47 protein-coding genes and 1 tRNA gene (1 of these 48 only partly in view) are annotated in these 56958 nt (G+C 72.7%); 21 read left to right on the top strand and 27 right to left on the bottom strand.

Features of this window, described 5'->3' with window-relative positions; genetic code table 11:
* Both BF93_RS15855 and BF93_RS15850 read right to left on the bottom strand, forming a co-directional pair.
* Positions 1 to 1376, bottom strand: the 5' portion of a protein-coding gene (locus tag BF93_RS15855) for an AbgT family transporter (protein ID WP_038373970.1). 205 nt of this gene lie to the left of the window's left edge; only the first 1376 of its 1581 coding nucleotides appear in the window; the start codon lies at positions 1374 to 1376; its stop codon lies beyond the left edge, outside the window.
* A 64-nt stretch (positions 1377 to 1440) separates the two neighbouring features.
* Positions 1441 to 2820, bottom strand: a complete 1380-nt coding sequence (locus tag BF93_RS15850) for a M20 family metallopeptidase (protein ID WP_084148625.1) — start codon at positions 2818 to 2820, stop codon at positions 1441 to 1443.
* A gap of 149 nt (positions 2821 to 2969) precedes the next feature.
* Between BF93_RS15850 and BF93_RS15845 the strand changes: the two genes are divergently transcribed.
* Both BF93_RS15845 and BF93_RS19410 read left to right on the top strand, forming a co-directional pair.
* Positions 2970 to 4619: a sodium-dependent transporter gene (locus BF93_RS15845; RefSeq protein ID WP_038373968.1), complete on the top strand. Its 1650-nt coding sequence runs from the start codon at positions 2970 to 2972 to the stop codon at positions 4617 to 4619.
* A 29-nt stretch (positions 4620 to 4648) separates the two neighbouring features.
* Positions 4649 to 4756 carry a methionine/alanine import family NSS transporter small subunit gene (locus BF93_RS19410; RefSeq protein WP_084148624.1) on the top strand — a complete coding sequence of 36 codons (108 nt, stop codon included), beginning with the start codon at positions 4649 to 4651 and terminating at the stop codon, positions 4754 to 4756.
* On the opposite strand, the gene BF93_RS15840 is transcribed toward BF93_RS19410, so the two are convergent.
* Genes BF93_RS15840 through BF93_RS15825 form a run of 4 tightly spaced genes read right to left on the bottom strand, consistent with a single transcriptional unit; the run spans position 4722 to position 9968 of the window.
* Positions 4722 to 5570 carry an energy-coupling factor transporter transmembrane component T family protein gene (locus BF93_RS15840; protein WP_051487081.1) on the bottom strand — a complete coding sequence of 283 codons (849 nt, stop codon included), beginning with the start codon at positions 5568 to 5570 and terminating at the stop codon, positions 4722 to 4724. The two genes, BF93_RS19410 and BF93_RS15840, sit on opposite strands and share 35 nt — an antisense overlap.
* Positions 5567 to 7378, bottom strand: coding sequence for an ABC transporter ATP-binding protein (locus BF93_RS15835; RefSeq protein ID WP_051487080.1), 1812 nt, complete (start codon positions 7376 to 7378; stop codon positions 5567 to 5569). The genes BF93_RS15840 and BF93_RS15835 overlap by 4 nt, the downstream gene beginning before the upstream one ends.
* Positions 7375 to 8331 (bottom strand): DUF8171 family membrane protein, encoded by a 957-nt coding sequence (locus BF93_RS15830; protein WP_051487079.1) that lies wholly within the window; start codon positions 8329 to 8331, stop codon positions 7375 to 7377. Before BF93_RS15830 ends, BF93_RS15835 begins: the two co-directional genes overlap by 4 nt.
* A 26-nt stretch (positions 8332 to 8357) precedes the next feature.
* Positions 8358 to 9968 carry an HAD-IIIA family hydrolase gene (locus BF93_RS15825; protein ID WP_038373967.1) on the bottom strand — a complete coding sequence of 537 codons (1611 nt, stop codon included), beginning with the start codon at positions 9966 to 9968 and terminating at the stop codon, positions 8358 to 8360.
* 133 nt (positions 9969 to 10101) lie between these two features.
* Between BF93_RS15825 and BF93_RS15820 the strand changes: the two genes are divergently transcribed.
* The 5 genes from BF93_RS15820 to BF93_RS19120 all read left to right on the top strand — a co-directional run bounded on the left by BF93_RS15820 (position 10102) and on the right by BF93_RS19120 (position 14573).
* Positions 10102 to 11124, top strand: coding sequence for a substrate-binding domain-containing protein (locus BF93_RS15820; RefSeq protein ID WP_038373966.1), 1023 nt, complete (start codon positions 10102 to 10104; stop codon positions 11122 to 11124).
* A gap of 77 nt (positions 11125 to 11201) precedes the next feature.
* Positions 11202 to 11289 (top strand) — tRNA-Ser (locus BF93_RS15815).
* 142 nt (positions 11290 to 11431) lie between these two features.
* Positions 11432 to 12286 (top strand): phosphoribosyltransferase family protein, encoded by an 855-nt coding sequence (locus BF93_RS15810; protein WP_156954174.1) that lies wholly within the window; start codon positions 11432 to 11434, stop codon positions 12284 to 12286.
* A complete protein-coding gene (locus BF93_RS15805) occupies positions 12283 to 13860 on the top strand; it encodes a nicotinate phosphoribosyltransferase (protein ID WP_084148629.1) in 1578 nt (525 codons plus the stop codon). Before BF93_RS15810 ends, BF93_RS15805 begins: the two co-directional genes overlap by 4 nt.
* 56 nt (positions 13861 to 13916) lie before the next feature.
* Positions 13917 to 14573 carry an NUDIX hydrolase gene (locus BF93_RS19120; RefSeq protein ID WP_051487077.1) on the top strand — a complete coding sequence of 219 codons (657 nt, stop codon included), beginning with the start codon at positions 13917 to 13919 and terminating at the stop codon, positions 14571 to 14573.
* Between the two features lie 47 nt (positions 14574 to 14620).
* Here BF93_RS19120 and BF93_RS15795 read toward each other — a convergent pair whose 3' ends face one another.
* Both BF93_RS15795 and BF93_RS15790 read right to left on the bottom strand, forming a co-directional pair.
* The gene (locus tag BF93_RS15795) at positions 14621 to 15754 is read right to left on the bottom strand and encodes an Rv2578c family radical SAM protein (protein ID WP_084148623.1); all 1134 of its coding nucleotides are present in this window, start codon (positions 15752 to 15754) and stop codon (positions 14621 to 14623) included.
* Positions 15755 to 15853: 99 nt separating this feature from the next.
* On the bottom strand, positions 15854 to 16495 hold the full coding sequence (locus BF93_RS15790) for an NAD(P)-dependent oxidoreductase (RefSeq protein WP_051487076.1): 642 nt from the start codon (positions 16493 to 16495) through the stop codon (positions 15854 to 15856).
* 127 nt (positions 16496 to 16622) lie between these two features.
* Between BF93_RS15790 and BF93_RS15785 the strand changes: the two genes are divergently transcribed.
* From BF93_RS15785 to BF93_RS15765, 5 genes are all read left to right on the top strand, one after another.
* A complete protein-coding gene (locus BF93_RS15785) occupies positions 16623 to 16982 on the top strand; it encodes a winged helix-turn-helix transcriptional regulator (protein ID WP_156954173.1) in 360 nt (119 codons plus the stop codon).
* Between the two features lie 104 nt (positions 16983 to 17086).
* A complete protein-coding gene (locus tag BF93_RS15780; protein WP_051487075.1) occupies positions 17087 to 18202 on the top strand; it encodes a hypothetical protein in 1116 nt (371 codons plus the stop codon).
* Positions 18202 to 19194: a hypothetical protein gene (locus BF93_RS15775; protein ID WP_038373965.1), complete on the top strand. Its 993-nt coding sequence runs from the start codon at positions 18202 to 18204 to the stop codon at positions 19192 to 19194. The genes BF93_RS15780 and BF93_RS15775 overlap by 1 nt, the downstream gene beginning before the upstream one ends.
* A gap of 152 nt (positions 19195 to 19346) precedes the next feature.
* Complete coding sequence (locus tag BF93_RS15770; protein ID WP_038373964.1) at positions 19347 to 20501, top strand: LLM class flavin-dependent oxidoreductase; 1155 nt, start codon at positions 19347 to 19349, stop codon at positions 20499 to 20501.
* Between the two features lie 47 nt (positions 20502 to 20548).
* Positions 20549 to 21235: a CE1759 family FMN reductase gene (locus BF93_RS15765; protein ID WP_038373962.1), complete on the top strand. Its 687-nt coding sequence runs from the start codon at positions 20549 to 20551 to the stop codon at positions 21233 to 21235.
* Between the two features lie 25 nt (positions 21236 to 21260).
* On the opposite strand, the gene BF93_RS15760 is transcribed toward BF93_RS15765, so the two are convergent.
* The 5 genes from BF93_RS15760 to BF93_RS15740 all read right to left on the bottom strand — a co-directional run bounded on the left by BF93_RS15760 (position 21261) and on the right by BF93_RS15740 (position 29314).
* Positions 21261 to 22754, bottom strand: coding sequence for a sulfatase family protein (locus BF93_RS15760; RefSeq protein WP_051487074.1), 1494 nt, complete (start codon positions 22752 to 22754; stop codon positions 21261 to 21263).
* Positions 22755 to 22828: 74 nt separating this feature from the next.
* Entirely contained in the window at positions 22829 to 25156 is a 2328-nt protein-coding gene (locus tag BF93_RS15755) for an ABC transporter ATP-binding protein (protein ID WP_038373960.1), read from the bottom strand.
* Positions 25131 to 26309 carry an ABC transporter permease gene (locus tag BF93_RS15750; protein ID WP_051487085.1) on the bottom strand — a complete coding sequence of 393 codons (1179 nt, stop codon included), beginning with the start codon at positions 26307 to 26309 and terminating at the stop codon, positions 25131 to 25133. Before BF93_RS15750 ends, BF93_RS15755 begins: the two co-directional genes overlap by 26 nt.
* Positions 26310 to 26325: 16 nt before the next feature.
* Positions 26326 to 27318, bottom strand: a complete 993-nt coding sequence (locus tag BF93_RS15745; protein ID WP_038373959.1) for an ABC transporter permease — start codon at positions 27316 to 27318, stop codon at positions 26326 to 26328.
* 7 nt (positions 27319 to 27325) lie between these two features.
* The gene (locus BF93_RS15740; protein WP_051487073.1) at positions 27326 to 29314 is read right to left on the bottom strand and encodes an ABC transporter substrate-binding protein; all 1989 of its coding nucleotides are present in this window, start codon (positions 29312 to 29314) and stop codon (positions 27326 to 27328) included.
* 240 nt (positions 29315 to 29554) lie between these two features.
* On the opposite strand from BF93_RS15740, the gene BF93_RS15735 reads away from it, so the two are divergent.
* The 7 genes from BF93_RS15735 to BF93_RS15705 all read left to right on the top strand — a co-directional run bounded on the left by BF93_RS15735 (position 29555) and on the right by BF93_RS15705 (position 37306).
* A complete protein-coding gene (locus BF93_RS15735) occupies positions 29555 to 30679 on the top strand; it encodes a substrate-binding domain-containing protein (RefSeq protein ID WP_038373958.1) in 1125 nt (374 codons plus the stop codon).
* 66 nt (positions 30680 to 30745) lie between these two features.
* Entirely contained in the window at positions 30746 to 31492 is a 747-nt protein-coding gene (locus tag BF93_RS15730) for a siderophore-interacting protein (protein WP_051487072.1), read from the top strand.
* A 156-nt stretch (positions 31493 to 31648) separates the two neighbouring features.
* Positions 31649 to 33604 carry a glycoside hydrolase family 3 protein gene (locus tag BF93_RS15725; protein ID WP_038373957.1) on the top strand — a complete coding sequence of 652 codons (1956 nt, stop codon included), beginning with the start codon at positions 31649 to 31651 and terminating at the stop codon, positions 33602 to 33604.
* 80 nt (positions 33605 to 33684) lie between these two features.
* Positions 33685 to 34449, top strand: coding sequence for a sugar phosphate isomerase/epimerase family protein (locus tag BF93_RS15720; RefSeq protein ID WP_038373956.1), 765 nt, complete (start codon positions 33685 to 33687; stop codon positions 34447 to 34449).
* Between the two features lie 115 nt (positions 34450 to 34564).
* Complete coding sequence (locus BF93_RS15715; protein WP_038373955.1) at positions 34565 to 35692, top strand: LacI family DNA-binding transcriptional regulator; 1128 nt, start codon at positions 34565 to 34567, stop codon at positions 35690 to 35692.
* A gap of 214 nt (positions 35693 to 35906) precedes the next feature.
* The gene (locus tag BF93_RS15710; protein ID WP_038373953.1) at positions 35907 to 36863 is read left to right on the top strand and encodes a hypothetical protein; all 957 of its coding nucleotides are present in this window, start codon (positions 35907 to 35909) and stop codon (positions 36861 to 36863) included.
* Positions 36860 to 37306 carry a GntR family transcriptional regulator gene (locus BF93_RS15705; protein WP_084148621.1) on the top strand — a complete coding sequence of 149 codons (447 nt, stop codon included), beginning with the start codon at positions 36860 to 36862 and terminating at the stop codon, positions 37304 to 37306. Before BF93_RS15710 ends, BF93_RS15705 begins: the two co-directional genes overlap by 4 nt.
* Before the next feature lie 4 nt (positions 37307 to 37310).
* Here BF93_RS15705 and BF93_RS15700 read toward each other — a convergent pair whose 3' ends face one another.
* Genes BF93_RS15700 through BF93_RS15690 form a run of 3 tightly spaced genes read right to left on the bottom strand, consistent with a single transcriptional unit; the run spans position 37311 to position 40527 of the window.
* Positions 37311 to 38147, bottom strand: coding sequence for a sugar phosphate isomerase/epimerase family protein (locus BF93_RS15700; protein WP_038373952.1), 837 nt, complete (start codon positions 38145 to 38147; stop codon positions 37311 to 37313).
* On the bottom strand, positions 38144 to 39370 hold the full coding sequence (locus BF93_RS15695; protein WP_038373951.1) for a DUF993 family protein: 1227 nt from the start codon (positions 39368 to 39370) through the stop codon (positions 38144 to 38146). The genes BF93_RS15700 and BF93_RS15695 overlap by 4 nt, the downstream gene beginning before the upstream one ends.
* 5 nt (positions 39371 to 39375) lie before the next feature.
* The gene (locus tag BF93_RS15690) at positions 39376 to 40527 is read right to left on the bottom strand and encodes a Gfo/Idh/MocA family protein (RefSeq protein WP_038373950.1); all 1152 of its coding nucleotides are present in this window, start codon (positions 40525 to 40527) and stop codon (positions 39376 to 39378) included.
* A gap of 185 nt (positions 40528 to 40712) precedes the next feature.
* Here BF93_RS15690 and BF93_RS15685 point away from each other — a divergent pair, with 185 nt between their 5' ends.
* Entirely contained in the window at positions 40713 to 41417 is a 705-nt protein-coding gene (locus BF93_RS15685) for a DUF998 domain-containing protein (protein WP_051487071.1), read from the top strand.
* Between the two features lie 157 nt (positions 41418 to 41574).
* Positions 41575 to 43566, top strand: coding sequence for a glycoside hydrolase family 43 protein (locus tag BF93_RS15680; RefSeq protein ID WP_051487070.1), 1992 nt, complete (start codon positions 41575 to 41577; stop codon positions 43564 to 43566).
* Positions 43567 to 43643: 77 nt separating this feature from the next.
* Here the strand turns inward: BF93_RS15680 and BF93_RS15675 are convergent, their stop codons facing one another.
* The 11 genes from BF93_RS15675 to BF93_RS15625 form a co-directional block, all read right to left on the bottom strand.
* Positions 43644 to 45461, bottom strand: coding sequence for an ABC transporter substrate-binding protein (locus tag BF93_RS15675; RefSeq protein ID WP_038373949.1), 1818 nt, complete (start codon positions 45459 to 45461; stop codon positions 43644 to 43646).
* The gene (locus BF93_RS15670; protein WP_038373948.1) at positions 45458 to 45706 is read right to left on the bottom strand and encodes a hypothetical protein; all 249 of its coding nucleotides are present in this window, start codon (positions 45704 to 45706) and stop codon (positions 45458 to 45460) included. Before BF93_RS15670 ends, BF93_RS15675 begins: the two co-directional genes overlap by 4 nt.
* The gene (locus tag BF93_RS15665) at positions 45706 to 46866 is read right to left on the bottom strand and encodes an ABC transporter ATP-binding protein (RefSeq protein WP_084148619.1); all 1161 of its coding nucleotides are present in this window, start codon (positions 46864 to 46866) and stop codon (positions 45706 to 45708) included. The genes BF93_RS15670 and BF93_RS15665 overlap by 1 nt, the downstream gene beginning before the upstream one ends.
* A complete protein-coding gene (locus tag BF93_RS15660) occupies positions 46859 to 47914 on the bottom strand; it encodes an ABC transporter ATP-binding protein (protein ID WP_038373947.1) in 1056 nt (351 codons plus the stop codon). The genes BF93_RS15665 and BF93_RS15660 overlap by 8 nt, the downstream gene beginning before the upstream one ends.
* Entirely contained in the window at positions 47914 to 48831 is a 918-nt protein-coding gene (locus BF93_RS15655; protein ID WP_084148618.1) for an ABC transporter permease, read from the bottom strand. The genes BF93_RS15660 and BF93_RS15655 overlap by 1 nt, the downstream gene beginning before the upstream one ends.
* Positions 48828 to 49931, bottom strand: a complete 1104-nt coding sequence (locus tag BF93_RS15650) for an ABC transporter permease (protein ID WP_038373946.1) — start codon at positions 49929 to 49931, stop codon at positions 48828 to 48830. The genes BF93_RS15655 and BF93_RS15650 overlap by 4 nt, the downstream gene beginning before the upstream one ends.
* Before the next feature lie 408 nt (positions 49932 to 50339).
* The gene (locus BF93_RS15645; RefSeq protein WP_038373945.1) at positions 50340 to 51113 is read right to left on the bottom strand and encodes a sugar phosphate isomerase/epimerase family protein; all 774 of its coding nucleotides are present in this window, start codon (positions 51111 to 51113) and stop codon (positions 50340 to 50342) included.
* A gap of 517 nt (positions 51114 to 51630) precedes the next feature.
* The gene (locus tag BF93_RS15640) at positions 51631 to 53442 is read right to left on the bottom strand and encodes a hypothetical protein (RefSeq protein ID WP_051487069.1); all 1812 of its coding nucleotides are present in this window, start codon (positions 53440 to 53442) and stop codon (positions 51631 to 51633) included.
* Between the two features lie 5 nt (positions 53443 to 53447).
* Positions 53448 to 54260, bottom strand: a complete 813-nt coding sequence (locus tag BF93_RS15635; RefSeq protein WP_051487068.1) for a carbohydrate ABC transporter permease — start codon at positions 54258 to 54260, stop codon at positions 53448 to 53450.
* 5 nt (positions 54261 to 54265) lie between these two features.
* On the bottom strand, positions 54266 to 55168 hold the full coding sequence (locus BF93_RS15630) for a carbohydrate ABC transporter permease (RefSeq protein WP_038373944.1): 903 nt from the start codon (positions 55166 to 55168) through the stop codon (positions 54266 to 54268).
* Position 55169: 1 nt separating this feature from the next.
* Positions 55170 to 56441 carry an extracellular solute-binding protein gene (locus BF93_RS15625; protein WP_038373943.1) on the bottom strand — a complete coding sequence of 424 codons (1272 nt, stop codon included), beginning with the start codon at positions 56439 to 56441 and terminating at the stop codon, positions 55170 to 55172.
* Positions 56442 to 56958: the final 517 nt, after the last annotated feature.

The raw sequence follows: 56958 nt of genomic DNA, 5'->3' as shown, positions 1-56958 counted from the left end.
GTGGCGGAGTCCCCGACGCGGAAGGCCGCCTGGGTGAAGGCCGGCTCGTAGCCCAGCAGCGCGAACAGGGGCACGAACACCGCGGCCATGATCGTCCACATGCCCGAGCCGGAGATGATGAACAGGTTCAGGCCGCTGGCCAGCAGGATGAACCCGAGGATCGCCCCGAAGCCGGTCAGGCCGATGGCCTCGAGGCCCGCCGCGCCGGTCACCGCGATCCAGGAGCCGATGCCGGACCAGTTGAACAGGGCGATGAAGTTGCCCAGGACGAAGGCCAGCACGAGGAACGGGAGCATCTCGCGGATCGCCGCCGTCATCATCTCCACCGCGTCGCGGGTCGAGCGCAGGGTGCCGACCACGGCCCCGTACACCGCCCCGAGCACGACGAAGTAGGAGAACACCAGGAACACGATCGAGCTCAGCAGCGGGGACCGGGGCAGGAAGCCGCCCTCCTCGTTGCGCCACGGCGACTCCGGCAGCAGCGCGGCGACGAGGACCAGCGCGGTGAGCGCGACCCCGGCGAGGACGGCGGCCAGCAGTCCCTTCCGCTCGGCGGGGTCGAGGGCGGCGCGCATCTGCCGGGCCGATCCGGAGCTCGCGGCGGGGTCGCCCTCGTCCGCGGTCTCCTCCCGGGGCACGCCCTGGCGGATCAGCCGCGGCTCGATCACCCGGTCGATGATGACGCCGGCGAGGACACCCAGCACGAGCGAGGAGGCGATGTTGAAGAACCAGTTCGAGACGGGGTTCACGGCCGTCGCCCCGAGCCCGGAGAAGGTCTCGATGGCCGAGGTGGTGATCCCCGCGAAGAGCGCGTCCAGGCTGGTGGGGAAGATGTTCGTGGAGTACCCGGCGCCGGCGGCCGCGAAGCCGCCCAGCAGTCCGGCCACCGGATGGCGGCCGGCGGCCTGGAACACCAGCGCCGCCAGCGGGGGCACCACCACGAACGCGGAGTCCGCCATGATCGAGGAGATCACCCCGACGCAGCCCACCACGTAGGGCAGCAGCCAGCCCGGGGATCTGCCGAACAGGAAGCGGATCCCCGCGGCGAGCAGTCCCGAGTGCTGGGCGATCCCGATGCCCAGCAGGATCGGCATCACGGTGATCAGCGGCGGGAACCCCATGTAGTTCTCGCCGAGGCTCGTGGTGAGCCAGGCCATCCCCTCCCCGGTGAACAGCCCCTTGATGACGGTGGGCTCCTCGGAGCCCGGCACCTCGACGGACACGCCCGCGACGGCCATGGCGGTCGAGACGATGCCGGTGATCAGGAACAGGATGAGGAACAGCATGAACGGCTCGGGCAGCTTGTTGCCCGCCCGTTCGATGCCGCTGAGGAGGCGGTCGGTCAGGCCGTGCGGGGCGGCGGGTGCAGTGCTCACGGGGACTCCCGGGGGACGGTGGGGCGGGGCGGGCGGGGTGAGGAGGTCGGGCGGGGCGAGGAGGTCAGTCGAAGTAGGAGGGCACGTCGATGGCGCCGCCGGCCTCGGCGAACTCGGCGGCGACGGCCTCGAGGAGGGCGGGGTCGTGCAGGGCGTCCAGGACGGTCGCGGCCAGGCCGTAGGCGCCGTCGGCCGCGGCCTCGCGGGCGGCGTCGGAGACGGCGGCGGCCGCGAACTCCCGGGTGTGCAGGGCCATGTCCCCGGGGGCGATCCGGATGACGGGGTGGATGCCGGGGATCCGGAAGGACACGTTGCCGAAGTCGGTGGAGGCGGCGAGGGTCTCGGAGACCACGCCGCGGGGCAGCGGGTCGCGGCCGCGGCGGCGCTGGGCCAGCACCCAGCGGCCGGTGAGGGCCTCGTTGGTGCGCACCGGCAGGGACGGCGGCTGCTCGTCCCAGGCGATGGTGACGCCGCAGCCGGCCATCAGGGCCGCGCCGCGCGCGACGTCCTCGACCCGCCGGGAGAGGTCCCGCAGGGTCGAGGGGGCCAGGGAGCGGACGTACAGGTCCAGCCTGGCCTCGTCGGGGATCACGCTCGCGCGGTCCCCGCCCTCGCGGATCACGGCGTGCACGCGGTCCGAGGGCGGGGTCTGCTGCCGCATGAGGCCGATGCCCTGGTACATGAGGCTCGCCGCGTCCAGCGCGTTGCGGCCCATGAAGGGCTGGGCGGAGGCGTGGGCGGTGTGGCCGTGGAAGGTGACGGTGAGGGTGCGGCGGCCCAGCCAGGCCTGGTCGGCGAGGTCGTGGCCGTAGGGGTGGGCCATCACGGCGGCGTCCAGGCCGTCGAAGGCGCCCTGGCGCGCCATGTGCTCCTTGCCGGTGTGGCCCTCCTCCGCCGGGGTCCCGAGGAAGACGACGGTGCCGGGAACCGCCGAAGGATCCTCGCGGGCGAGCTCGGCCAGGGCCAGGAAGGCTCCCAGGCCCATCACGGCGATGACGTTGTGGCCGCAGCCGTGGCCGACCACCGGCAGGGCGTCGTACTCGGAGAGGATCGCGAGGGTGGGGCCGTCGCCCGCACCGCGGATCTCGGCGCGGACGGCCGTCTCCAGGCCGTGGACGCCGAGCCGGGCGGGGATGCCGTGGGCCTCGAGGACGTCGGCGATCGCGCGGGCCGAGCGGTGCTCCTGGAAGGCCGTCTCCGGGTGGGCGGCGAGGTCGAGCATGAGGGCGACCATCTCGGCGTGGTCGGTCTCGACCCGGGCCTCGAGGCGCTCGTGCAGCGCCTCTGCGGCCCCGGCGAAGTCCGAGCCGGGGTGGACGGCGGTGCGCCGGGCGAGGGCGGTCGCGGCGGCCAGCTCGTCGAGATAGGCGGTGGAGATGGGCGCGTGCTCGGAGGCGGGACGCGCGGCGGCGGGCGGGGCGGGGGACGCGGTGGCATCGGGCATGGATCGAGGCTAGCGCGGCACCGTCCCCCGCCCCGTGAACCCCGCGAGGTCCGTCCTGCGGACCAGAATGTGTCCGAGGGATGAACCGGCCGCCATCTGGGGACATAATCCTGGGACCCCGCATGTCCACGTCCCGGAAGGTCTCCCCCATGAGCGAGAGCTCCCCCGCAGCCCCCGGCGGGAGGAAGAGCGCGAACCGCGGCGCCTTCTCCGGCCGCTCCGCCTTCATCTTCGCCGCCATCGGCTCCGCCGTGGGCCTCGGCAACATCTGGCGCTTCCCCGCGGTCGCCTACGACAACGGCGGCGGCGCGTTCATCCTGCCCTACCTCGTCGCGCTGCTCACCGCCGGCGTCCCGCTGCTCTTCCTCGACTACGCGATCGGCCACCGCTGGCGCGGCTCGGCCCCGCTGGCCTGGCGCCGCTTCCGCCGCTGGGCCGAGTTCATCGGCTGGTGGCAGGTGCTGATCTGCGTGATCATCGCGGTCTACTACGCGCTGATCATCGCGTGGGCGATGAACTACACCGTCTTCTCCGTCGACACGCGCTGGGGCGACGACCCGGCCGCGTTCTTCGGCAGCTTCACCCAGGCCCTCGGCGGCGGAGATGTCACCATCGCCTTCGACTACGTGGGCCCGGTGCTGCTGACCGTGGCCCTGGTGTGGATCGCGACGCTCGTGGTGATGACCCTCGGCGTGCAGAACGGCGTGGCCCGCACGGCGATGATCTTCATCCCCCTGCTCGTGGTCATGTTCATCATCCTGGTGGTCCGGGCGATGCTGCTGCCCGGCGCCTTCACCGGCCTGGACGCCTTCTTCCGCCCCAACTGGGCCGCGCTGCTGAACCCCGGGGTGTGGGTCGCCGCCTACGGGCAGATCTTCTTCTCCCTCTCGGTGGCCTTCGGCATCATGCTCACCTACGCCTCCTACCTGAAGAAGAAGACGGACCTCACCGGCTCCGGCCTGGTCGTCGGCTTCTCCAACTCCGCGTTCGAGCTGCTCGCCGGCATCGGCGTGTTCTCGGCGCTGGGATTCATGGCCCAGGCCCAGGGCGTCGAGGTCAAGGACGTCGTCGACGCCGGCATCGGCCTGGCGTTCATCGCCTTCCCCGCGATCATCGGCGAGGCGCCCGGCGGCGCGCTGATCGGCGTGCTGTTCTTCGGCTCGCTGGTGCTGGCGGGCTTCACCTCGCTGATCTCGATCGTCGAGGTCGTGGTGGCCGCCTTCCAGGACAAGTTCGGCCTCTCCCGCGTGGCGGCGACCCTCGGCGTCGGCATCCCGCTGACGCTCGTGTCCACCATCCTGTTCCCCACCACCATGGGCCTGGGGCTGCTGGACACCCTGGACAACTGGGTCAACCAGTACGGGATCGTCGGGGCGGCGCTCGTGTCCACCATCGCGGTCACCTACGTGGCCCGCGGCCTGCCCACCCTGCGCGACCATCTCAACGCCAAGGGCAGCTTCCCCATCGGCCGCTGGTGGTACCTGTGCGTGGGCCTGATCGCCCCGCTGGTGCTGGGGATCTCCCTCGCGCTGACCACGAAGGACCTGCTCACCGCCGAGACGACCTACTCGGACTACCCGGCGTGGTTCGTGTTCGTCTTCGGCTGGCTGATGGCGATGGCGCTGCTGGGCGTCGGCATCGTGCTCTCGCTGCTGCCCTGGCCCTCCCGCTCCCACCTGCAGCAGCTGGACTCCGACGGCGACGAGGTCGCCCCGGAGGCCCAGCCGGGCCGCAGCCTGGACGCCGAGCCCGCGCAGCACGTCACCGCCGGCACCCCGCACGCCCTGCGCTCGTCCTGACCGGCCCGACCCACCCGAAGGAGGACCCCATGTCCGCACCCGCCATCGTCATGATGCTCGTCGCCGTCGCCACCGTGTGGGGCGGCCTGGCCGCCGCGATCGTCAACCTGCTGCGCCACCCGGAGGAGCTGGACTGACGCCCAGCAGGCCCGGGATCGCGTAGCACGCCGCGATCGCCAGGGCCGATGCCGCGACCACGAGCACGTCGAGCGCCGTGATCCGCAGGTGCGCCAGGCGCAGCCGGCGCCCCTGCGGATTCGCGGCCGCATACGTGAAGCCGCGGGTCTCGAGCGCCTCCACCGTGGTGCGCACCGTCCCGGCGACGTTGAGCATGATCGGCGAGAACGCCGTCACCGCGAGCGTGCACCACTGCAGGATCACCCGCCAGCCCAGGATCCCGGGCCGCGGCGGCGGGGCGTGGCGCAGGCGCTGCCCCTCGAACACGGTCACGTACTCGTCCACGAGGATCGGCAGCATCCGGTAGCCATAGCTGACGCCGAAGGCCAGCAGCTCCGGGGCGCGCAGCGACAGCAGCGCATCGGACAGCTTCTCCGGGTCCAGGGACACGAAGGCCGCCATCGAGGCCATCGACACGGCGCCGAGCTTGAGGTTCAGCTCCGCGAGGGCGGCCAGCGTGCCCAGGTCGCCGCCGAAGAACAGCGAGGCGACCAGCAGGCCGAGCACGTTGCCGAGCAGGCCGACCAGGAACAGCCCCAGCACCAGCGGACCGACCCGGGCCAGCACCACGCCGATCGCCCCCAGCACGAACAGGCCGATCAGGACGGCGGTGTCGTGCGTGAACCAGGGCGCCAGCGCCAGCAGCACGTACCAGGCCAGCACGGCCCGCGGGTCCATCCGGGAGAACAGCCCGCCGCGGGTGGAGTAGGCGGTGCGCAGCAGCTCCAGGCGCACCCACTCCACGCTCAGCACATCATGGGTCCGGCGGGTCATCGGGCCTCCTCGGGCACACGGTCCAGCAGGGTGTCGAGGGCGGGGTCGAGGGCGGCGCGCACCTCCGCCGCGGTCAGCGGCAGCGGGTCCAGGCCCAGCGCGAGGCCGATGCGGGCGGCCTGCGGCGGGGTCAGCCGGGCGCGCCGCGTCAGCTCGGGGCGCGAGAACAGCTCCCGCGGGGTGAGATCCGCGATCACCGCGCCGCGGTCCAGGACGATCACCCGGCTCGCCCAGGAGGCGACGAGGTCCATGTCGTGGGTGGCCACGACCGCGCAGCGCACCGTGCCGGCCAGGGACGCGAGCATGCCGGTGACGTCGTCGCGGGAGCGGATGTCCAGGCTCGACGTCGGCTCGTCCAGCAGCAGCAGGCGGGGCCGCATCGCCAGGCCGATCCCGATCGTCGCCCGCCGCTGCTGCCCGCCGGAGAGGGAGCGCCCGTCGCGCTCGGCGAGCTGCTGCAGGCCCACCCGTTCCAGCACCTCCTCGACGAGCTCCGCGGCATCGGGCAGGCGCCGGCCCGTGGGGAACAGGGCCACGTCCGCGCGCACGCTCTCGCGCAGGAACATGCGGCCGGGATGCTGGTACAGGTAGGAGACGTGGTCGGCCAGGCGCGCGGCGGAGCGGCTGCGGGTGTCGATCCCGTCGACCGTGACCGTGCCGCGGCGCGGGACCATCAGCCCCGTCAGCAGCTTCATGAGCGTCGACTTGCCGGCGCCGTTGGTGCCGACCAGGGCGATCCGCTCCCCCGCATGCAGGTCCAGGTCCAGGTCCTCGAGCACGACCTGGAGCCCGCCGGAGACCGAGCGGTAGCCGTGGTGGATGCCGCGCAGGGAGGCGACGACCTCCGCGGGGCGCGGCCGATGGGCCGCTGGGGCGGCATCGGCCGCCTCCGCCTCGCGCGGGGGCGAGGGCGGAGGGGACGGCGGCTCGGGTCGCCGGCGGGGTCGCAGGACGCGGGCGGCGGAGTCGGCGTCCAGGGCCAGCTGCTCCTGTCCGAGGTGCGCGGTCAGGGCCACGGCGTCCGGGGCGGGCACGCCGTGCGCCTCGAGGTCGGCGTGGCGGGCCATGGCCTCGCGCACCGGCAGGTGCCAGACGGGGGCGCCCTCGGCCATCAGCACGACGGAGCGGGCGAACTCGGCGACGAACTCCGCATGGTGCTCGATGGTGATCACCGTGATGCCCCGCTCGCGGTTCAGCTGCGCGAGCCGGCGGTAGATCTCGCGGGCCCGGGCCGGGTCGAGCTCGGCGACCGGCTCGTCGACGACGATCACGGAGGGCCGCATGGCCAGCACGGAGGCGAGGGCCACCAGGTGCGCCTGCCCGCCGGAGAGCTGCCAGACGAAGGACTGCGCCAGATGGGCGATGCCCAGCTGCTCGAGGGCCTCGTCGGTGCGCTCGCGGTGGTCCGCGTGCCCGAAGTTCAGCGGCCCGAAGGAGACCTCGTCGCGGACGGTGGGCCGCACCAGCTGGTCGGTGAAGTCCTGGTAGACGTAGCCGACGCGGCTGGAGAGCTCCGCGACGTCCGATTCCCAGGTGTCCAGGCCGTCCACGTGGACGGCGCCGGCGAAGTCGCCGTTCCAGTAGTGCGGGATCAGCCCGTTGAAGGTCTTGCACAGGGTCGTCTTGGCGGAGCCGTTCCCGCCGACCACCGCCACGAAGTCGCCGCGCTCGATGGTGAGGTCGACGTTGCGCAGGGTGTCGCGCTGCGCTCCGGGGTAGCGGAAGGACAGGTCCCGGACGACGATCACGGGATCGACGGGTCCGTCCGCCGCGTCGGTCGCGGCGGGCAGGGAGGCGGGGGCGCTCATCGGTCGTCCGTGGTCGCGGCGGAGCGCGAGAGGCGGAACAGGAGGATCGCCACGACCAGCACGAGGGCGATCGCCGCGACGGAGACCAGCACGAACCAGTTCCCGAAGCGGTCCAGGAAGTCCGGCTCCCAGGAGCCCGCGGAGAGGTCGAAGGCCTCCAGGAAGGCGAAGCCGAAGGAGCCGACCGACAGCACCAGCGCCGCGGCGAGGAACAGCGGGGTGCGCGGGGCGGAGCCCGGGATCGGCTCCCCCGGCACGCGCGGGCGCATGCCCATCAGCGGCTCGATCCTGCCGTGCAGCGAGGGGATCAGCCACATCGCCGGGATCGCCCCCAGCAGCACGCCGCTCATGAGCACGTCCACGCCCAGGCCGATCGCCTCGAGCGCGAGCATCGACTGGGGAAGGCCCTGGACCAGCTCGGCGTCCTCGACGCCGATCCAGACCTTCGACAGGTCCACCACCGCGGAGAGGATCTTGTCGATGAGCACGACGACGATCGCGCCGACGGCGATCTGCACCCGGCTGCGCGGGTTGCGGATCAGCGAGCCGGCGATGTACACCGCCAGGAACATCTGCAGGTAGCCCTCGACCTCGGCGAGGCCCGAGAAGTCGCCCATCAGCAGGTCGGTGAACACGATCTCGCCCAGCGGGGCGCCGAGCGCCGCCCAGAACGGGGAGAACAGGGCCGCGATCGTCAGCGGGACGAACACCATGTAGGAGACGGAGACGTCCACGGGGCCGATGGAGGGGTCCGGGATGATCTCCAGGATGATGTTGGAGAGCCCGAACAGGGACATCGACAGCACGAAGACCATGAGCTTCTGGGAGGTGGTCAGCTCCGCGGTGCGGATGCCGTCCACGGCGCCGCGCAGGCGGCCGCGGCGGACGTCCGGATCGGCGGGGGCCGTGGTGGACGGGGTGGTGGGAGGCGTGGCAGGGGGCGTGGTGGTCATGTCGGCTCCAGGGTCGAGGAGAGGGGTCAGAGGGTCGCGGGCACGAGGGAGAGGCGGTCGGCGAGCAGGCCGATGACATCGGCCGGGGAGTCCAGGACGTGGTCGGCGATGCCGTCGGCGAGGGCGCGGGCCAGCACCGGCTCGGGATCCTTGCCGCCGCGCAGCAGGCAGACGGTGCCGATCCCGGCGCCGCGCGCGCCGGCGCCGTCGTTGAGGGCCTTGTCCCCCACGTGCAAGACATCGGCCGGATCGACGTCCAGGCCCGCGAGGGCCGCGGCGAAGATGCCGCGGCCGGGCTTGCGCACCCCGACCTCGTCGGAGTACGCCGCCGGGCCGATGAGGCCGCCGATGCCGTAGCCGTCCAGCGTCTCGCGCACGCTGCGGCCCGAGATCGTGTTCGAGACGATCCCGAGGGGGACGCGGTGCGCGGCGGCGAAGCGGATCAGCTCGAGCGCTCCCGCGCGGGGACGCATGGTCCCCTTGGCGCGGTGCAGCAGCGCGGACAGCTCGCGGGCCTCGAGCCGCAGCGCCGGGCGCAGCGGCCCGGGCAGGCCGCGCCCGATGAGGTCGCCCCACAGCTCCTCGGGGGCGATCTCCGCCTCGGGGGCGGCGCGCTTGCGCGCGCGCAGACGCCCCCAGCCGGCGGCGACGGCGGCGGCCGCGACCTCGGCGTCCAGCGCGTGACCGCAGCGGGCGGCGAGGTCGGCGAGCGCCGCCCCGACCTCCGCGTCGCGCGAGGGATCGGGGGTCGAGGTGGTGATGACGCCGCCGTGGTCCAGCAGGAGCGCCGGGCGGCGCGGCCGGTCGCGGGCCTCCGGGGCCGGGTCGCGGGGCGGGATCGGCGCGGCGGCGGGGGCGGCGGCGCGGGGGCGGTCGGGCAGGCGGCGCAGCTCGGCGAGGAGGCCCTCGGGGGTCTCGAGCACGAGGTCGGGGGCGGCGTCCACGGCGAAGGGGGTGCGGTCGGTGCGGCGGTCGCGGGTGATGATCACGCGGCCCGCGCCGGCGCGGCGCCCGGCGACCACGTCGCGGTCCAGGGTGTCCCCCACGTACCAGGAATCCTCCGGGGCGACGCCCAGGGCCTCGAGCGCGCGGTGGATCATGCCGGGGTGCGGCTTGCGGATGCCGACCTCGTCGGAGTAGACCTGCACGCCGATGTGCGCGTCCAGCCCCGTGGCCCGCAGCACCTCGCGGTGCGCGAGGCCGGAGTGGGCGTTGGAGACCACGCCCAGGGCGATGCCGCGGGAGCGGGCGTGCTCGAGCAGCTCCGGCACCCCGGGGCGGACGTGGTGGTCGGCGACGGCGAGGGTCTTGGCCCGCAGCAGGCGCTGCGCGTCCAGCCCGGCGGCGGCCCGGACCGGATCGGGAAGATCCGCGAGCAGGAAGTCCTCGACGATCTCGCGGGGGTCGAGCTCCCGCGGCGCGCGGCGACGGGAGGCGGCGTCCTTCCACAGCGACAGCGCCGCGCGGCCCGCCCGCAGGGACGCCTCGGCGCGGCGGGGGTCGAGCTCTTGCCCGGCGGTGCCCGCGATCTCGACGACGCGCCGGGCGAGCACGGGCGCCCAGTCGGCGCGCGCGGCGGTGGAGACGAGCACCCCGCCGAAGTCGAGGAGCAGGGCACGGGGCGCGGTGGAGGTCATGCCCGGGACGCTACGCAGGCCGTCCCGTGGCCGGATGAACAGCGCGTGAACCGATGCGCACGATGGGGCCACAACCTCTGCAGATCTGCACATGCGCAGGTCGGCGCGCATTCCCGGGTGCTAGGAACGAGGCATGGGACATCCATCGGGCCGGCCCACCCTCGCCGATGTCGCGCGGGCGGCCGGGGTCTCGGCCTCCGCCGCCTCGCTGGTGCTGCGCGGCCGGCCGGGGGCGGGCGAGCGGACGCGGCGTCGCGTGCTGGCGGCCGCGCGGGCGGTCGGCTATCGCGCGCCGCGGCCGGCGCTGCCCGCCGGCGGCCTGCTCGGGGTGATCGCCACCGACCTCGCCAACGCGTACCACACGGACGTCATCGCGGGCATCGAGCGGTACGCCGAGGCCGAGGGCACCGGGGTGGTGATCGCGCAGGGGCGGCGCGACCCCGACCAGCTGGAGCGGCAGCTCGCGCGGATGCTGGGCCTCGGGGTCGACGGGGTCGTCGTCGCCTCGACCTGGCTGGGCCCGGCGGCGCTGTCGGCGGCCGCGGCCGTGGTGCCGGTGGCGGTGATCGGCCGGCTGCAGGAGCCCGTCCCGGGCGTCGACACCGTGCACTGCGACGACGAGACGGGCGCGGCCCTCGCCGTGCGGCACCTGGTCGAGCACGGCCACCGGCAGCTGGTGCATGTCACCGCGTCCTCCCGGCCCGGCCCCGCCGCGCGGCGGGCCGGCTTCGCGGCGGAGGCCGCCCGGTGGGGGCTGGCCGATCGGATCGAGGTGATCGGTCCGGCCGATGGTCCGCGGCTGGACGAGCAGCTGCGCGACCTGCTGCGGAGGGTCGCGGCCGGCCGCTCGCCGGCCCCGACCGCCGTGTTCGCCGCCAACGACGTCGCCGCCGTGCGGGTGCTGCACCGTGCGGCCGAGGCCGGGGTCCCCGTGCCCGGGCGGCTCAGCGTGGTCGGCTACGACAGCTCCCACCTGGCGCTGACCGTGCGGCCGCATCTGACGAGCGTGCACCAGCCGCGCGAGGAGATGGGCCGCCTGGCCGCGCAGATGATCCGGGAGCGCCTCGGCGGCCGCGTCCGCGACGCGGCGCTGCGGGTCGCCCCCGTCCTGCGCGAGCGCGACTCGACGGCTGCGGCGCCACGACCTGCAGTGTGACGTACACCCGCCTGCCGCCCCGCCAGCTCGCGGCGGCCCCGGTTCTCGGGTACTCTCGTGAGCGCTCCATGAGCATTGGAGGATTCGCCTAGCGGCCTATGGCGCACGCCTGGAACGCGTGTTGGGTTCACGCCCTCGGGGGTTCAAATCCCCCATCCTCCGCCAGAGAACGGCCCCTGACCTGCAGGTTCACCTGCAGATCAGGGGCCGTTCCGCATGCCCGGGCCGATGCTGCGCCTCGCCGCCCCTCCGTCACCAGAGCCCCCGACTTGCCCTGCGCCACCCCATCGGGTCTATAGTGTCCACCATGAACACTATTAAGAGGGTCGAGACCTTCTCCCGGCGGGACGGGCTCCTCGTCCCCGAGGACGGCGGGGCGATGCGCTTCCCCGCCGGGGAGGCGCACGCGGCGCCGCAGGATCCGGGCACGGGCGCCTGCGTGATCGTCCGCGGCACGCACGCGGAGGACTACCTCGAGGCGGCCATGTGGGTCGACGCGCAGCGCCGCGCCGGGGCCGGGCCCATCACCCTGGCCGTCCCCTACCTCCCCGGAGCCCGCGCGGACCGGGGCACCCCGCTGGGCGCGGAGGTCTACGCCCGCCTGGTGCGCCTGGTGGCGGCCGACAGGGTGGTGGCCGTCGACCCGCACTCCCCGGTCATGCCCTCGCTGCTCGAGGACCTGGTGGTCTGCCCGGCGTGGAGGATCATCCGCCGCGCCCTCGCCCGCCGGGTCGCCGACGGCTGGGTGAGCGAGTACGTCGGCGTCATCGCCCCGGACGAGGGGGCGCGCCGGCGCGCCGGGAGCACCGCCCGCGCCCTCGGCATCCCGCTGCTCCAGGCCCGCAAGCACCGCGACTTCGCCACCGGGAAGCTCTCCGGCTTCAGCGTGGAGCCCCTGCCGGAGGCGGGGAAGCTGCTGGTCGTCGACGACATCTGCGATGGCGGCGGCACCTTCCTGGGCCTGGCCGGGGCGGCGGGCATCGGCCCCGAGCGCCTGGACCTGTGGGTGACCCACGGGGTGTTCTCCGGCCGCGCCGAGCGGCTGCGCGAGCACTACGGGCGCATCCACACCACCGACTCGCTGCCGAGCGCCGCCCGCGCCGACGTCGGCGCGCGCATCCATCCCCTCACCGCCACGATCCTCCAGGAGGCCGCACGATGACCCTCGACACCAGCCCCGCCATCGGCCGCAGCGACGCCCCGGCGCCCGCCCGCCCGCAGCCGGGCCGCCGCAGCCGCAGCGCCGCGATCGCGCCCCTGCTGGCGACGGACGGCTACAAGGTCGGCCACATCCGCCAGTACCCGCCCGGCACCACGCGGGTGTACTCGAACTTCACCAACCGCGGAAGCCGCATCCCCGGGATCGACGCGGTCGTCCACTTCGGGCTGCAGGCCTACCTCCAGGAGTCGCTGATGGACGCCTTCGCGCCGTTCTTCGCGGCGGCGGAGGAGGACGAGGTCGCCGGCGCGTACCAGCGGATCATGGATGCCTACCTGGGCCCGGGCGCCGTCGGCACCGACCACATCCGCGCCCTGCACCGCCTGGGGTACCTGCCGCTGCGGTTCTGCGCCGTCCCCGAGGGGACCCGGGTGCCGCTGCGGGTGCCGAGCTTCACGATCGAGAACACGCTGCCGGAGTTCTTCTGGCTGGTGAACTACATCGAGTCGGCGCTCTCGGCGGCGGTGTGGCACCCCTCGACCACGGCGACCATCGCCCTCGAGTACCGGCGCCTGTTCGATGCGGCGGCGCTGCGGACCACCGGCACGACCGCCGGGGTCGCGTTCCAGGGCCACGACTTCTCCTTCCGCGGCCAGACCTCGCTGGCCTCGGCGGCGATGTCGGGCGCGGCGCACCTGCTGAGCTTCGTCGGCACCGATTCGATCCCGGCGATCGACGCGGTCGAGACGTACTACGACGGGGACAACGGCCTGATCGCGGCCTCGGTCCCGGCCACCGAGCACTCGGTGATGATGGCCGGCGGCCAGGACGGCGAGGTCAGCACCTTCCGGCGCCTGCTCACCGAGGTCTACCCCGCCGGGATCGTCTCGGTCGTCTCGGACACCTGGGACCTGTGGAACGTCCTCACCGCGACGCTGCCGATGCTGCGCGCGGAGATCCTGGGCCGCGAGGGGAAGCTCGTGATCCGACCCGACAGCGGCGACCCCGTGGACATCCTGTGCGGCACCCTCTCGGCCGAGGAGATCGCGGCCCGGCGCGCCGCCGGCGAGGAGGTCGCCCCCGAGGAGATGGGCGTCGTCCCGCTGCTGTGGGAGGAGTTCGGCGGCACCGTCACCGCCCAGGGATACCGGGTCCTGGATCCGCATGTCGGCGCCATCTACGGCGACTCGATCACCCTCCAGCGGGCCGAGGCGATCATCGACCGCCTGGCCGCGAAGGGCTTCGCCTCGACGAACGTCGTGTTCGGGATCGGCTCGTTCACCTACCAGTACGTCACCCGGGACACCTTCTCCTCGGCCATCAAGGCGACCTGGGCGGAGGTCGACGGCGCGGGCCGCGACATGCTGAAGGACCCGGTCACCGACTCGGGCACCAAGACCTCGGCCACCGGCCGCCTCGCGGTGCTGCCGGGAGAGGACGGCGGGATGGTCCTCGTCGAACGGGCCACGCCCGACCAGGAGGCGCGCAGCCTCCTCCAGCCGATCTGGGAGGACGGCCGGTTCCTGCGCCGGCAGTCGTTCGCGGAGGTCCGCGCGGTCCTCGCCGCCCATGCGTGAGGCCGACGGGCCCCGGCGACCGGGCGCGCCGGCGCAGGATGCCAGACTGGGGGCCGATGGACGCCGAGACGAAGGGATCCGGGGTGAGCGAGTTCGAGCAGGCGCTCGTGTCGGTCGATGTGGTCGCGATGGTCTACTCCGCCGGGACGCTGCAGGTCTGCCTGCCGCCGCGGCAGTTCGCGCCGTTCCTCGGCGAGGCGGCGCTGCCCGGGGTCCTGATCGGCCGGGAGACCTCCGTGCAGGCGGCCGAGCGGGCCCTGGCCACCAAGGCGGGAGCCCGCGCGGAGCGGCTGGAGGACGTGGGCGTGTTCGACACGGACGGCCGTGATCCGCGCGGGCCGACGATGGCGATCGCGAAGCTGGCACTGGGCGTCCAGCCCCTGGCGGGAACGCCGTCCCTGCACCTGCAGGAGCTCGGGGCCGTGCGCGGGCTGCCCTTCGACCACGAGGCGATCATCCTGCGGGCCGCGGCCTCCCTCGGACGGCTGCTGCTCACCGAGGCCGAGGCCCTGCGGCTCCTGTTCGGCCCCGTCCTCAGCGTGCGCGACGTGCTCACCGTGGCCCGAGCGCTCGAGCAGGCCACGGGCCGGGCGATCCTCCCCACGGACAACAACGGGATCCGTCGGCTGCTCGGCACGCACGGGGCCACCAAGACCGGCGAGTACGCGGCGGGCGCGAGCAAGGGGCATCCGAGCGCGCTGTACCGGCTGTGATCGCGACGGCTGCGCGGATGCGCTGAGCGGAGGAGCGCCGCCCGCGGTCAGAACAGCGCCGGCTGCCCGGACAGCTCGAGCGCGGACGGCAGCGGCCGCGGGTCCTCGCCGGCCGCGCGGCCGGAGCGCCCCGTGCGGCCCGCGCGCGCCGCGGCCTCGCGGCGATGCTCGGGCTGGTCGACGTCCTCATGGGAGGCGAGGCCGTGCCGGGCCAGCAGCGGCCGCACGCGCCGCCCCAGGTCGCGACGGTAGCCGGCCGGAGCATAGGAGGCCTGGCCGTAGAAGCGGCGGTACCCGCGGGAGAGCTCGGGGTGCTCGCGCTCGATCCATTCCAGGAACCACTCCTTGGCTCCCGGCCGCAGGTGCAGGGCGCCGAAGACGACGTGCGCGGCGCCCGCCTCGGCGATGCGGGCGAGGGCCTCGTCCAGCTGCCGGTCGCCATCGGTCAGCCAGGGCATGATCGGCATCAGGAAGACGGTGACGCGGAAGCCGGCATCGGCCGCGGCGCGCACGGTGGCCAGGCGCGCGGCGGTCGAGGGCGTGCCGGGCTCGACCGCCTTCTGCAGGGCGTCGTCGAAGATCGCGATGGACATCGACAGGTCCACCGGGACGCGCCGCGCGGCCTCCTCGAGCTGCGGCAGGTCCCGCCGCAGCAGCGTGCCCTTGGTGAGGATCGACAGCGGGGTGCCCGAGTCCGCGAGGGCGGAGATGATCCCCGGCATGAGGCGGTAGCGGCCCTCCGCCCGCTGGTACGGGTCGGTGTTGGTGCCGAGCGCGACCTCCTCGCGTCCCCAGGAGCGCCGGGCGAGCTCCGCGCGGAGGACCTCGGCGACGTTGACCTTGACCACCACCTGCTGGTCGAAGTCCGCCCCGGCGTCGAGGTCGAGGTAGCGGTGGGTGCTGCGGGCGAAGCAGTACACGCAGGCGTGCGAGCAGCCGCGGTAGGGGTTCACCGTCCACGAGAACGGCATCGAGCTGGCGGCGGGCACGCGGTTCAGCGCGGACTTCGCGGCCACCTCATGGAAGGTGACCCCGTGGAACTCCGGGGTGCGCACGCTGCGCACCAGTCCGGTCAGGCCCACGAGGGCACGGGTGCGGGGGTCCTGCGCGGGATCCGCCGCGAGCGGGCCTGCGCCCGCCGCCTCGGGCGTGCCGCCGATCCTCTGTCCGCTCCACCGCATGCCCGAAGTCGAACACATGTTCGACGCCCAGTCAAGGACCCCGGCGGCGCGGCGGGGTGGCCGCCCCGCGGGACGTCGGTCCCGCGGGGCATCGGCCGGTCAGTAGGCGACGGTGAACCGGGCCCGACGGTGCGCCGGCGCCTCGATCTCGTCGAGGATCGCGCTGGCGAGATCCGGGGCGGACAGCTCGGAGGCGCCGTTCTCATCGGCCAGCAGCACATCGGAGCCGATGCGGAACTGCCCGCGCGCCGAGCCGGGAGCGTGGGCGCCGAACCCGGCGGCAGGGCTGACGAAGAACCAGTCGAGCTGATCGTCCCGCCCGCGCAGGTCGTCCAGGACGGCGGTCATCTCGCGGGCCTCGGCCCGGAAGGCCTCGGGGAAGTCCGGGGTGTCCACGAGCAGCGGGCCGCCCTCGGCAACCTGCAGGGAGCCGGCCCCGCCGATCACGCCGAGGCGCACGCCGGAGGCGGCGACCGTGTCGGCGACGCCGGCGAGCAGCTCGCGCGTGCGGCCCGCGAGCGGTCCGCGCGGGGCGAGGGCGGAGACGACGACCTCGGCGCCCTCGAGCGCGGGGGCGAGCTCCGCCTCCTCGAGCGCGGAGCCGTGGACGTACCGGACCCCGTCGACGGGCGTCTCGGCGGCCGAGCGGCTGAAGGAGGTGACCTCGTGGCCGCGCGCGGCGGCCTCGCGGACGAGCTCGGCGCCGGCGTAGCCGGTGCCTCCGAGGATGGTGATGCGCATGATGCAGGTCCTTCCGGAAGTGCTGATGATGTTCATGAGTTACCGTAGGTGACCAAGGACCTCCCGGGAAGCAGGCACTTTCCGGTAACCGGCCCGACCCGCCCCGCCGACCCCTCCGGAGGCTCTCATGCCGCTCCTGCCGCCCGACCCGTACCAGCGCGACTGCCCCTCGCGGAAGCTGCTGGACCGCATCGGCGACCGCTGGACCGTCCTGGTGATCGCGACGCTCGAGGACGGGCCGCGCCGGTTCTCCGAGATCCGCCGGCGGGTCGACGGGGTCTCGCAGAAGATGCTCACGCAGACCCTGCGCGCCCTCGAGCGGGACGGCCTGGTCACCCGGACCGTCCACGCCGAGGTGCCGCCCCGCGTGGAGTACGCCCTCACGCCGCTGGGCCGCAGCCTGCTCGATCCGCTCGGCGCCCTGATGCGCTGGGCGACGGAGCATCTCGGCGAGGTCGAGCAGGCGCAGCAGGCGTACGCCGCCTGAAGCGGATCGATACCGGGCTGTTGCCGGAACGGCCCCGATCCCCCGCCCGGGCCCCGATATCCTGCCGGTGCCCCCGCACCGGGGCGGAACGTGAGGGGAACTCGATGTCGCAAGGACCGGGGCCGGCCGGCCCGCCGCAGAACCACGGGGACGATCACTGGCAGCAGGGTCCCCAGGCCCCGTACACGAACCCCGGTCAGGGCCCGGGATGGGGGCAGACCCCTCCCCCGTCCGGTCCGCCGGCGCCGAAGAAGCGGCCCTGGCTGCTGATCGCGGGCGCGCTCGGCTGCGTGGCCCTGCTCGTGCTCGTCGTGGCCGGGGGCATCGGCTTCCTGGCCTGGCGGTCCTGGAGCCCGAGCCCGACCGCCGGGCCCGAGACCACCGCCTCCGCCCCCACCGAGCCGAGCGAGAGCGTCTCCGCCCCGAGCCCCGCCGAGCCGACGACCTTCCAGCCGATCTCCCCGATCGACGAGAACACCCGCAGCGCCGAGGAGAACCGGGAGGTCCTCGCCACCAGCCCGATGACCGCCGGCGGCATCCCCGCCATCGGCAGCTGCGAGCTGCCGGCCATCACCGCGGGTCCGACGCAGGAGGCCCTGCAGGCCTTCCTCGAGGTCGGCACGGGCTGCATCAGCGGCGCCTGGGGAAGCCTGCTGGGCCAGAAGAACCTCTCCTGGTCCACGCCCGATGTCGTGGTGTACACCTGGCCGGACGTCCCCGACTCCTCGTGCGCGCCGAACACGTTCCAGCAGTACGAGCCGCGCATGTGCAACCTGGACAACACCCTGTACTGGCCGCTCGAGGCCGGGAACCTCGCCACGCACGCGGCACCGGAGGACGTGCCCTCCGCCTACCTCGTGGACCTCGCGCACTCCCTCATGAACCCGCTGACCTGGCAGACCTCGATCGCGGTCTACTACCAGAACTACCTCGACGACTTCGAGGAGTCCGACCCGCAGTGGCGCGACGGCTACCGGCGCTTCAACCTGCAGATGCGCTGCCTCTCCTCGGCGACGTCCATGCAGCTGCCCGCGGAGCTGCGCCCCTCCGAGGCGCTGCAGGCGATCATGCTGGACGAGCGGACGTGGACCGTGGGCGATGAGCCGCGCTCCATCCCGAGCTCGTCCATGGTCACCTGGGTCCGCACCGGGCTGGACAGCGGCGGCGACGTCTCCGCGTGCAACACCTGGAACGCCCCGTCGTACGACATCGACGGCTGATGCCGATGACGGGGACGGGCGCGGGCCGGCGCCGCAGCCTGCCGGTGATCATCGGCGCATGCGGCTGCGCGGCCCTGCTCGTCCTGGTGGTCGCGCTGGGCATCGGCTACCTGGCCTGGGAGGACCGCAGCGCCGACCAGCCCGCCGCGTCCGGCAGCCCGAGCTCGAGCGCGAGCGCGAGCTCCGCCCCTGCCCCGGAGACGGAGAGCGCCCGGCCCTTCGTCGTCCTCACCGCCCGCGACGGCGATGAGCTCACCCCCGAGGAGAACCTCGAGGTCCTGACGACGAGCCCGCTCACCGGCGGGCACCTTCCCGAGATCGCCGAGTGCCCGCTGCCGGCCATCACGGCCGCGCCGACCGCGGCCGAGCTGCAGGCCTTCCTCGATGCCGGCACCGCCTGCTACGCAGGGCTGTGGGCGCAGGCCATGAGCGACCGGAACCTCCCCTGGTCCACGCCGCGGGTGGAGGTGTTCGCCTGGCCGCAGATCCCGCCGGGGTCGGCGTGCGAGGCCCCTCTGTTCGAGCAGACCTCTCCGCTGATGTGCCATCTGGACGGAGTGCTCTACTGGCCCCTCGGCGCCGGGCACCTCTCCGCCCTGGCCGCCGAGCCGGATCTCCCCGCCGCCTACCTGGCCGACCTCTCCCGGGCACTCATGGACACGGTGGGCTGGCAGAGCTCGATCTCCTTCTACGCCCTCCACTACCTCGAGGCCTACACGGAGGACGATCCCGCCCGGCTGGACGCCGCGCGCCGCTACGGGCTGCAGCGGCAGTGCCTCGCCACCACCGCGATGCTGCAGCTGCCCGAGGAGCTGCATCCCTCCGACGACCTCTGGGCGATCCTCCTGGACGAGGGGACCTGGCCGCCGGAGCCGCCCGCCTCGATCCCCGCCGCCGCCGTCGTGCACTGGGTGCTGGTGGCCCGCAGCACCGACGGCGCGCTGTCGCCGTGCAACAGCTGGACCGCGTACAGCACCGACATCAACTCCTGACCGCGGTCCGGCCCGCGCTCCCGACGCATCCGCCCGAAGCCTCACCGCCCCCCGGGCTTGCGCACGCCCGCCATGTAGTTTAATCTTGAACTATCACGGCGGTCCGCTGCGGCGCCCCGTCGTCGCCACGACCACGCCAGGAGGCGCTGAGCATGCAGTTCGGAATCTTCACCATCGCCGACATCACCCCCGACCCGACCACCGGGAAGGTCCCCACCGAGCACGAGCGCCTCGACCTCATGGTCGAGGAGGCCCTGCTGGCCGAGCAGGTGGGGCTGGACGTCTTCGCCCTCGGCGAGCACCACAACCCGCCCTTCGTCACCTCCTCCCCGACGACGACCCTCGCCTACATCGGCGCGAAGACGCAGGAGATCATCCTGTCGACCGCGACCACGCTGATCACCACGAACGACCCGGTGAAGATCGCCGAGGACTACGCGATGCTGCAGCACCTCACGGGCGGCCGCGTGGACCTGGTGATGGGCCGCGGCAACACCGGGCCGGTGTACCCGTGGTTCGGCAAGGACATCCGCACCGGCATCGAGCTCGCGGTGGAGAACTACGAGCTGCTGCACCGGCTGTGGCGCGAGGACGTCGTCACCTGGGAGGGGAAGTTCCGCACCCCGCTGCAGCAGTTCACCGCGACCCCGCGCCCGCTGGACGGCGTGCCGCCGTTCGTCTGGCACGGCTCGATCCGCTCCCCGCAGATCGCCGAGCAGGCCGCCTACTACGGCGACGGCTTCTTCCACAACAACATCTTCTGGCCGATCTCCCACACGAAGCAGATGGTCGAGCTGTACCGCCGCCGCTACGAGCACTACGGCCACGGCCGGGCCGACCAGGCGATCGTGGGACTGGGCGGCCAGGCGTTCATGCGGAGGAACTCCCAGGACGCGGTGCGCGAGTTCCGCCCCTACTTCGACAACGCCCCCGTCTACGGCGGCGGCCCCTCGATGGAGGACTTCACCCGGCAGACGCCGCTGGTGGTCGGCTCCCCCGAGCAGGTCGTCGAGCGCTACCTGACGATGGCCGATCACGTGGGCGACTACCAGCGCCAGCTGTTCCTGCTCGATCACGCGGGCCTGCCCCGGAAGACGGTCCTCGAGCAGATCGAGATGCTGGGCACCGAGGTGGTGCCGCTGCTGCGGCGGGAGCTGGACGCGCGCCGCCCGGCCGATGTCCCCGACGCGCCGACCCACGCGGGCCGGGTGGCCGCCGCGGAGGCCGATCGCGGCGCCTTCGACCCGGAGTACCGCTTCGAGACCGGGGACAACTGGACCGGCCTGCGCGCCGAGGACCGTCGCTGACCCGCACCGCCCCTGCCGTCCCGCCCCTGGAGGAAGGACCCCCTGTCATGACCCAGCCCCTGCGCCTGGTGGTGCTCACCGCCGGGCTGTCCACCCCGAGCTCCACCCGCATGCTCGCCGACCAGCTGGCCGATGCCGCCGTGCGCCGCGCCGAGGCCGCCGGCCGCTGCGTGACCACGACCGTGGTGGAGCTGCGCGAGCTCGCCCGGGAGATCACGGACGCGCTGCTGACCCGGTTCCCCGGCGAGCGCCTCGCCCGGGTCCTCGAGGACCTGCGCGCCGCCGATGCCGTGATCGCCGTGACGCCCGTGTTCAACGTCGGCCCCTCGGGCCTGTTCAAGATGTTCGTCGACGTCGCGGACCGCGAGATCTGGGAGGGCAAGCCCCTGCTGCTGGGCGCCACCGCCGGCACGGCGCGCCACTCCCTCGCTGTGGACTACGCGCTGCGGCCGATGTTCTCCTACCTGAAGGCGGAGGTCGTGCCCACGGCCGTGTTCGCGGCCTCCGCGGACTTCGGTGCGGCCGATGCCCCCGAGGCCGATGCGCAGCCGCTCGCGGCCCGCGCACGCCGGGCCGCCGGGGAGCTGCTGACCCTGCTCGGCGCCGCCGGGTCCGCGGCCGCCGGCGCCGCGCGGACCGAGGAGGACCAGGCCGGGGAGACGACCCCGGTCGATCCGATCGCCACCGGCGAGTTCGCGGACTTCGTGCCGATGGGGACGCTGCTGGGGCGCTGAGGTCGCCGCCGAGGGCGCGCGCCGCTCAGCCTGCGGCCATCTCCGCCCGCCAGGCCTCGTGGAGGGCGGTGAGCTCCGCGAGCACCTCGGGGTGCCGTGCGGAGGCATCGGCCGCCGCCGATTCGTCGCAGCTCTCGCCGATCGGCACGAGGGTGGTCCCGGCGCCGATGTCGGTGTGCTCGACCTCGAGCAGGTGCGCGCGCTGCGGGGCGTCGGGATCGACCCGGCGCAGCTTCCACCGCGGCGTGCGCACGGCGCTCTGGAACCCCGTGTCGAAGAACAGCGCCGGATGCCCGGCCTCCGGCCCCGGATCCTCCCAGGCGGGCCGCAGGTCCCGGCCGTCCAGCACCAGCCCCTCCGGCAGCGGGGCGCCGGCGGCCGCGGCGAAGGTCGGCAGCAGGTCCAGGGAGGAGACCAGGCCCTGCGCGGTGCGGCCCGCCGGGACCGTGCCGGGCCAGGAGACGATGTACGGCACGCGGATGCCGCCCTCGAAGAGGCTGTACTTGGTGCCCTCCAGCGGGAGGTTGCTGCCGTAGTTGCAGGTGGAGCCGCCGTTGTCGGTCAGGTAGACCACCAGGGTGCTCTCGCGGCGGCCGGTCGCCTCGAGGTGGTCGAGCATCCGCCCGATCTCCCGGTCCATGATCTCCAGCTGGGCCAGGTAGTACGCCCGCCCGTGCTCGAGGTGCGGGGAGATCGCCCCGTCGTACCAGTCCAGGTAGCGGGCGGCCTCGGGATCGAAGTCGTCGTGCGCCGGGAGGGAGCGGGCCTCCAGCTCGTCCTGCGGCAGCTGCCAGGCGAAGTTGTGCACGGCGTTGAAGGCGACCATGCAGAAGAACGGCTGCCGCGGCCCGGCTGCGCCCTCGCCCGCGCCGGCGTCGCCCGCGCCGGCATCGTCCGCGTCCGCGCCCGCGCCCATGAAGTCCATCGCGCGCTGGGCGAGCTCCGGCGTGAGATGCCGCGCGCAGGAGGTCTCGCGGCCGTCCTCGTACAGCGGCTGGACGCCGTGGACCGCCGCCGCCTCCCCGTACTCCGCGACGGCCTCCGACGAATGGTGCAGGTAGTGCAGGCGGCCGAAGGACTGCCCGGCGAGGCCGTACAGGGACCGGTCGAAGCCGTGCCGGTCGGGGCAGGCCCGATCCCCCGGGCCCTCGGGGCCGTAGTGGACCTTCCCGAAGTACCCGGTGCGGTATCCCGCCGCGCCGAGGATCTCCGGGAGCACCAGCCGGGAGGCGGGCGGGAACGCCGAGGTGTCGAACCAGTGCGCGCCCCATCGCTGCTGGTGCGCGCCCGCGATGAGGCCGGCCCGCGAGGGCGAGCAGATCGGGGCGCTGACGTAGCCGTTCTCGAAGACGGTCCCGGAGGCGGCGAGCCGGTCCAGGTGCGGGGTGCGGGCATCGGGGCTGCCCCGCAGGGACAGATCGGCGTAGCCGTGATCGTCGGAGACGATCAGCAGGATGTCCGGCCGCTCCGGGGTCGCGGGTCCAGGGACAGGGACAGGGACAGGGGCAGCTGGGGCCATCGAGCTCTCCTTCCTCGGGGCCCGGGGCTGCGCGGGCGCGGGGATCCGCGTCCGCGCAGCCCCGCGCCCGCAGGTCAGCGCTTCTCGCCGACGCCCACCAGATCCATCTCGTGGGCGAAGTGGCAGGCCACGCTGTGCCCCGGCGCCTCGGCCCGGCGCAGGGACGGCACGTCGGTGCGGCAGCGGTCCTCCCGCACGTACGGGCAGCGCGTGCTGAACGGGCAGCCCGAGGGCGGGTTCGACGGGTCGGGCAGGTCGTCGGCGATGGCGAAGCCCTGATGGACGCCGCGCAGCGCCGGGTCCGGCAGCGGCACCGCATGCAGCAGCGCCTCGGTGTACGGGTGCTGCGGGGTGTCGTAGAGGTCCGCGGTCGCGGCCTGCTCGGCGATCCGGCCGAGGTACATCACGGCCACCCGGTCGGAGATGTGCTCGACCACGGACAGGTCGTGGCTGATGAACAGGTACGTCAGATCGAACTGCTCCTGCAGGTCGTCCAGGAGGTTGAGGATCTGCGCCCGCACGGAGACGTCCAGGGCGGAGACCGCCTCGTCGGCGATCACCAGACGCGGCTGGGTGATCAGGGCCCGCGCGATGTTGATGCGCTGGCGCTCGCCGCCCGAGAACGCGTGCGGGTACCGCTTGAGGTAGTCGGGGCGCAGGCCCACCGTGCGCAGCATCTCCGCCACCCGGTCCCGCAGCTCCGAGCCCTTGGCCATCCCGTGGTTGCGCAGCGGCTCGCCGACGAGCTGCTCGAGGTTCATCCGCGGGTTCAGCGAGGAGAACGGGTCCTGGAAGATCACGCGCACGTCCCGCCGGTACTGCAGGAGCTCCGGGCCGGTGATCCCGGCGACGTCGACCGTCTTCCCGTCGCGGCGCCGGTACTCCAGCGAGCCGGACGTCGGATCGAGGATGCGGGCGATGGTGCGGCCCAGCGTCGACTTCCCGCAGCCGGACTCCCCGACCAGGCCCAGCGTCTCCCCGGAGCGGATGTCCAGGGAGATGCCGTCGACCGCGTGCACGGCGCCGGACTCGCGGCGGAACGGCCCCGAGCGGATGGGGAAGTGCTTGGTGAGACCGCGGATCCGCATCAGCGGCTCGGCGTCGGTGGCGGTCTCGGGGGCGGCCGTCGCGTAGTCCGCGACCGAGGCATCGGAGGCCGCCGCCGCGTCGGTCGTCCCGCTCGCGGCGACGGATCCCGCCGCGACGCTCGAGGTGGGCTGCTCGCGGCGCCGCACGCGCCACTTCGGCAGGCGCTCGGGGTCGTCCTGCGAGGCGTCCTCCTCCCGGCGCGGGACGTCGGGCATGCCCAGCGGGACCGGTTCGGCGGCGCCGGGATGGATGCCCCTGCCCTGCGCGTCGTACAGGTGGCAGTGCGCGAAGTGGTCCTCGTCGAACGCGGAGCGCTGCGGCTGCTCCTGGTCGCAGAGGCCCGGCATCGCGAACTCGCAGCGGTTGTGGAAGGGGCAGCCGGCGGGCCGGTTCTGCGGGTGGGGGATCATGCCGCGGATCGCCCGCAGGCGCCCGCGCTCCCCTTCCCCGCGACCGGTGGGGATCGACTCGAGCAGCGCCCGCGTGTACGGGTGCTTGGGGGCGGTGAAGATCTGCTCGACGGTGCCGTGCTCGGCGACGCGGCCCAGGTACATGACCGTGACCTCGTCGGCGATCTCGGCGACCACGCCCATGTCGTGGGTGATGAACAGCATCGACATCCCGCTGGCGTCCTGGAGGTCGCTCAGCAGGTCCAGGATGCGCGCCTGGGTGGTGACGTCGAGCGCGGTCGTGGGCTCGTCGGCGATGAGGAGCTTCGGCTCGCAGGACAGCGCGATCGCGATCATCACGCGCTGGCACATGCCGCCGGAGAGCTGGAAGGGGTAGGCGTCCACCCGCTGCTCCGGCTTGGGCAGACCCACGGTGCGCAGCATCTCGATGGCCCGCTCGCGGGCCTGCGCCTTCGTCAGCCCCCGGTGGATGCGCAGCGCCTCCCCCAGCTGGTCGCCGACGGTGTACATCGGGGACAGCGAGGCCAGCGGCTCCTGGAAGATCATGCCGATCTCCCCGCCGCGCAGACGGGTCAGGCGCGGGTCCTTGGGACGCAGGGAGGTCACCTCGATGACCTCGTCCGATCCCGCCTCGGGCCGCCATTCGATGCTGCCCCCGACGATCCGCCCGGGGCGCTCGATGAGCTGGAGGATGGAGCGGGAGGTCATGGACTTCCCGCAGCCGGACTCGCCGACCACGCACACCGTCTTCCCGCGGGGGATCTCGAGGTCGACGCCGTCGACGGCCTTGACCAGCCCCTCCTTGGTGTCGAAGTGGGTCCTGAGGCCGCTGATGCGCAGCAGCGGCTGCGCCGTGCCGGCCGGCCGGGAGTCGGGTTCAGTTCTTGTAAGGGTCGGCGGCATCGCGCAGTCCATCTCCGAAGAAGTTGAGGGCGAGGACCGCGACCACCACGGCCAGGCCGGGGATCATGATCCAGGGGGCGGTCGTGATGACGCGGATGTTCTGGGCCTCCTGCAGCAGCACGCCCCAGCTGACGACGGGGGCCTGCAGGCCGAGGCCGAGCCAGGACAGCGACGTCTCGGCGAGGATCATCGAGGGGATCGACAGCGACAGTCCCGCGATGATGTGGCTGGTGAACTGCGGGAGCATGTGACGGAAGATCAGCCGGCCGCGGCCTGCGCCGTCCACCGTCGCGGCGGTGATGTACTCCTCCTCGCGCACGGACATGAACTTGCCGCGCACCTCGCGGGCCAGCCCCGTCCACCCGATGAGGGACAGGATGAGGATGATCGCGAAGTACCGCTCGAGCGGGTTCCAGGTCGGCGGCACCGCCGCGGCGAGCGCCATCCACAGCGGGATCGCCGGCAGCGACATGAGGAACTCGATGACGCGCTGGATCACCGTGTCGGTGAGGCCTCCGAGCAGCCCGGAGAGCCCGCCGAGCACGATCGCGATCACGAGGCTGATGGCCACGCCCACCAGGCCGATGGTCATCGAGACCACCGAGCCGTGGATGATCCGCGAGAGGATGTCGTGGCCGTTCTTGTCCGCCCCGAGCAGGAAGACGGGCTCGCCGTCGGGATCCACGGGGCCGATGAGATGGCGGTCCAGGGTCAGGAAGCCCAGCATCCGGTACTCGTCGCCCTTGACGAACAGGCCCACGTCGGTGCGGGCGGACTCGTCCACCGTCCAGGTCAGCTGCAGGGTCGAGGGGTCCTGCTCGGCGCTCTGGGGGTGGACGTACAGCCCGAAGCGGCCGTCGTCCAGCACGTGCAGCTGCTGCGGCGGCGCGTAGGTGTACTCGGGGCTGTAGAAGTTCTTGGCGTACGGGGCGAGGAAGCCCGCGAAGATCACCATGAGGTACAGCCCGAGCGTCACGATCGCACCGATCATGGCGAGCTTGTGCTTGCGGAAGGACCACCAGGTCAGCTGCCACTGCGAGGCGACGGCGACGGCGTCGTCGGAATGGTGGCCGTGCTCGGGCGCGGTCGGGGCATCGGGCGGCGGCGGGGCGTCGGGCTCCCCTGCGCCGTGCGGCTCGGCGATGGTCGTCATCATCGAGCTCCTCTCGTCATCGGGCGCCCAGCCGGACCCGCGGGTCCAGCCAGCCGAGCAGCAGGTCGGAGATCAGGGTGCCGATCACCGTGAGCGTGGCGCTGATCAGGACGATCGACCCCGCGAGGTACATGTCCTGGGAGCGCAGCGCGTCCAGCAGCAGCGGCCCCATGGTCGGCAGGTTCAGCACCTTGGAGACGATCGCGTCGGCGCTGATGAGGCTCGCCAGCACCCATCCGATCGTGGAGAAGAACGGGTTCAGCGCGACGCGCAGCGGGTACTTGACCGTCAGCTTGGTCTCGGAGACGCCGCGGGCGCGGGCCGCCGTCACATAGGGCTTGCGGATCTCGTCGAGCAGGTTCGCCCGCAGGATGCGGATCATGCCGGCGGTCCCCGCGGTGCCCCACACCACCAGCGGGACCCAGATGTGCCCGAGCAGGTCCAGCACCTTGCCGATGTTCCAGGACGCGTCCTTCCACTCCGGGGAGAACAGACCGCCCGCCCCGGTGCCGAAGTACTGCATGCCCAGATACATGAGCACGAGGGCGATGAGGAAGTTCGGGGTCGCCAGGCCGATGAAGCCGATCATGGTGAACACGTAGTCGCCGGCGCTGTACTGGCGCAGGGCCGAGTAGATCCCGATCGGGAAGGACACCGCCCAGATGAACAGCAGCGTGATGATCGACAGCGCGATCGTCAGCGGCAGCCGGTCCGCCAGCAGCGAGGACACCGGCTTCTGCCAGGCGAAGGACTCCCCGAAGTCGAGGTGGAACAGGATCGCGGAGATCCACTTCCAGTACTGGACGATCATCGGGTCGCCCACGCCGTAGCGGTTCTTGAGCGCTTCGATCTGAGGTCCGTCCAGCTGATCGCCCTGCGCCGAGTACTGCGCGATGAGCGTGGTGACGTAGTCGCCGGGCGGCAGCTGGATGATGATGAAGGTCGCGATGGAGATCGCGAACAGCGTCGGGACCATGATGAGGACCCGCCGCAGGAGATAGCGGCCCATCAGCGGATCACTCGCTCTCGCTGATGAACCAGGACTCGGGGTTCGTGTGCGCGGGGGTGCGGTACACCCAGGTGTCGGGGACGCCGGCGGTGAGGTTCTTCAGCCGGTTCTTGGCGACGACGTACGGCGCCGGCTCGGAGACGATGCCGATGCCCCAGAACTCCTGCTTGGCGATCGCGAGGACCTGGCGGAAGATCTCGTCGCGGGCGTCCGCATCGGGCTCCGCGGCGAACTGCCACATGAGCTCGATCTGCTCCTTCGCGGGGGCGACCGGCTCGCTGCCCTCGGCGCCGCGCGTGCTGTAGTACCGCGCCCACGCCGTCGCCCACACGGACTCGTCGCTGTAGGGCATGTACCAGCGCGGGTCGATGGACTCGACGGCCAGGCCGCCGTCCCCGCCCCAGACGCCCGCGTCGTGCTCGTTGGCGGTGGAGATCTTGCGGTCGTAGAACAGGGTGCGGTCGATGGTGTTCACGCTCATGCGGATGCCCACGGCCTTCCACATGTCCGAGATCATCGACGCCGCGGTCGGCCACTCCGGCTTCATCGCCGCCGGGACGTCGAGGGTGATGGTGAGGGTGCCGCCGTCGGGCATCGTCCGCATGCCGTCGCCGTCCTTCGCGGTGAGCCCGGCCTTGTCCAGATGCTGGTTGGCGAGGTCGACGTCGAACTCGGTGAACTGCTTGGCGAACTCCTCGTCGTAGAACGGGGAGTCGGCGCTGGGCGCCCACTGCCACGGCTCGCCCTGGCGCTGCCAGACCGAGGTGATCAGCTCCTCGCGGTTGATCGCATGGGAGAGGCCGATCCGGAAGTCCTTGTTCTGGTAGAGCGCCGCCTTGGCGGGATCCTTGTGGGCGAGGTTCAGGGCGACGCACATGGCGTTCATGGAGGTCGCGGTGTTGTCGAGGATCTGCGTGCCGGCCGACTCGAGGCTGTCGGCGTACACGGGCTTGTTGGCGGAGCTGTTGGCGTGGCGGTACATCATGTCCACCTCGCCGTCGGTCACCTTCAGCACCATCACCTCGGGGTCGGTGACGACCTCGAAGCTGAGGGAGTCGATGTAGGGCAGCTGGCGGCCGTCCGGATCGGTCTTCCAGTAGTAGGGGTTGCGCTCGAACACGACGGAGCCGCCCTCGCCCAGCGGCGTGGTGACGACCCAGGCGTCGATCGTCGGCAGCTCGGGGTTCTTCCAGAAGCCCTCGCCGGAGATCTGGTCGTTCCAGAGGTCCGTCCAGACCCCCATGCCGGCCTCCTCGACCTTCGCGTCGAGATCGGCGTTGTGGTCGGGGTGGAAGTCCTTCGCGTAGTGCATCGGGTAGTTGATGAGCTCCATGTTGCGGTTGAGCTCGTCCTCGAAGCGTCCGGTGGGGGCGGCGAAGGTGACCGTCAGCGTGGTCTCGTCGACCTTCTCGGCGGTGGCCTTGGTGCCGTCCGAGGAGAGCCAGGACGGCGGCGTGGCGAACAGCTCGGTGTTGCCGAAGACGTCCTCGATCGCGAAGACGATGTCGTCCGCGGTGAAGGGCTCGCCGTCGGACCACTTCATCCCCGGGCGCAGGGAGATCGTGTACTGGGTCCCCTCGGCGTTCGCCTCGACTGCCGTGAACACGCCGGGGCCGATCTCGTCCAGGTTCGGGGACTTCCGCAGGCCCGGCTCGTAGCCGACGATGCGGTCCGGCGAGGCGGAGTCGCCGGGGCCGAGGGTGAGGGACCGCCAGGTGCCGCCGTAGATCCCCGGCTCGGCGACCTCGACCACGAGCGGCTCCGCCGGGAGGCGCTCCTCGAGCGGGGGCAGCTCGCCGGCCTCGACCTTCTCGGCGAGCATCGGCGACTCCATGGCGTCCGTGCCGCCGCCCTCGCCCCCGCCGCCGCCGCCGGAGTCGGGGTCGGTGGAGAAGAACGAGCATCCGCTGGCGGTGGCCGTGACGAGGCCGGCGGCCGCGCCCATGGTGAGGACGCTGCGGCGGCGGATCGTGGGATCGGGGATCGACGGGGTCATGGGGTTCCTCGCTCTTCTCTCGCATCGTTGCGACGGGGGGCGATCGCGTGGCGAGCGCTTGCCGACGCCTGCGTCGAGCCGGGTTCACCACCGAACGAGACGATCACACTCGATCATCGACGACCTGTCAAGCAGAGTTATTGTTCCGAGATGATCACTTTTGATCGCATCGCTGCGCTACGATGACGACCGCGACGCGTCGGAGCAGACCGCGTCGTGCACGAGGGGAGACCACGTCCGATGAGCAGCACTCTGCCGTCCAGCCGGCGCCAGCACATCCTCGAACGGGTGCAGCAGGCCGGCGAGGCCCATATCGGCGCCCTCGCCCAGGAGCTCAGCGTCTCCTCCATCACCGTGCGCCGGGACATCGCCAGCCTCGCCGAGGAGGGCCTGGTCGAGCAGGTGCGCGGCGGAGCCCGTCGGACGGGACCACCCCTCGCCCCCGACAGCACGACGGCCCACCGCCACGCCGCCGAGCACCCGCGGATCGCGATGGTGACCCCTGGCCTGCGCTACTACTGGTCCACGATCATCCGCGGCGCGACCGAGGCCGCGGAGAGGCTCGGCGCAGATCTCACCGTCCACGCCTACACGGCCAGCAACGAGGCGAACACCGAGTCGAACATCCGGGTGGTCGAGCAGATCGCCCAGGCCGGGGACATCGACGCCGTGCTCATCGCCCCGGAGATGCGCGGGGGCGCGGCCACCGAGCGGCTCGTCGCCCGGATCGCCGAGCTGCCGATGCCGGTCGTCCTCACCGAGCGCGGCATCGAGGGCCACGGGGTGCTGGGACGCATGTTCGACACCGTCCGCTCGGACCACTCGATGGGAGCGGCCCAGGCAGTGCGGCATCTGGCGGGCCTCGGGCACCGGCGGATCGGCTTCGCCGGCGATCTCTCCACCCCCTCGAACTCCTCCATCGACGCAGGCTACCGTCGCGCCGTCGAGCTGATGGGCCTGGAGGAGGTCTGCGATCCGGGGACGGTGCTGGCGCCGTCGGGCGCCCACCTCTTCGAGGAGATCGACGCGCTGCTCGCGCAGTTCCGCGAACGGGGGGTGACCGCGGCCCTCGTCCACTCCGACACGGCGGCGACGCTGCTGCTCCAGCATGCGATCCGCAGCGGCTGGTCGATCCCGGGGGATCTCTCGCTGGTCGCCTACGACGACGAGCTCTCGGCCACGTCGCGACCCGCCCTCACAGCGGTCGCACCGGCCAAGCACACCCTGGGCGTCCGTGCCGTGGAGCTCGCGCTGCGCCGCATCGCCCATCCCGAGGCCGCGATCGAGCACCTCACCCTGGTCCCCTCGCTGATCGTGCGCGAGACGTCCCGGCCTCCGCAGGAGGCGCCCGCCCTGACGCAGTGATCCGGGCGCGCGGCGCACGTCGTGCCAGAGTACGGTGAGGCTGACCTCACCGACCCTGGAGGACCCGTGACCGCAGACTCCCCCACCGCCGCCCGCATCAGCGCGCCCCGCCGCGGGCTCGACGGAGCCCTCCTCCGGGCCTGGCGCGCCCAGGACCTGCGGCTGCGGGTGATCGACCGGCAGGAGGTCGCCGCCTCGTTCCTGCGCCTGCAGGTGGACGTCGGCGACCTGCTGCATCGCGAGGACGTGTACCCGACGTACTGGCTGCGGCTGTGGTTCACGCGCCCCGACGGGAAGGGCCACCAGCGGGCCTACACCCTTGTGGACCCCGATCCGGGATCCGGCACGGCCTGGATCGAGTTCTACCTCCACCCCGGCATCGCCTCGGACTGGGCCCGCGCGGCCCGACCGGGCGACGAGATCGATGCCAGCATCCTCAACGGGCGCAGCCCCGTCGCCTCCGACCCGCCGCACCTGCTCCTGATCGGCGACGGCGCCTCCGTGCCCGCCATCGCGGACACCCTGCGCCGGGCCCCGGGCATCCCGGCCACGGTCCTGCTGGAGCGGGGCCGCCCCGACGACGAGGAGGTCCTGCCGCTGCCGCGGCGCGAGGGGGCGAGCATCGCCTGGTTCGACCGCGACGGGAGCATCGAGGCAGCGGCGCTCGCGGCGGCGGCATCGGCCCCGGCGGGCACCGTCTGCGTGGTGGCGCTCGAGGCCGCCGGGACCCGCGCCGTCGGCCGGGCCCTGCGCACCCGGGCCCGGATCCCGAAGGAGCACCTGCACGCCCTGGCGTACTGGCGCCACAGCTGAGACGCCCCGCCGGTGGCCGGCGGGCCGCCCTCGAACGAAAACCGTACTACGGTGGGTTTTATCGGCGAAAGCACCTCCGCACCGTCCCGGGCGGAGCTACCCTGGCCGAGCCCGGCCGCATCGGCGGCCGATCCGTCCCGTCCCGGAGGAGTCCGCATGAGCCCCAGCCCCGTCCCCGCCCTGCTCATCGCCGAGGACGGCACCGCCTTCCGCGACCTGGACCACGACGGGGTGATGGCGCCGTTCGAGGACCCGCGACGCAGCGCCGACGAGCGCGCCGAGGACCTCACCGCCCGCCTCACGCTGGAGGAGAAGGCCGGGCTGCTCTTCCACACCATCATCGAGACCTCCCCCGACGGCGAGGTCGTCGAGGGCACCGGCCGCGCCCGCTCCATGAGCACCCGGGGCATGGTCCTGGACCAGGGCATCACGCACGTGAACGTCCACGCCCTCCCGCCCGGCGCCCGGCTCGCGGCCCGCTGGGCCAACCGCGTGCAGGAGCTCGCGGCCGAGGGACCGCACTCGATCCCCGTCACCATCAGCACCGACCCGCGCCACTCCTCGATCGAGAACGAGGGGGCGGCCTTCGCGGCGGGCGCCATGTCCGCCTGGCCGGAGCCGCTGGGCCTGGGCGCGCTCGGCGATCCCGAGATCGTGCGGGAGTTCGCCGATGCCGCGCGCCGCGAGTACCGGGCCGTGGGGATCCGTGCGGCGCTGCACCCGCAGATCGACCTGGCCACCGAGCCGCGCTGGGGTCGCCAGTTCCACACCTTCGGGCCCGATGCGCAGCGCGTCAGCCGCATGGCCGAGGCCTACCTCGACGGCTTCCAGATCACCGGCGACCTGGGCCCGGACTCGGTGGCCTGCATGGCCAAGCACTTCCCCGGCGGCGGCCCGCAGAAGGACGGCGAGGACCCCCACTTCCCCTACGGCCGCGAGCAGGTCTACCCCGGGGGCCGCTTCGAGGAGCACCTCGAGCCCTTCCGCGCCGCGATCGCCCGCGGGGTCAGCGCGCTCATGCCCTACTACGGCATGCCGGTGGGCCTCGAGCGCGGCGGCGAGTCCATCGAGGAGGTGGGCTTCGGCTTCAACCGCCAGGTCCTCACCGGCATCCTGCGCGAGGAGCTCGGCTACGACGGCGTCATCTGCACCGACTGGGGCCTGCTCACCGACACCGTGGTGATGGGCCTGCCGCTGCCGGCCCGCGCCTGGGGCGTCGAGCACCTGGATCTGGCCGGCCGGATGATCAGAGCCCTCGAGGCGGGCGTGGACCAGTTCGGCGGGGAGCAGTGCCCGGAAGTCCTGGTCGCGCTGGTGCGCGAGGGCCGGCTGGAGGAGGCGCGGATCGACGCCTCCGTGCGCCGCCTGCTGCGGGTCAAGTTCCAGCTGGGACTGTTCGAGAACCCCTTCGTGGACGAGGACGCCGCCGAGGAGATCGTCGGCGCCGCCGAGCTCGTCGCCGCGGGCCGCCGCGCCCAGGCCGCCTCGACGACGATCCTCGTGGACGGCCGCCGCGGCGCGTCCGGCCCGGCCGGGGCGGAGCCCGGTCCGGACCCGGATCCCGGTCCGGACGCGGAGCCCGGTCCGGACGCGGAGCCCGTGCCGGCGCACCCGTCCCTGCACCTGCCCCTGACCGGCACCGACCGGAAGGTCTTCGCCTGGGGGCTCGGCGAGGCGGCCGCCGCGCGGCTGGGCACCGTGGTGGCGACGCCGGAGGAGGCCGATGTCGCGATCGTGCGGCTCGAGGAGCCCTTCGACCCGCGCGCGGACCTCTTCCTCGAGCCGTTCTTCCACCAGGGCAGCCTCGAGTACCGGCCGGGGCTGCTCGCCCGGCTGCGCCTGATCGCCGAGCAGGCGCCCCTGGTCGTCGACGCGACCCTGCTGCGCCCGGCGATCCTCGCCCCGCTCACCGAGATCGCGACGGTGCTCGTGGCCAGCTACGGCAGCAGCGACGAGGCGCTGGTGGACGCGCTCACCGGGGCGGTCCCGCCGCGCGGCCGGCTGCCCTTCGAGATCCCGTCCTCGATGGAGGCCGTACGCGCCTCCCTCACCGACGTGCCCGGCGGCACGGCGGACCCGACCTTCCCGGCCGGGCACTCCGCCGCGTCCTGACCGGCGCGTCGCGCCCCTGCTCGAACGGGGCTCCTCCCGCGTACGATGAGAAAACGCATTCCATCGCAGGAGGAGCCCCCATGATCCGCCCAGGCCTGTGCTCGGTCACCTTCCGGGACCTCGATCCCGCGACCGTGGTGCGCCGCGCTGCCGCGGCCGGCCTCGCATGCATCGAATGGGGCGGGGACGTGCACGTCCCCGCCGGCGACGTCCTCGCCGCGCGCCGGGCTCTGCAGCTCACGCGCGAGGCAGGGCTCGAGGTCGCCTCGTACGGCTCCTACCTGCGGTTCGTCGGCTCGGACGCCGAGGTCGCCGCGCAGGCGGAGGCCGTGCTGCGCTCGGCCGAGGCGCTCGGCGCCCCTCGGGTGCGGGTCTGGGCCGGCGACGCCGGCTCCGCGGAGACATCGGCCGCGGATCGCGCCCGGATCGTCGAGCGCATCCGCACCACCGCCGACGCCGCCGCCTCCCGGGGCATCGACCTGGGCCTCGAGTTCCACGGTGGCACGCTCACCGACGAGATCGGCTCCACGCTGAGCCTGCTCACGGAGATCGGCCACGAGGCCGTGTGGACCTACTGGCAGCCGCATCAGGACATGCCCGACGAGGCGGCCCTGGAGACCCTGCTGCGCGTGCGCGACCAGGTCAGCACGATCCACGTCTTCTCCTGGTGGCCGGGCTCGGAGCGCCTCCCCCTCGAGGCGCGGGCCGGACTGTGGACGCAGGCGCTGGCGATGGTCGAGGCCAGCGGGCGCGACCACGACGCCCTGCTCGAGTTCGTCCCGGGCGACGATCCCGCCCTGCTGGCGCAGGAGGCCGAGACCCTGCGCACCTGGCTGGGACGCTGAGCCGCCCCGGACCTCGGGACCCTCGTCCGACATCACCGGATGCCGCTCGCCCACCGGCGGGCGGACGTATGCTGATCCCTCTGGACACCGCTTGCCGACAGACCGGGAGAACACCATGCCGGCCGTACGCCTCTCCGACGTCGCCCAGCACGCGGGCGTGTCCCTCGCGACCGCCTCCCGCGTGCTCAACGGCTCCGCGCGCACGCCGGGCAAGGAGGTCGCCGAGAAGGTCCGCGCCTCCGCCGACGAGCTGGGCTACGTCACCAACGCCCAGGCGCAGGCGCTCGCCCGGTCGCGATCGGGGCTGATCGGCCTGGTGGTCCACGACATCGCCGATCCGTACTTCGCCGCCCTCGCGCGCGCCATCCAGCAGCGGGTCTTCGCCTCCGACAGCCAGGTGCTGCTCACCCAGACCGACCGCGACCCGGACACCGAGATCCGCGCCATCCGCTCGCTCATCGCCCAGCGCGTAGACGCCCTGGTCCTCATCGGCTCCCACCGCTACGGCGCGGCCTCGGACTCCTCGATCCTCCAGCTGCTGCAGGGCTTCGACTCCCACGGCGGGCTCGTGGTGTGCGTCGGGCAGGCGCCCGGCGTGGGGCGCACCATCGTCACCGAGGACGCGGCGACGGCCCACGAGCTGGCCACCGCCCTGGTCGTCGCCGGGCACCGCCGCTTCGCCGTGCCGCAGGGCATCACCGGCATCCCCACCGCCGCGCACCGCACCGGCGGCTTCCTCGCCGGCCTCGCCGAGGCCGGCATCGAGGTCGAGCTGTACGGCACGGCGGGCCTGGACCGCGCGGGCGGGCACGCCTTCGCCGCCCAGGTCGCCGACCACCTCGACTCCCTGGGGCCCGATGCCGGCGACGGCCTGCCCCTGTGCGTGTTCGCCCCGGCCGACGTCATGGCCCTGGGCGTGCTCGGCGAGCTGCGTCGCCGCGGCGTGGACATCCCCGGCCAGGTCGCCGTCGCCGGCTTCGGCGGCGTGCCCGCGGCCAACGACTCCTACCCGGTGCTCACCACCGTCGCCCTCCCCCTCGAGGAGATGGCCGAGCAGGTCAGCGCCTGGATCCTCCCGCACCGCCCCGCCCCCGCCGGCGCGGCGGACGCCGGGCCGGACGACGCGGGCGAGGACGCGGAGGCGGGCGCGGCCGATGCCGCCGGCGGGCCGGCCGGGAACGCCGAGGTCATGGACCTGCGCATGCGCGGCGACGTCCTGCTGCGCGACTCGACCGCGCTCTGACCCGCGCCTCCCCGGGGCTCGGGGCGCACGGACGTCTGCGCGCACCCGCCCGCCCCCGGTGATATCCGGCTGCTGAGCGCTTCCCGGCCGATCCGGCCCACAGACGCCGGATCCGAGAGCCGAGCAGCGAGCGGCGGGTCGCGGATGACCTCGACAGGTGTATCACCATCGTGATACACAGTGTGTCACCGTCGCGACACACTCGGAGGTCGTCGTGTCCACCTTGCTCCTCGTCTCCGTGGCCGCCGCTGCCAGACCGGCCCTGGTGGGACTGGCCCTCGCCGTCGTCCTCGTGCTCGTCCCGAGGACCCGATGGCCGGTGATGGCGATCCGCCCCCGGATCCGGCGATGGATCGTTGCCGGAGCGGGTCTCGCCCTCCTCGTCACCCTGGCCGGGGCATCGCTCCCGCTGCTCCCGCTGCTCGGCATCGACCTGCCGGAGCCCCTGGGGTTCTCGGATGCGGCGGCCGCCCAGCGGGTGGGAATCCTCGTCCCCCTGGTCGCCGGAGTCCTCGCCGTCGCCGTGATCGCTCTGCCCGCCGGCGGCAGCGGATCGACCAGCGGCGGGAGCGCGGCACTCTCACGTCGCACGCCGTCCGCGTTCGTCGCCCACCCCTGGCCGGCGGTCGTGCTCGTGCTCGTCGCGGCCGCCGCCGGACTCGCCGTCGCGGCCGGGCTCGCATCGTCCCAGGACGAGCAGGGACGCTGGGCGATGTATGTGGTCGACATGGGATCGGCCGCGATCGGCACCACCATCTACGGCTGGTATGCCTCGGTGCCGGCGCTCATCCTCATCTCCGTGCTGATCGCTCTCGCCGCGGCGGCGATCTGGCGGATCTCCCGACCGCCCTGGGGATCGGATCCGGTCCGCGATGCGTCCGCACGACGCCAGCGCAGCCACACCGTCCTCGCCGTCGCCGCCGGCGCCCTGCTCCTCCATCTCTCGAAGGTCCTGGCCTCGCTCTCCGGGACCGCGGCGATCCGCGGCACCGCCCACAGCGGCGACCAGTTCTTCCGGGGCGGAGCGTCCTTCAGCGCGCTCGAGGAGCCGCTGGGGGTGCTGAGCACGGGTGCCGCCGTCTCCGGATGGGCAATCTGGGGGATCGTCCTGCTGGCCTGCCTGGTGTCTCCGCGGCTCGAGGCACGGGGGCACGCCACGGGTGCCGCATGACCCCGCGCATCACGCTGGGCGGAGGCTCCTCCCCGGTCTCCCAGATCCACGACCAGATCAGCGGTCTGATCGGGAGCGGCCAGCTGGCGCCGGGCGAGCCGCTCCCGTCGGTGCGCCAGCTCGCCAAGGACCTCGCCGTCGCGCCGGGCACAGTCGCCAAGGCCTACCGATCCCTCGAGCAGGAAGGCCTGCTGACCACGAGGATCGGCGGCGGGACCCGGGTGAGCGAGGATGCCGGCAGCACATCGGCCGCCGTGCTGCAGAGCGCGCAGGCCCTGGCCCGGACCGCCACCGACGAGGGGCTCAGCATCGAGGAGGCGACGCGCATCCTGCGTGCGGTCTGGCCGGACCGGGATCCTCGCAGCGGCCCGGACCGCAGCCGCTACGAGCCGCCCGAGATCCGGCCGCCCTCGCGTGCTCGCCACCCCGGGTCCGGGCCGTGACGGATCACAGGTGCGGGGCGACGAGCTCCTCGTAGCGGGTGCGGATGGTGCGCACCGCGACATGGACCGGATCGGCCCAGACGTCCTCGTTGAAGATCTCGACCTCGACGTCCCCGGTGTACCCGGTGGCGGCGACCATGCGGGTGATGGCCGGGAAGTCGATGTAGCCGTCGCCCATGTACCCGCGGGAGAACAGCGGCTCCGCCGCGAGAGGCAGGTTCCAGTCGCAGACCTGGTAGGCGAACAGCCGCCCCGCGCTCGCGGCCCGCTCGATGGCGCGGGGCAGGTACGGGTCCCACCACACGTGGTAGGTGTCCACGACGACCCCGGCGGCCGGGCTGCCGGAGGCCTCGGCGATGTCCAGCGCCTGGTCGATGGTGGAGACCACCGCGCGGTCGGCGGCGAACATCGGGTGCAGGGGCTCGAGGGACAGGGTCACCCCGGCCTGCTCGGCGTGCGGGGCGATCGCGGCGACGCCCTCGGCGACCCGCTCGCGGGCGCCGGCGATGTCCTTGTCGGCGCGGTCGACGCCTCCGGCCACCAGCACGAGGGTCGGGGCGCCGAGCGCCGCGGCCTCGTCGATGGCCCGGCGGTTGTCGTCCAGGGCGGCGGTGCGGTCCGCATCGGCCGAGGCCGTGAGGAAGCCGCCGCGGCACAGGGAGCTGACCCGCAGGCCCAGCTCGTCGGTGCGGCGCCGCAGCGCCTGCGTGCCGAGCTTCTCGACGTCCTCGCGCCACAGGCCCACGGACTCGACGCCGCCGGCGACGGCGCTGCGCAGGAACTCCTCGACGAGCGTGGTGCGGCAGGTCCAGCGGTTGATCGAGAGGCGCGAGCCGGTCATCGGACGCTCCCCTCGGCCGGGACGTCGTAGCCGTTCCCGCGCAGCAGGGAGTGCCAGCGCTCGGCGGCCAGCGCCGGATCCTCGAGGTTGCCGGTCTGCGCGGCGAGCTCGACGATGCGGGACAGGTGCGGCAGGCTGCGGGCGGCGTGCAGGCCGCCCACCATCTGGTAGGCCTGCTGGTGGCCGTTCAGCCAGGCCAGGAAGGCGACGCCGGCCTTGTAGTGGTACGTCGGGGCGGAGAACACGTGCACGGCGAGCTTCTCGGCATCGTCGAGGATGCGCCGGCATCCGGCCTCGTCGCCCGCGTCCAGCGCCTGGATGGCGGCCGAGGCCGCCGGCGTGGTCGCCGCGAAGGCGCCCAGCAGCGCGTGGGAGTACCCGCCGTGGGAGCCGGTGATGAGGTGGGAGAAGTGGAAGTCGTCGCCGGTAAGCATGAGCACGCCCTCGGGCAGCTGCTCGCGCACGGCGATCTCCGCGGCGTCGTCCAGCAGGCTCATCTTCACGCCGCGGACCTTCGCGGGGTCCCGGCCGATGATCCGCAGCAGGGTCCCGCTGGCCTCGGCGGTGTCGGTCGAGCCGAAGTAGCCCTCGAGGTTCGGGTCGAAGGCGGTGCCCAGCCAGTGCAGCACCACCGGGGCGGTGGCGCTCTCGAGCACCTGGCGGTAGACGTCCTCGTAGTCCTGCGCCGAGCCCGCGGCGCGGGCCAGATGGCGGCTCGCCATGAGCACGGCCGTCGCCCCGGTGGCCTCGGTGGCCGCGAGCTGCTCGCGGTAGGCGGCGACGATCTCGTCCAGGGTCAGCTCGGCCTCGGGCCGATGGTCGGTGGACACCCCGGCGGCGACCAGGTCGCCGACCTGCGCGCCCTCGGGGAACACCGCGGCGATCGCCGGATCGGCGAGGGCCTCGCGGGCGGCCTCGGCGCTGCGGGAGATGAGCTCGCGGGTGGCCGCGGCATCCAGCCCCATGTTGCGCTGGGCGGTGTCCATGGCATCGGCCACGCCGAGCCCCCAGGACCAGACGGTGCGGCGGAAGGCGAGGGTCGCGTCCCAGTCGATGTCCGCGGGGGCGCCGGGCGTGTTGTCGGCGTGGACCTTCGGGGCCACGTGCGCGGCGGCGTAGACCACCCGGGAGCGCAGCGGGGCGGTGGGCTTGGAGAAGGCGGCGGCCTCCCCCATCGGCACCTGGCGGAGGGTCCCGTCCTCGTCGAGAAGCGTCAGCTCCATGGCGCTCAGCCCTCCAGCACGTCGAGCTCGATGCGGCGGCCCTCGGCGGCGCTCTTCAGGCCGATCTCGGCCAGGCGCACGCCGCGGGCTCCCGCGAGCAGGTCGAAGGGGTAGGGGCGGCCCTCGACGTAGTGGCGCAGGAAGTCCTCCCACTGGACCTTGAAGCCGTTGTCGAAGACCTCGTTGTCGGGGACCTCGATCCAGTCGCCGCGGTAGTCGTGGCCGTCGCGGACGTCGGGGTTCCACACCGGCTTCGGGGTGGCCTCGCGCGGCTGGATGCGGGCGCCGTGCAGGCCCACGACCGCGGAGCCCTTGGTGCCGTCGACCTGGAACTCGACGAGCTCGTCGCGGTGCACGCGCACGTCCCAGCTCGAGTTCATCTGCACGACGGTGCCGTTCTCGAGGCGGAAGATGCCGTAGGCGGCGTCGTCGGCGGTGGCGGCGTACTCCCGGCCCTGCTCGTCCCAGCGGGTGCCGATGTGGGTCGCGGTCTGCGCGTAGACGTCCACGATGCGCCCGAAGAGGTCCTCGATGACGTAGTTCCAGTGCGGGAACATGTCCGCGACGATGCCGCCGCCGTCCTCGGAGCGGTAGTTCCAGGAGGGGCGCTGGGCGGCCTGCCAGTCCCCCTCGTACACCCAGTACCCGAACTCGCCGCGCACCGAGAGGATCTCGCCGAAGAAGCCGGCGTCGATCAGGCGGCGCAGCTTGAGCAGGCCCGGGAGGTAGAGCTTGTCGTGGACGACGCCGCTGACGGTTCCGGCGTCCTTGGCCAGCCGCGCCAGCTCGAGGGCGTCCTCGAAGGTCTCGGCGGTGGGCTTCTCGGTGTAGATCGCCTTGCCCGCGGCGATGGCCTTCTTGAGGTTGTCCAGGCGCAGGTTCGTCACCAGCGCGTCGAAGTAGACCTCGTAGTCGTCCTGCTCGAGGGCCGCGTCGACGTCGGTGGTCCAGTTCTCCAGGCCGTGGCGCTCGGCGATGGTGCGCAGCTTCTCCTCGTTGCGCCCCACCAGCAGCAGGTCCGGCATGAGGGTGTCGCCGTCGGCGAGCTGCACGCCGCCCTGGTCGCGGATCGCCAGCAGGGAGCGCACCAGGTGCTGGCGGTAGCCCATCCGCCCCGATGCTCCGTTGACGATGATGCCGATGCGACGCTGTGCCATTGATTCTCTCCTCGCTGCGGTCCCCGGGGGATCCCTGTGCTGTTCGTGGGCGGTCCTTCGCGGCCTCCGTTGGCCGCGGCGGTAACCGCTTTCCGTCGATAGTACAGCACACGCAGGACCCGGGAGGCAAGGTCGGCGTCCCGCGAGGCCGAGATCTCGTCGCACGGTGGGCGAGGATGGACGGCATGGGATCGCGCAGCCAGGACGCATCGACGAGCCGCGCCCGGCCGAGCCTGGTGCCGGCGGCGATCTGCTGGATCGCGGCGGCCACCGTCTACCTGGTCGCGGAGGCCGTCACGGCGGCCGGCTTCGCCGGCTACTCGTACGCGGCGAACTTCATCAGCGACCTCGGCGTCCCGGACGTCGGCGTCATGCAGGGCCGCCCCATCGACTCGCCGCGCTCGGCGGTGATGAACGCCGGGTTCATCGCCCACGGGATCCTTGCCGCAGCGGGAGCGGCGGCGGCCGTCCGCGCACGCCCCGGCGTGCTCGGACGCGGCTTCCTGGTCCTGGCCGTCCTCCACCTGCTCGGCATCACGGCCGTCGCCCTCGTCCCCGGTGGCCCGCACACCATGGAGCACGGCCTCGGGGCGGTCCACACCGCCGGCGCCGGTGCCGCGATCTGCGGCGGCAACCTGGCGACCGTGCTCGCCGCGTTCCGCCTGCGCCGGAGCCCGGCCCCCCGAGCACCGGCCCTCGTCGGCGCCGGGCTCGGAGTGCTCGGACTGCTGAGCGCAGCCGTCCTCGTCCTCCACATGACCACGGATCTGATCCCCGCGGCCCCGGGCGGCGCCTGGGAGAGGGCGGCGGTCTACCCGATCCAGGCGGCAGAGCTCCTGGCCGCGACCGTGATCCTGTCGCGATCCCGCCGCGCGGGACATCTCGGCTGATCGACGCCACCGCCTTCCCCCGCGACGCCGGATCGGCTACCGTGAAGCCACCCCACTTCTTTCAAGGGGTGCAATAAGGGTGGCGAGAAGCAGGGTGCGGCATCCGCCGGCCCGTTCCGCCCTTCCGGTCCCAGCTCGACTCGACGAGGAGTCCCCTGTGCACGACGCGAACCCCCGCACGTCCCCTCTCCCCCGGCGCCGATCCGTCCTGACCGGCGCGATCGCCGCCGCGCCGATGCTCGCCCTCGGCACGGCGAGCGCCCGCGCCGCCGGGCCGGCCCCCGCGGCACCGGTCCCCGCCGCGCCGGTCCCCGCCGAGGGCGCCGCGCCCGGCGCCTTCACCCCGGGACAGCCCTGGCTCGACACCTCCGGCGCCGTCATCCAGGCCCACGGGGGCCAGGTCCTCGTGCACGAGGACGAGCAGGGCCCCGTGTACTACTGGTACGGCGAGGACCGCAGCAACGGTTACCACGCCAGCCCGGGAGTGCACGTGTACTCCTCCCGCGACCTGTACTCCTGGACGGACGAGGGGCTGGCGCTGCGCTCCCTGGTCGACGCCGAGCAGCTGGAGACGGACCCCTACTTCACGGCGCTGTACGGCGACTACGCCGACGAGCAGAAGGCCGCGGTGATCCGCGACCTCGTGACCGTCAAGGCCGAGGGCAGCGACGTGAACCCCGCGATCCTCGAGCGCCCCAAGGTGATCCCGAACGCCGCCGAGGGCACCTGGGTGATGTGGGTGCACGCCGACGGCCCCTCGGAGACCTCCAACGCCCAGTACGCGAAGGCCAATGCCGGGGTGGCCGTCTCCGACTCGCCCTTCGGCCCCTTCCGGTGGATCGACAGCTACCGCCTGCACGTGGCGCCCGAGGGCGAGCCCAACCATCAGCCGAACAGCCCCGGGATGGCCCGGGACATGAACCTGTTCCTCGACGACGACGGCACCGCGTACATCATCTACTCGAGCGAGGAGAACTACTCCCTGTTCATCTCGAAGCTCGACCCCTCGTTCACGGCTCTCGCGACCCCTCCGGAGAGCGCCGTCAAGGGCGTCGACTTCACCCGCCCGTACATCGGCGCGCACCGCGAGGCGCCGGCCCTGTTCAAGAGGGCCGGGACGTACTACCTGATCACCTCCGGGGCGACCGGCTGGAGCCCGAACCCGGCGCAGTACGCGACGGCCACGGACATCCTCGGCGAATGGACCGACCACGGGAACCCGGTGGTCGGCGACGGCGCGAGCACCACCCACGGCTCGCAGTCCACCTGCGTGATCCCGGTGGACCCCGAGCACGGCACCTACATCTACATGGGCGACCGCTGGACCCCCTCGGACCTCGCGAACGCGCCGTACGTGTGGCTGCCGCTGCGCTTCGGCGAGGGCACCTCCATGACGCTGCCGTGGGAGGACTCCTGGCGCTGGGAGGACCAGCCCTACCAGCCGCACTTCGAGGTGGACGCGACCCTGCCGGCGTCGGTGCGCCCGGGCGAGCTGAACAAGCTGCCGCGCTCGGTCACCCTCCGTCTCGAGGGGTCCACCTCCACCCGGCGCGTGACCTGGGAGGGCGCGCTGGACCGCCCGGGCATCACCGAGGTGGTCGGGACGCTCTCCGGCGCCGAGGGCCTGACCTTCCGCCGGGACGTGCTCGTCGCGCCCAAGAACCTGGTCTACATCGTCAACGCCGGCGGGGCGGAGACCAGCGACTACCTGGCCCTGCGCGAGGCGGCGAAGGCCGGACGGCTGCAGAACTCCGTGGCCGACCAGCCCTACGGGGCCGACCCGCTGACCGGGAACGTCTGGGGCTACCAGGGGCGGTCGAAGCCCGCCGGGTCCTCGTACGACTCCCTGGACCTCACGCTGCGGTACGCGACCGACCACGATGACCTGACCTACCGCTTCGCCAACCTCGCCGCGGGCCGGTACACGGTGCACGTCGGCTACTACGACCCGTGGCCGTGGGCGAACCGCGCGGCCGAGGTGCGCGTGAACGGGGACGTGGTCTCGGCGCAGCAGCTGTTCACCGGGGTCCCCGAGGCGGCGGCCTACCGAGGCGTCGCCGTCGGCGCGGCCGGGGAGATCGCCCTGACCCTGCATCCGACCCGCTCCCCCGACATCCAGGTCAGCTGGGTGGCGATCGAGGCGGAGTGAGCGACGGCCCCGGCGGTCGGGCCCTCCGGGGAGGGGCCGACCGCTGGGGCCGACCGCCGGGGCCGATGCCGCGCAGGTCAGACCGGCGTGATGTCGCCGCGGTACATGCCGAGGATGACGAAGTTGTCCGCGTACGGCGCGTTCGCCAGCAGCGGGTCGCCCTCCTTCGGGAAGCCCGTCACCCGCTCCCCCTCGAGCGCGGGGTTGTTCCCGTAGCGCTCGAAGATCGGGATGATCGGCAGCAGCTCGTTGAAGGCGAGCGCCGCGACGCTCACGTTCTTCTTCTGCTCCTCGACGTCCAGGCCCTGGCCCGCGACGGCGACGATCTGCTCGAGGTCGACGGTCCCGGCGGAGGTCTTCACGTTCTGCAGCGGGAAGCCGTAGCCCTTGCCGCCCTGGTTCTTCGCGATCGGGATGTTGTGGGTGAACAGGTCCGTCACGAAGGAGAAGTGCGGGTGCGGGTGCGCGGAGGAGCCCCACGCCTGGATCGCCATCTGGAAGTCGCCCTTGTCGATGTCGATGGGCGCCTGCTTGTCGTCCAGGCCGCGGGCGGTGACCTGGATGCCGAAGGCCGTGAGCTGCTCGGCGACGTTCTTGCCGGAGGCCGACCAGTCCGCATAGGTCTGCGGGAACTGGATCTCGTAGCTGGCGGCGGAGCCGTCGGGCTTCTTCCAGCTGCTGCCGTCGGTGGTCCAGCCGGCCTCCTCCAGCAGGGACTTCGCCTTCTCGAGGTCCAGCGGGTAGGTGTTCAGCTTGCCCTTGACGTCATCGGTGAGCCACTCGTCGACCTGGTTGTCGGAGAAGCCGACCATGTTCTCCACGGCCTTGCCGGACTGCCCCAGGGAGATCTGGCCGTTGGTGGCGCGGTCGATGACATGGGCGAGGGCCTGGCGCACGCGGACGTCCGCGAACTCGGGCAGGGAGTCCTGGTTCAGGTACAGCGCCGGGCCCGAGTAGACCGGAGGGCGCAGGATCGTGTACCCGGCCTGCTCGAAGGGGGCCTCCGAGGCGGGGGCGAAGCCGTGGCTGGCGTAGTCGATGTCCGTGGACTGCACCAGCGGCGTGATCTCCGTGGTCTCGCCGTTGTAGACGACGACCTGGTCGAAGGTCACCGTGTCGGCGCCGTAGCCGCTCTCGTTGCGCACCAGGGTCAGCTGCGTGTTGGAGATGGAGTCGTAGTCGAAGTCGTAGGGCCCGGAGACGATGAGGTTCTCCGGCTTGAAGGTCTGGAACTCGGTGCTGAGCGCCGGGCCGTCGCCGTCGTCCATGGTCCCGCCCGCGTCCACGATGGCCTTGGCGCGGTCGGCCCACTCCCCGTACTGGGCAGTGGAGAGGATGTTGCTCTTGAGGATGTAGCGCTCCAGCACGGCCGGCGGGTTCTCGAAGCTGATCACGACGGTCTGCTCGTCGGGGGCCTCGACGCCGGTGATGAAGTTCCAGCTGGTGGCGCGCTGAACGAACTGCATGTACAGCGTGGTCAGCACGTCGCCGCTGGTCAGCGGGCTCCCGTCGCTCCACGTGAGGCCCTCCTTGAGGGTCACGGTGAAGGTGCCCGCCGCCTCGTCCAGGCTGTGGGACTCGGCGAGCAGGTACTCCCAGCTCTTCTCCTCCCACAGCCACATGGCCAGCGGCGGGACCAGCAGGTCCCGGTAGAAGCCGTCGCCCATGATGACGGTGGGGACGCCCGCGTAGGGCAGCCCGGCGAAGTTGAAGTGGCCCTCGGGGGCGGGCTTGAAGGGCCATGCCCCGTGGAAGGCGCTCGCGCCGCCCTCTCCGCCGCCGCCCCCGCCGCCGCCGGAGGTGTCGGCCGGGCTGCACGCCACGAGGGCGGTGCCCGCCCCCGCCGTCAGCCCGACGGCCTTGAGAAGGTCTCTCCTGGTCCAGCTCGTGATCATCGTTCCTCCTTGGTGGGGATGACGTCCTGGTCATCCGGGTCTCCGGTCTCCGCCTCCCGCAGGCGACGGACGATTCCGCGGCGCAGCACCGCCGCCGAGGCGACGACGGCGAGGATGCCGAGCGCGAGCGCGATCCAGCTCACGAGACGCTCGGCGGTGCCCCCGTCGGTGAACGGGATCATGAGGGCCGCGCCGACCCCCACGAAGCAGCCCAGCGCGAGCATCGCCCGCGCCGCCATGTCCATCACGGCGAGCCTCCCGCCGTGGCCGGCGCCGCCGGGCCTGCGGCCGATGCGCCCGGACCTGCGGGCGATGCGCCCGGGCCCTCGTCCGATGCTTCGGGAGCGGGGGCCGAGGACCCGGACCCGCCCGCCGCCACCTGGGCGGCGGTCCGGTCGGCCACGACCAGGCAGGAGACGTCGTGGCCCGCCACCCCGGGCGAGGGGGCGAGCGTGGGCGTCTGCGTGCGGCAGCGGTCCTGGGCCAGCGGGCAGCGCGGCTCGAAGGAGCAGCCGGGCGGCAGCGCGGACAGGTCCGGGACCTCGGCGCTGCGCAGTCCGGCGCCGGAGCGCTTGGTCCGGGCGAGGTCCGGGTCGGGCTCCGGCACGGCCTCCAGCAGCGCCTTGGTGTAGGGGTGCTGGGGGTTGTTGATGACCTGCGGGGTGGGCCCCTGCTCGACGATCTTGCCCAGGTACATCACGGCCGTGCGCCCCTGCCAGCCGAAGTACTTCGCCAGCGCCAGGTCGTGGGTGATGTAGATGAACCCGACGTTCTGCTCCAGGCGCAGGCGCGTGAGCATGTTCAGCAGGCCCACCCGGATCGACACGTCCAGCATCGAGGTGGACTCGTCGGCGATGAGCAGCTTGGGCGCCAGCGTGAGGCCGCGGGCGACCGCCACGCGCTGGCGCTGCCCGCCCGAGAGCTGATGGGGGAACTTCGCCGAGTAGCTCTCCGGCGGGGTGAGGTCCACGCGGGTGAGCAGCTCGTCGACGGTGGCGTCGACCTCCGCCCGCCCGGAGGCCATCCCGTGGCGCCGCAGCGGGATCGCGAGGGTGCTGCGGATCGAGCGGATCGGGTTCAGCGAGGCGTACGGGTCCTGGTGGATGTACTGCACGTCGCGGCGGTACTCCTGGCGCTGCTGGCGGGTCATGGCCGCCAGGTCCATCCCGCGGTAGCGGACGGCGCCGTCGGTCGGGGAGGCCAGCCCCGCCGCCAGGCGGGCGGCGGTCGTCTTGCCGCTGCCGGACTCGCCGACCAGGCACAGCACCTCGCCGGCGTTCACGCTGAGGGACACGTCGGAGACGGCGGGGATGTCCTTGCCCTTGACGTGGAACACCTGCGAGGCATGGTCGAGCTCGATGAGGGGCGGCGCCGCCGCATCGGCCCCGGGGGTCGTCTCAGGCACGGGCGATCACCTTCCGTTCGTGGTGGACCTGGTCGTGGTGCAGGCAGGCGGCGGCATGGCCGCGATCCTCGGGACGCGGGACGAGCTCGATCAGCTCGGGCTCGGCGGCGCGGCAGGCATCGGTGGCGAGCTCGCAGCGCGGGGCGAAGGTGCAGCCCTGCGGGAGCGTGGCCAGCGAGGGCGGGGCTCCCGGGATCGAGGCGAGCTCGGGGAGGTCCCCGACCACCGGCGGCACCGCGTTGATGAGCTTCGAGGTGTAGGGGTGCTTGGGGCCGTAGAAGATGTCCGCGGTGGTGCCGGTCTCGATCACCTTCCCGGCGTACATCGTGATCACCCGGTCGGCGAGCTCGGCGGCGAGGGCGAGATCGTGGGAGATGAAGATCATCGCGAAGCGGTGCTCGACGCGCAGCTCCGCGAGCAGGTCGATCACGGTGCGCTGGGTGAGGATGTCCAGCGCGGTGGTGGGCTCGTCCAGCACCAGCAGGCGCGGCCGCAGCAGCAGCGCCATCGCGATCAGGGTGCGCTGCTTCATGCCGCCGGAGAGCTCGTGCGGGTAGCTGCGCAGCACCCGGCGGGGCTCGAGCCGCACCGAGCGCAGCGCCTCCGAGGACCGCTCGAGGATCTCCTTCTTCGAGGGGCGGCGCTCGGAGTGGTCGATGAGGGTGTCGGCCATCTGCGCGCCGATGGTCAGCACGGGGTTGAAGGCGTTCTGCGCGCCCTGGAACACCATGGCGGCCTCGGACCAGCGCCAGCGGCGCAGCTCGCCGGCGCGCATCCGGGTGACGTCGAGCTCCCGGCCGTCCGCGCGGCGGTAGGTGATGGTCCCGCCGGTGATCTCGCCGAGGGTGGGCAGCAGGCGCAGCAGCGCCGAGCCGAGGGTGGTCTTGCCGCAGCCGGACTCCCCCACCAGGGCGAGGGCGGACTCCGGGTACAGGTCGAAGGTGACGCCGCGCAGGGCGCGCACGTTCGTCCCCTTGCCGGTGCGGTAGGCGACCTCGAGGTCCTTCACGGACATGATCGGGGCGTCGGGGGTCGTGGACGGGGTCATCAGCGCTCCCTCAGTCGCGGGTTGAGGATCTCCTCGAGGGTGCGGGTCAGCAGGATCAGACCCAGCTGGAGGAGCACGATCATCACCACGGGGGCGACGATGTACGGCATCGCGTCGGGATTGAACATGGCGCCCTTGGTCCACGCGTCGTTGATCATGATCCCCCAGTTGGTGCCGCGCTGCGGGGCCAGCCCGAGCAGGTACAGGCCCACCATCGCGTAGATGGCGTTGGTGACGGCGATGATGAAGTTGATGAGGATGTAGCTGGCCATGTTGGGGACGATCTCGCCGAAGACGATGCGGAACCAGCCCACGTCCAGCAGCTGCGCCGCCTCGACGAACTCGCGCTCCTTGAGGGAGAGCACCTGGGCGCGGATCGAGCGCATGAGCACCGGCCAGGTGAGCACGCCGATGATCACGGCCAGCAGCGCCGGCGAGTCCAGCTTGTAGAAGGCGCCGACCACGGCGAGCAGGACGATCTGCGGGATCGTCATGACGATGTCGGTCAGCTGCAGCAGGGCGGCGTCCAGGCGCCCGCCCACGTAGCCGGCGAGCGCGCCGATCGCCACGGCGATCACGGTGGTGATCGCGGCCGCCAGGAAGCCGACCATGAGCACCGTCCCGCCGCCGATGACCAGCAGGTGGAAGGTGTCCTTGCCGCTGCCCTCCAGGCCCAGCCAGTGCTGGGCGCTGGGGCCCTCCCAGGCCCGGGACGCGTCCCCGGAGACGTCGGTGCCCATGATCAGCGGCCCGATGAGGGAGAAGGCGAGCACGGCCAGCACCAGCAGCAGGCCGATGAAGCCCTCCACGCTCCGGGTCATCTCGCTGACCAGGCGCGCCAGGGGGTTCCGGCCGGTTCGGCGGGCCTTCTTCGAGGGCACGGCGAGCGCGGCGGTGGTGGATCCTTCGAGGCTCATGCGGCACCTCCTGCGCCCAGTCGGATCCGCGGGTCGAGCGCGGCGTTGACGAGATCGGCGGCCAGGTTCGCGAGGACCACGGTGATCGTCACGACCAGCAGCACGCCCTGGATGGTCGGGTAGTCGCGGGTGTTGATCGATTCGAACAGCAGCAGGCCGACGCCCTCGTAGGAGAAGGTCTGCTCCACGAAGATCGCCCCGCCGACGACGAAGCCGGCCTGGGTGGCGATCTGCGCGATGAGCGGCAGCAGGGCGTTGCGTCCCACGTAGTCGGACTGGATGCGCACGTCCTTCAGGCCGCGGGCCTTGGCGACGGTCACGTAGTCCTCACCGAGGACCTGCGTGGTCGAGGACTTCATGATCAGCGCCCAGGTCCCGGCGGTGGTGAGGATGTAGGTGAGCATCGGCAGCGTCGCGTGGTAGCCGATGTCGGACAGGAACCGCAGGCTCAGCTCCGGCTCCAGGCCCGGGGAGATGTTCCCGCGCATCCGGGCGTAGTCGATGACGCCCAGCTGCACCGCGCCGACGACGACGATGAGGATCGCCAGCAGGTAGTTGGGGATCGCGTGGAAGGTCGAGCCGATCACGGTCACGAGGTTGTCGATGATCCCGCCGCGGCGGTAGGCCATGATCATGCCCAGCAGCAGACCGATGCTGATGGAGATGATCAGCGCCAGGCCGACGCTGTACAGCGTCCACGGCAGGTACTGGGCGATCTTCTCGGTGACCGTCACCCCGGGGGTGGTGATCGAGGTGCCGAGGTCCCCGCGCAGCAGACCCAGGAGGTAGCCGCCGTACTGCTCGAAGATCGAGGCGGAGGGATCGAAGCGGAAGTAGACCTGCGCCTCCGCGGCGGCCTGGTCGTACGTCTTCCCGTACAGGGAGATCTGCTGGTTGATGTACACGTCCACGGGGTTGCCCGGCAGCAGGCGCACCAGGAGGAACACTCCGGTGGCCACGACCCAGATGACGAACGCCGACCGCACCAGACGGCGCAGGACGAACGAGTTCGCGATCCGGTGCAGGAGCGAGCCGCGACGCGCGGGGGCGGCGCTGGTCGCCGGGGGCGACGCGTGGGGCGACGAGACGTCGGTCGACATGACCCTCCTTCGTGAGCAACACTGCTCGGAACGTACTCTAAACCGATACACCCGCTCATGTCTGCTCGGTTTGATATCGATTCGAGCACGTTCATGCCGGGTCGTGGACGGCGAGGGCGCCCGGAACACTTCTGTGCGGGGCGCAGGTGTCGGGATCTCGGGGAGATCGCGGGGAACAGGGACGCCGTCGGTCCGGATCAGGCCGATGCGCCTCGCGCCGGTGCGGCGCCCGACGGACCCCGGCGGGGGCCTGTCGAGCCCGACGGGCCCCGGCGGGGGCCTGTCGAGCCCGGCGCGTCGCGGGCGGGAGGTCAGCCGAGCCCGGCGCCCGCCCGACGCCCGCCCGGCGCCCTTCTCCCAGGCCCCGCCGGGGCCCAGGACCGCGGCGGAGCCTTCGGGGCCGGGTGCTCAGGCGGCGGCGGGGTCCGCGGCGCGCACCGCCGCGAGGGCGTCGGGGAGCTCGGCCGCGAGGTCCTGCCAGCGGCACTCGATGGTGACCGGGCCCGTGTAGCCGCCGCGGCGCAGCGCGGCCAGGAACTCCGTCAGCGGCCAGTCGCCCTGCCCGGGCGGCACGCGCCCGGAGTCGGCCACGTGGACATGGCCCACCCGGCCCGCGAGATGCTCGACGTCCGCGAAGGGCTCCGCCTCGAGCTGCACGTGGTAGAGGTCGGCGACGATCTTCACGCCCTCGATCCCGTGCTCGTCGAGGAACGCCGCGGCCTCCGCGATGGTGTGGATCAGGTCCGTCTCCCCCGCGTGCAGCGGCTCGAGGACGATCTCCAGGCCGCGCTCCCGGGCGGCGTCGCGGGCGGCGACGACGACCTCCGCGAAGCGGCGGCGGCCCTCCTCCACCGGCACGTCGGGGCCGATGGTCCGGGCCGCGCCGCTGCCCAGGACGATCCGCGCCCCGGGCTCGGCGACGCCGGCGATCGCGTCCAGGGCGGTGGCGAGGTAGCTGCGGATCCGCGCGATCGGCACCGCGGGATCGGACAGGCGCAGCGATCCGGGCACGAAGACCGCGAAGGACGGCACGCGGTGCGCGGGGTCGACCTGTGCGGCGCGCCAGCCGCCCTCGCCGTCCTCCTCGACGAGCACGCCGACGACGGTCGACTCCAGGTAGTCGGCGCCGGCGGCGAGGGCGACGTCCTGCTGGTCGATGGATGCGATGACTCCGTAGGGCACGGGTGTTCTCCTCCTCGGGATGCGCCGCCCGCGTCCTCGCGCACGGCGGGGACATGCTGGCACGCGCGTGCGCACAGCACCAGGAGTTCCCGCACATTGCCGCTGCGACGCCGCTGCTCGGCACGCCGACCCCGCCCGTCGCCCCACCGGCTCCGCTCCTCGGCATGCCGGCGCCGCCCTACCCGCCCGACGACGCTGCTCAGCCCACCGGCGCGCTGATCGGCGCCCGGTCCGGACACGAACGGCGGCCTGAGGTCCTCGAGCCAGGCGATTGCCTGGCTCGAGGACCTCAGGCCGCCGTCTGTGCACGGGTCCGGGACCGCCCTGGACCGTTCCGCGGCGGCACGGGCCGGATCCCCGGCATCCGGCGCGGGTCGGCTCAGTCGCCCGGCATCCGGCGCGGGTCGGCTCAGTCGACCGGCATCCGGCGCGGGTCGGCTCAGTCGACCGGCATCCGGCGCGGGTCGGCTCAGTCGACCGGCATCCGGCGCGGGTCGGCTCAGGCGGCCGGCGCCGGCTACAGGTCGAGCACCAGGCGCAGCCGCTGCGCGGTGGTCGCCGGGATGAAGAGATGGTCCCCGCCGGGAAGGTCCGTGCCGCCGAGGACGGTGTACGCCTCGCCCGGCTCGTAGAAGGCCGGCGAGTCGGCCATGCCGTGGACCTCGAGGCGGAGCGTCTCGCCGTCGGCGCCGACATAGCGGCAGCGGCCGACGCCGTCGGGGCCGATGGCCGGGATGCTGCGGCCCGCCGCATCGGCGGCGACGCCCTCGAGGCGACCTCCCTCGAGGGCCAGCAGCAGGCACAGCGCCGCGGCAGGACCCTCGGCGCGCAGGTCGAGCTCGGCGTGCGCCGGGCCGAGCCGCACCTCCGCCGCCGTCTCGAGGGCGACCTCGTCGACATCGCGAGAGGAGAAGGACATCGCGGCGGCGAAGCGGCCGTTGAACTCGAGGGCGTAGGCGCCGTCGGCGCGGCGATCCTCTGCGGCCAGCGGATGGAAGTACTCCCCGACGGCGCGCTCCCGCAGCCGCCACGGCCCCGCCGCCGCATCGGTCCCCGCGTGCCGGGCATCGGCATCAGCATCAGCATCAGCATCAGCATCAGCACCAGCACCAGCACCAGCACCAGCACCAGCACCGTGCGCCGCCGCGTCGGCTGCGACGGCCGCGGAGTCCACCGGCCGCTCGAAGCGCACCGGGCCGAGGCTGAAGAAGTCCCGCGAGATCCGCAGGTCCGTCAGCCGCACCGCGCGTCCCGCCAGGCGGAGGAAGGTCGGGTCGTCGGACGCCCCCGAGGAGACGCGCCCCAGCTCGGCGGTGTCGGTGCCGCCATGGATCACGGCGCGGGAGACGCCGTGGTCGACGACGACGAGACCGGACTCGGCCAGGACGTGGACCTCTGGCTGCTCCGGGCCCGGATCGGCGGCCGGGTCGGGCAGGGGGCCGAGCACGGCCGGGTCCTCGAGGCCGAGGGCGAGCACCTCGAGGGCCGCGAGCTCGTCCGCACGGTCCTGGGTGCGCAGGGCGGCGCGGGCGGTGAGGGGGTCCCCGGTGCGGATCGCGTGGGCGCGCAGCAGCGGATGCAGGGGCCCGCCGTCGAAGAGCGTGCGACGGTCCTGGCGCCGGGAGCCGAGGGTCTCGACCATGCCGCGGGCATCGGTGAGGCGGGCCTGCGCGCGGGTGGCGGCATCGGCCGCATCGGCGAGGTCCGGGCGGTCCAGCTCGTGGGCGAGCACCAGCAGGCAGGGGATGCTCACGTGCACGGCGTAGTTGGGGCTGCGCTCGGAGAACAGGCCGTCGGCCTGCAGGTCCACCCCCTCGGCGAGCCATTGCTCGGCGCGGACGGTGCAGCGCGGGTCCTCTAGCAGGCGACCCAGCCGGGCGAGCGCCGCGGAGATCTCGAAGCGGTGGTTGGGGGTGTGGACGCCGCCGGCGACCAGCGCGGGGGCGGTGCGGGCCAGCAGCTGCTCGAGCTGCCCCTGCAGCGCGGTCAGACGCAGGGAGCTCTCGCGCCGCAGCATGCTCGCGGCCCAGGCGAGGTCGCCCACGGTGAAGGCGGTGTCCGGCGGGGAGTCGACGTTGTCGCCGCTGGCGAAGGTCCCGCTGGGCAGCTGCAGGGCGGCCAGCGCCTCCATCGCCGCCCGCGCCTGCGCGAGCAGGGCCGGCTCGCCGTGGGCCTCGCCGATCACGGCGTCGCGCACGAGGCGGCCCAGCTCGCGATGGCGGGCGCCGCCGGCGAGGAGGCGCTCGGCCCGCGCGGGGAGCCCCGCGAGCGCCGCCCTCCCCTTCTCGCGCAGGGTGGGGTCGAGGGCGTCGAGGTCCCGCACGGGCATCGGCGTCAGTCCTTCAGTCCGGAGTTGATGTCGGCGTTCATGATCTGCCGGCGGAAGATGAGGAACAGCGCGATCATCGGCAGCAGGGAGATGACCGATGCCGACAGCAGCACGGACCAGTCGATGTTCTCCGCGCCCACGATGCTGCGCAGCGCCAGCTGCAGGGTGTACTTCTCCTGGTCGTTGAGCACCAGCAGCGGCCAGATGTAGTCGTTCCAGCGCCACTGGAACGAGAAGATCGCGAGCACGGCGATGATCGGCTTGGCGATCGGCAGCATGAGGGTGAAGAAGATGCGGAACTCCCCCGCCCCGTCGATGCGCGCGGCCTCCAGCAGCTCGTCCGGGACGGTGCGGAAGTACTGGCGCAGCATGAAGATGCCCGTCGCCGTGACGATCGAGGGCACGATGATGCCGGCGAGGGTGTTGTACATGCCCAGGCCCAGGATCACCGCGAAGGTCGAGGGCATGATGACCTCGGTGGGCAGCATGGTGGTGGCGAGAATGCACAGGAAGAACCCCTGGATCCACCAGGCGCGGTACTTCGCCAGGGCGAAGCCGGTGCAGGCGCTGACGAGCACCGTGAGGACCGTGGTGATCACCGCGACGAGGAAGGTGTTCAGGAAGTACTGCGCGAAGTCGAACCGCGCCCAGGCGGTCCGATAGCCGCTGAGGGTCCAGTCGCGCGGGAACAGCTGCAGCGGCCAGGTGAACAGCTCACTGCCGGGCTTGAAGGAGCTCAGCAGGAACCACAGCACGGGGAACAGGAACGCGAGCGCGAGGACCCACAGCAGGGTCGTGGCGCCGATGGCGCGCGGCATCGACCTCAATTCAGATCACTCCTGTCGAAACGGGTCTGGATCACCGCGATGATCAGCAGGATCACCATGAGGATCATCGATGCCGCGCTCGCGTAGCCGATCTCCGAGCGTTCGAAGCCCGTCTTGTAGATGTACTGCACGATGAGGACGTTCGAGGTGCCCGGGCCGCCGCCGTTCAGGGCCTGGATCATCGCGAACTCCTTCATCGCGCCGATCGTGCCCAGCAGGATCACCATGAACGAGGTCGGCGCCAGCAGCGGCCAGACGATCCGCACGAAACGGGTCACGGGGCCGGCGCCGTCCAGCTCCGCCGCCTCCAGATAGGAGGTGGGGATGTTCTTGATGGCCGCCATGAACAGCAGCATGGTGCCCGCGGTCCCGCCCCAGGAGCCGGCGATGATGACCACGGCCAGGGCCAGGTTCGGGTCCTGCGCCCACTTCAGGGGCGTCAGCCCCACGCCGTCGATGAGGTAGTTCACCAGGCCGAAGCTCTCGCCGAACAGCCAGCGCCAGATGACGCCGGTGACGATCGGGGAGACCAGCCAGGGGAAGAAGAAGATGACCTGGGCGACCGTCTTCCCCTTCGCGCTGCGGGCCACCAGAAGGGCGCTCACCAGCAGGGCCAGGAAATAGCCCACCGGGACGGACACGACCGTGTAGAGGATCGTGCGGCCCAGGGCCGTGTAGAACTCCGAGTCCGCGAACAGCTGCTGGTAGTTGGACAGGCCCACGAACTCGAGGTCGCCGTACCCGCGGTAGTCGGTGAACGAGTACAGCAGCCCGAGCCCTGCCGGCCCCAGGAAGAACAGGCAGAACAGGACGAACGCCGGCACCAGGAACACCGCCGCGATGATGCCGCGGCGGCGGCGCTCCTGGGCCGCGGTGCGGGTGAGGGTGCTGGCGGCCATGTCAGGCGAGGCTCGCGTTGAGCTGCTCGAGCATGGCGTCGACCGCCTCCTGCGCCGTCTGCTCGCCGGCGATGACCTTGACGGTCTCCTCCTTGACGGCGTCCACGCCGATGTCCTTCGCAGTGCCGGCCGCCTGCAGCTTCAGGTCGCGGGTCTTGATCTCGGTGACGAAGTCCGGGGTCGCCGCGATGGCGGCGTTGTAGAGGTCGAAGTCCTCCTGGCGGTCGTCGTAGGTGACCTCGACGTCCTGGATGGCCGGCAGGAACCCGGCGATCTTCGAGATCTCGGCGTAGTTCTCGGGCTGGTAGAGCCACTCGACGAAGGCGTAGGCGGCGTCCTCCTGGCCGGTGCCCTCGAAGACGACGATGTGCGCGGAGGTGCCGAAGTTCGTGGCCTGGACGGGCTGGGCCGGCATCGGCACGCTGACCCAGGCGAAGTCGGCGATGTTCGCGACGAAGTCGGCGATCTGCCAGGAGCCCGAGTAGTACGAGGCGACCTGGCCGGTCTTGAACATGGCGTTGGGGTCGTCCTGCGAGAGCCACACCGAGCGCGGGATGAAGGCGTCGTCGTTGAGGTCCGCGAAGTACTGCAGGGCGGGGACCGTCGCCTCGTTGGCGGTGTAGCTCGAGAGGTCCTCGCTGAGGGCGATGCCCTCCGAGCCCATCTGGTAGAGGAACGAGTTCAGGCGGTGGGAGCTGCTGTCCACGGCCATGGCGTACTTGACGCCGGTCGCCTCGCGGACGGCCGTCGCGGCGGCCACGTACTCATCCCATGTCCACACATTCTCGTCGACGCTGGTCGGGTAGGCGACGCCCGCCTTGTCCCACAGGTCCTTGTTCAGGAACAGGCCCACCGCGGTGAGGTCGCTGGGCAGGGCGGGGACCTTGCCCTCGTCGTCGGCGGCCCACATGCCGTCCACCGGCTTGACGGCCTCGGCGAGCTCGGCGAGATCCCGGGTGCGGTCCAGCCAGACCGGGTCGAGGGAGGGCATGCGGGCGAGGGCGGGCAGGTCGTTCGCCTTCGCGGAGTTGCGGACCTTGGTGTTCAGGTCGTCGTAGGGCAGGTCGACGATCTCCACGGCCTGGCCGGTCTCCTCCTCGTACTTCGCGGCCATGGCCGCGAACCCGCCGCCCTGGTTGGCGTCGCCGGAGAGGATGAACTGCAGCGGCGCATCCGGATCGGCGGAGCCGCTCCCGCCGCAGGCGGCGAGGGCGGGCAGGGCGGCCGCGGCGGTGCCGGCGGCGAGGAATGCACGGCGGTTCAGAGCAGACATGATCCACACTTCCTGTTGGGCGGAGCAGGGCGCCAGCTGCCGGGGCACGTCGTCGGACTCGGCCGGGAGAGACGCTGGCGAAGGTTTGTGAGGACAAGCGTGGCGCGGCGCATCCCTTATGTCAAGGCTCGAAGGAAAGCCGTTTCCAAGCCGTGATCGACGACTCTTCGACGGTGCAGGTCAGCCCGCGGGCCGCAGCGACGGCGCGGCGACGGGAGGGCGCGACGACGTCAGGGGGCGCGGCGACGGGAGGGCGCGACGGCGTCAGGGGGCGCGACGGCGTCAGGGGGCGCGACGGCGGGAGGACATGACGGCGCGAGGCGCTGCCGCTGATCCCGGACAGGGCCTGGGGCCGGCACGCCGGACCGGCGGACCGGCGGGCGCCTCGCCCCGTGCCGGCCCCGGGCATCGGTGTCGGCGCGTTCGAGGAATTGCAGGCTCCCGCACCACTCCGGCGCGGCGGGTTCCAACGGTCAGCGCAACACCCCACGACATGGAGGTGTTTGATGAGGCCAGT

Origin of the sequence: Brachybacterium phenoliresistens (genome assembly GCF_000576425.1) — a bacterium.
GTDB classification, from domain to species: Bacteria; Actinomycetota; Actinomycetes; order Actinomycetales; family Dermabacteraceae; genus Brachybacterium; species Brachybacterium phenoliresistens.
Note: the sequence above shows the minus strand (reverse complement) of the source record. Positions and strands in the feature narration are given on the sequence as shown.

Coding starts and splice junctions, on each gene's coding strand:
- BF93_RS15685 (WP_051487071.1), top strand. CDS start 40,713: ATGGGATCGCGCAGCCAGGACGCATCGACGAGCCGCGCCCGGCCGAGC.
- BF93_RS15785 (WP_156954173.1), top strand. CDS start 16,623: ATGCCGCTCCTGCCGCCCGACCCGTACCAGCGCGACTGCCCCTCGCGG.
- BF93_RS15845 (WP_038373968.1), top strand. CDS start 2,970: ATGAGCGAGAGCTCCCCCGCAGCCCCCGGCGGGAGGAAGAGCGCGAAC.
- BF93_RS15655 (WP_084148618.1), bottom strand. CDS start 48,831: ATGAGCCTCGAAGGATCCACCACCGCCGCGCTCGCCGTGCCCTCGAAG.
- BF93_RS15835 (WP_051487080.1), bottom strand. CDS start 7,378: ATGAGCGCCCCCGCCTCCCTGCCCGCCGCGACCGACGCGGCGGACGGA.
- BF93_RS15675 (WP_038373949.1), bottom strand. CDS start 45,461: ATGATCACGAGCTGGACCAGGAGAGACCTTCTCAAGGCCGTCGGGCTG.
- BF93_RS15670 (WP_038373948.1), bottom strand. CDS start 45,706: ATGGACATGGCGGCGCGGGCGATGCTCGCGCTGGGCTGCTTCGTGGGG.
- BF93_RS15635 (WP_051487068.1), bottom strand. CDS start 54,260: ATGCCGCGCGCCATCGGCGCCACGACCCTGCTGTGGGTCCTCGCGCTC.
- BF93_RS15850 (WP_084148625.1), bottom strand. CDS start 2,820: ATGCCCGATGCCACCGCGTCCCCCGCCCCGCCCGCCGCCGCGCGTCCC.
- BF93_RS15705 (WP_084148621.1), top strand. CDS start 36,860: ATGACCCCGCGCATCACGCTGGGCGGAGGCTCCTCCCCGGTCTCCCAG.
- BF93_RS15755 (WP_038373960.1), bottom strand. CDS start 25,156: ATGCCGCCGACCCTTACAAGAACTGAACCCGACTCCCGGCCGGCCGGC.
- BF93_RS15775 (WP_038373965.1), top strand. CDS start 18,202: ATGCCGATGACGGGGACGGGCGCGGGCCGGCGCCGCAGCCTGCCGGTG.
- BF93_RS15650 (WP_038373946.1), bottom strand. CDS start 49,931: ATGTCGACCGACGTCTCGTCGCCCCACGCGTCGCCCCCGGCGACCAGC.
- BF93_RS15630 (WP_038373944.1), bottom strand. CDS start 55,168: ATGGCCGCCAGCACCCTCACCCGCACCGCGGCCCAGGAGCGCCGCCGC.
- BF93_RS15790 (WP_051487076.1), bottom strand. CDS start 16,495: ATGCGCATCACCATCCTCGGAGGCACCGGCTACGCCGGCGCCGAGCTC.
- BF93_RS15625 (WP_038373943.1), bottom strand. CDS start 56,441: ATGTCTGCTCTGAACCGCCGTGCATTCCTCGCCGCCGGCACCGCCGCG.
- BF93_RS15840 (WP_051487081.1), bottom strand. CDS start 5,570: ATGACCCGCCGGACCCATGATGTGCTGAGCGTGGAGTGGGTGCGCCTG.
- BF93_RS15770 (WP_038373964.1), top strand. CDS start 19,347: ATGCAGTTCGGAATCTTCACCATCGCCGACATCACCCCCGACCCGACC.
- BF93_RS15780 (WP_051487075.1), top strand. CDS start 17,087: ATGTCGCAAGGACCGGGGCCGGCCGGCCCGCCGCAGAACCACGGGGAC.
- BF93_RS15640 (WP_051487069.1), bottom strand. CDS start 53,442: ATGCCCGTGCGGGACCTCGACGCCCTCGACCCCACCCTGCGCGAGAAG.
- BF93_RS15795 (WP_084148623.1), bottom strand. CDS start 15,754: ATGCGGTGGAGCGGACAGAGGATCGGCGGCACGCCCGAGGCGGCGGGC.
- BF93_RS19120 (WP_051487077.1), top strand. CDS start 13,917: ATGGACGCCGAGACGAAGGGATCCGGGGTGAGCGAGTTCGAGCAGGCG.
- BF93_RS15660 (WP_038373947.1), bottom strand. CDS start 47,914: ATGACCCCGTCCACGACCCCCGACGCCCCGATCATGTCCGTGAAGGAC.
- BF93_RS15700 (WP_038373952.1), bottom strand. CDS start 38,147: ATGACCGGCTCGCGCCTCTCGATCAACCGCTGGACCTGCCGCACCACG.
- BF93_RS15745 (WP_038373959.1), bottom strand. CDS start 27,318: ATGGGCCGCTATCTCCTGCGGCGGGTCCTCATCATGGTCCCGACGCTG.
- BF93_RS15805 (WP_084148629.1), top strand. CDS start 12,283: ATGACCCTCGACACCAGCCCCGCCATCGGCCGCAGCGACGCCCCGGCG.
- BF93_RS15725 (WP_038373957.1), top strand. CDS start 31,649: ATGAGCCCCAGCCCCGTCCCCGCCCTGCTCATCGCCGAGGACGGCACC.
- BF93_RS15825 (WP_038373967.1), bottom strand. CDS start 9,968: ATGACCTCCACCGCGCCCCGTGCCCTGCTCCTCGACTTCGGCGGGGTG.
- BF93_RS15765 (WP_038373962.1), top strand. CDS start 20,549: ATGACCCAGCCCCTGCGCCTGGTGGTGCTCACCGCCGGGCTGTCCACC.
- BF93_RS15720 (WP_038373956.1), top strand. CDS start 33,685: ATGATCCGCCCAGGCCTGTGCTCGGTCACCTTCCGGGACCTCGATCCC.
- BF93_RS15760 (WP_051487074.1), bottom strand. CDS start 22,754: ATGGCCCCAGCTGCCCCTGTCCCTGTCCCTGTCCCTGGACCCGCGACC.
- BF93_RS19410 (WP_084148624.1), top strand. CDS start 4,649: ATGTCCGCACCCGCCATCGTCATGATGCTCGTCGCCGTCGCCACCGTG.
- BF93_RS15715 (WP_038373955.1), top strand. CDS start 34,565: ATGCCGGCCGTACGCCTCTCCGACGTCGCCCAGCACGCGGGCGTGTCC.
- BF93_RS15830 (WP_051487079.1), bottom strand. CDS start 8,331: ATGACCACCACGCCCCCTGCCACGCCTCCCACCACCCCGTCCACCACG.
- BF93_RS15695 (WP_038373951.1), bottom strand. CDS start 39,370: ATGGAGCTGACGCTTCTCGACGAGGACGGGACCCTCCGCCAGGTGCCG.
- BF93_RS15735 (WP_038373958.1), top strand. CDS start 29,555: ATGAGCAGCACTCTGCCGTCCAGCCGGCGCCAGCACATCCTCGAACGG.
- BF93_RS15690 (WP_038373950.1), bottom strand. CDS start 40,527: ATGGCACAGCGTCGCATCGGCATCATCGTCAACGGAGCATCGGGGCGG.
- BF93_RS15750 (WP_051487085.1), bottom strand. CDS start 26,309: ATGACGACCATCGCCGAGCCGCACGGCGCAGGGGAGCCCGACGCCCCG.
- BF93_RS15740 (WP_051487073.1), bottom strand. CDS start 29,314: ATGACCCCGTCGATCCCCGATCCCACGATCCGCCGCCGCAGCGTCCTC.
- BF93_RS15820 (WP_038373966.1), top strand. CDS start 10,102: ATGGGACATCCATCGGGCCGGCCCACCCTCGCCGATGTCGCGCGGGCG.
- BF93_RS15810 (WP_156954174.1), top strand. CDS start 11,432: ATGAACACTATTAAGAGGGTCGAGACCTTCTCCCGGCGGGACGGGCTC.